Raw genomic sequence first — 57671 nt, 5'->3', positions numbered from 1 at the left:
TCGCGGGCCGCGGTGAGTTTCGGCGCGGTGGCCGAGCCGCCGCTGTCCTTCGTGACCAGGACGTCGATACGGTGGCCGGCCAGCAGCTCCCGCTCGCCGTCGAGGGTGAACGGGCCGCGGTCCAGCAGGACTTCGAGCCGCGGCGGTACCGGGCCGGCCGGCGGGTCCACCGAGCGCACCAGGAACCAGCGGTCGGCCAGGTGCGCGAAGGCGTGCAGGCCCGTCCGGCCGGTGGTCAGGAACACCCGCCCGCCGCCCAGCTCCGGCAGCACCGCGGCCGCCCCGGCGAGGGAGTCCGCGAACGTCCAGGCGTCGCCCGGGTCGGGGCTCCAGCCGGGGCGCCGCAGCGCCAGCAGCGGGACGCCGGTGAGCTCCGCGGCCCGGGCCGCGTTGAAGCTCATCCGCTCCGCGAACGGGTGGGTGGCGTCGACGACGTGCGTGACCCCGTGGGCGGCGATCCAGGCCGCGAGCCCGGCGGGGCCGCCGAAACCGCCGATGCGGGACTCGCCCGGCGGGAGCACCGGCGAGGCGACCCGCCCCGCGAGGGAGGTCGTGACGCGGGTCGCGTCCCACGGCCCGGACGGCGGACCGCCGGGCACCGGTTCCCCGGTCCCGGAGGCCGGTTCCGCCGGGGCGCCGGCCAGCGCCTGCGCGAGGCGGCGGGCCTCCGTCGTACCGCCCAGGACCAGTACGTGGCGGCCCTCGGAACGGCCCGGATCAGCAGGCATGCCGGTCGCGCTCGGGGGAGTACAGGTGGCTGTCGCGGAACTGCTCCGCGGCCAGCGTGCGCCCCACCAGGATCACCGCGGTGCGCACCAGCCCGGCCTCCTTCACCTGGGCGGCGATGTCGGCCAGGGTGCCGCGCAGGACCAGTTCGTCCGGACGGCTCGCCATCGCCACCACGGCCGCCGGACATGCGGCGCCGTAGTGCGGCAGCAGTTCGTCCACCACCCGGTCCACGTACCGGGTGGCCAGGTGCAGCACCAGCAGCGCGCCGCTGCGGCCCAGCGTGGCCAGGTCCTCGCCCGGCGGCATCGGGGTGGCCTGCTGCGCGATCCGGGTCAGGATCACGGTCTGCCCGACGGTGGGGACCGTCAGCTCCCGCTTGAGCGCGGCCGCCGCCGCGGCGAAGGCCGGTACGCCCGGGACCACCTCGTACGGGATGCCCGCCGCGTCCAGCCGGCGCATCTGCTCCGCGACCGCGCTGAAGATCGACGGGTCGCCGGAGTGCAGCCGGGCCACGTCCAGGCCCGCCGCGTGCGCCCGGACGCACTCGGCGACGATCTCGTCCAGGTTCAGCCGCGAGGTGTCGACCAGCCGCGCGCCTTGCGGGCACTCGGCCAGCAGCTCGCGCGGGACCAGGCTGCCCGCGTACAGGCAGACGGGGGCGGCGGCCAGGGTCCGGGCGCCGCGCACCGTGATCAGGTCGGCGGCGCCGGGGCCCGCACCGATGAAGTACACGGTCATGATTGCTCCGTCTCCTTGGTCTGCGCGGTCCCGGCCGTTTCCGCCGCCCGCTCCGTCTGCGCCGCTTCCGGCGTCCGCTCCGTCTGCGCCGGCTTCGTCACCGACCACTGCGTGACCGCCATGGCCTGCCGCCAGCCCGTGAAACCGCCGACCGGCACGGCGTGCGCGACGGCGAGCTTCACCAGGTCACCGCCGTGCCGCCGGTGGCGCTCGGCGAGGACCGCCTCCGACTCCAGGGTGACGGTGTTGACGACGAGCCGGCCGCCGGGGGCCAGCGCCGCCCAGACCGTGTCGAGGACGCCCTGCGCCGTCAGGCCGCCGCCGATGAACACGGCGTCCGGGGCCGGGAGCCCGGAGAGCGCGTCCGGTGCGGCGCCGACGACCACGTGCAGGCCGGGGACGCCGAGGGCGGCCGCGTTGCGCGCCATGCGCTCCGCACGCTTGGGGACGCGCTCCACCGCCACCGCCCGGCACGACGGGTGCGTACGCATCCACTCGATGCCGATCGATCCGGAGCCTCCGCCGATGTCCCACAGCAGCTCCCCCGGGGCCGGGGCCAGCGCGGCCAGCGTCGCCGCCCGGACGTGCCGCTTGGTGAGCTGCCCGTCGTGTTCGTACGCGGCGTCCGGCAGGCCGGGAGTCGCGCCGAGCCGAGGGCCCGCGTGCGCGGGGTCCCGGCGGCAGTCGACGGCCACCACGTTCAGGGGATCGCGCGCCGGGTGCTCCCAGCCGTCCGCGACGCCCTCGTACGCGTCCTCGCGCTCGGAGCCGAGCTGTTCCAGCACCCGCATCCGGCTCGGACCGAAGCCCCGCTCCCGCAACAGCGCGGCGATCTCACCGGGGGAGCCGGCGCCCGCGCTCAGCACCAGCACCCGCCGTCCCTCGTACAGCGCGGCCGCGAGGCGGGCCACCGGGCGGCCGACGACCGTGACGACCTCGGTGTCCTCCACCGGCCAGCCCAGCCGGGCGCAGGCGTACGACACCGAGGAGGGGTGCGGGAGGATCCGCAGGGCGTCGGGGCCCAGCTCCTGGGCGAGGGCGCGGCCGATGCCGTAGAACATCGGGTCGCCGCTGGCGAGGACCGCGATGCGGCGGCCCGCGTGTTCCGCCATCAGCTTCGGCACGGCCGGCCGCAGCGGGCTCGGCCACGCCACCCGCTCGCCGGGGCATTCGGCGCCGGGCAGCAGGTCCAACTGGCGGGGCCCGCCGATCAGTACGTCGGCGGAGCCGAGGGCGGACCGGGCGGCGGCGGTGAGCCCGGCCCAGCCGTCGGCGCCGAGGCCGACGACCGTCACGGGCGAGGGGGATGGTACGGAGCTCACTGCGCGGTACCTCGGTGAACGGGAGTAGGGGCGTGCGGGGGGTCAACCCGCAGCCTACTGGGGCGCAGGCTGCGCTCCAGAGCCAGGGTGACCAGGACGGAGGCCGTGGCGAGGGCGGTGATGGCGACACCGGGCGAGGTGAACTGGGCGACGGTTCCGGCCAGCGCGGCGCACAGGCCCTGCAGGGTCAGCATCCCGGCCGAGTGCAGCCCGAGCGCCTGGCCCTGCGTCCCCTCGGGGAGCAGGGCGACGAGCCGCTCCTGCATCAGCAGCCCCGCCGAGTACCCGACGGAGGCCACGGTCACCGCGACCGTGGCGAGGACGGCCCCGGGCTCCAGGGCGAAGACCAGGTACGGCACGGCCAGCAGCAGCCGCAGCGGGGCCGCCAGCCGGGCCCGCAGCCGCGCGGGCAGCCAGCGCCCGACGAGGGTGTCCCCGACCAGCATCCCGGCGGCGGCGCAGCCGAACAGCAGGCCGGCATGGGCGGGGTCGTACGGGACGAACAGCGCCTCGCAGCCCACGATCAGGCCGTTGGGGACCCACAGGGCCAGGTACAGGGCGCGCCGGGACGGGTCGGAGAGCAGGGCGGCGTTGGTGCGCCAGGTCAGGCCCGGCGAGGGCCTGCCGACCGCGCGCGGCGGGCGGCGGCGCAGCCCGAGCCGCACGGTGAGCGCGCCGGCCAGCCCCAGCCCGGCGGCCGCCAGCAACGCCCCGTGCGGGGAGAGCGCGGCGACGAGGAGGCCGCCGGCGGCGAAGCCGGCGATCTGCGTCGCGCCGCCGCAGACGGAGAGCAGGGAGCGGCCGAGCAGGTAGTCGTCGGACGGCAGGATCTCGGTCAGCAGCCCGTACCGGACCCCGCCGGCCAGGGAGTCGGCGAGCCCCTGGCCGAGCAGCACCGCGAACACGGCCCACAGCGGAAGGCCGGCCACGGCGAGCAGGGCGCTGCCGAGCGCGGCGAGGGTTGCGAGGCCGCCGAGGGCGGCCCGCGGGGGAAGCCGGTCGGCGGCGGAGAGCAGCAGGGTCGCGCCGAGCACGTGGGCGAGGGAGGGGCCGAACATGCCGAGCGCGGCCAGGAGCGGGCTGTTGGTGCGGTCGTAGACGAGGACGCCGAGGGCGAGCCCGCCGACGGTCGAGGCGCCGGTCCGCAGGGCGGTGGCGGCGAAGAACGGGCTGAACTCGGGGACGCGGGCGAGCGCGCGGTAGGTCCGGGGCATGCGGGGAGTCTCGGGGCGGGCCGGCGGGGCGCCTAGAGTTTCGCGCGGAGGCGAAACGTGGTGGCCCGTGGTGGCCCACGGCCCGCGCTGGTCACGGGCGGGTACGCGAACCGGTCGGTGCCGGCGTCCCGACGGGGCGGCGGGGTGACGGGTCGGCGGGGCGGAGCCCCGGGGGGTGCCGGGGCCGGAGGGCGAGTGGGCGGCGGCGACCGGGCCGGCGACCGAGGTGGGGCCGGAGGCGGCGCCGGGAGGAGGGGGGCGGGATGGGGTGGTGGCGGATCGACACCGACGCGCTGGCCGGGAGCCGGTTCGTGGTGTCCGCGCTCGCCGAGACCACGGCCGCGCTGATGGCACTGGAGCGGCGGACCGCCGCGCATCCGGGCGACCGGGCCTGGCTCGCCGACCGGCTCCCGCACTACCGGGCCCGGCTGGCGGCCGACCCGCTCGACGCCGCACTCGTCCGGGCGGCCCTCGGCCGGGTGTGGAACGCGGGCTTCCTGACCCCGCCGCCCGACGGCCGCCCCTTCGCGGAGGAGCTGGCGTCGGTGCGCGCGACCCCGGACGCCGTGGTCCGTACGGACCTGCGCGCCGCGTCCGGGCTGCCCGCCTCCCTCGCCCGCTCCCGGGGGCTCGGCCCGCGCGCCGCCGAGGTGCTGGAGTGGGTCTGGACCGAGGCCGTGCTCCCGGACTGGGAGCGGCGGCGCCGGATCGCCGAGGCGGACGTGCTGCTGCGCACGCGGGAGTTGAGCCTGGGCGGATGGGCGGCGGCGCTCTCCGGGATGCGGCCGGGAATGGCCTGGCTCGGCGCGGGGCGCCTGCGGATCAACCTCCAGGAGCGGCCGCCGCGCGACCTCACGGGCTGTGCCGGGCTGGTGTTCGTCCCCGTGACGCCGGGGCACGGGTGGGTGTCGTGGGCCGGCCCGGGCCGGCACGCCCTGGTGTACCCCTGCGCGGGGCAGCTGGCGCAGCCGGCAGCCGGCGCCCCGCAGGCGCTGGTCCGGCTGCTGGGACCCGTACGGGCACGGGTGCTGGTGCTGCTGGAGAGCCCGAAGTCCACGACGCAGCTGGTGGCGCTGACCGGGCTGAGCCTGGGAGCGGTGGCGGGGCAGCTGAAGGTGCTGCTCGGGGCGCGGCTGATCCTGCGGCGCCGCACCGGACGTACCGTGTTGTACAGCCGGGCGGCGGCCGGGGACGTGCTGGTGTCGGCGGCGATCGGCCCCGAGTAGGGTGGCCCGGATTTACCGGAGGTAACCCACCGTGTCGCGAGGGAGAAGCCATGCCCGGCTGGAACGCCACGCACATCCCGGACCAGAGCGGCCGCACCGCGGTCGTCACCGGAGCCAACAGCGGGATCGGCTACGCCGCCTCCCGTGAGCTCGCCCGGCGCGGGGCGGTCGTGGTGCTGGCCTGCCGGAGCGCCGCCCGGGGGCGCGCCGCCGTGATCCGCCTGCGCAACGAAGTACCCGCCGCGGAAGTGGAGTTCGCCGAGCTGGACCTGGCCGATCTCGCCTCGGTACGGCAGTTCGCGAGGTCGTTCGGGCAACGCCACGGACACCTCGACCTGTTGGTCAACAACGCGGGCGTGATGGCGCTGCCGTACGGGCGGACCGCGGACGGCTTCGAGACGCAGTTCGGCGTCAACCACCTCGGGCACTTCGCCCTGACCGGGCTACTCCTGCCGAGGATGCGCTCCGCCGCCCCCGGCGCCCGGATCGTCAACGTCTCCAGCGGCTTCCACGCGCTCGGCGACATCGACCTCGCCGACCTCGGCAGCGAGCACGGCTACCGCCGCTGGGTGGCGTACGGCCGCTCCAAGACGGCGAACCTGCTCTTCACCCACGAGCTGTCCCGCCGCTTCGCCGACGCCGGGGAGACGATCGTCGCGGCCGCCGCCCACCCCGGGTACGCCTCCACCAACCTCCACGCCGGTGCGGCGAAGGAGGAGGGCCGCAGCCTCAACTCGCGCGTGGCGGCCCTCGGGAACGCGGTCGTCGCCCAGCCCGCCGCTTCGGGCGCCCTGCCCACCCTCTACGCGGCCACCGCCCCCGGCGTCCGCCCGGACGACTTCATCGGGCCGCGGTTCGGCTGGCGGGGCGCCCCGGCCCGTTCCTGGCGGGCGAAGTGGACCCTGGACGACACGTCCGGGGAACGTCTCTGGACCGCCTCCGAGAAGCTCACCGGCGTCTCGTACGCGTCCCTGCCGCTCTGACGCCCCCGGGCCCCCGGGCCCCCCGCCCCCCGGGGCCACGGCCCCGGCCCGGCGTCCCCAGCGGCGTCGCGGAGCCCGCGCTCAGAACGTCCACCGCGTGTGCGTGTAGACCCCGTCGTCCCGGCCGAAGCCGTACGCGGTGTCCGGGGTCACCGCGAACACCACCGCGTCGCCCCTCCGGAAGGCGTGAGCACGGGTCAGGGCGTCGATCCGTCCGCGGAGGTCGTCACCACTGCCGGTTCACGGTGGCTTTGGGGCCGGTCACCAGGCTCGCCGGGGGTACGTCGTCGGCAACGACGGCGCCGGCGGCGATCACGGCATCGCGGCCGATACTGACGCCGGGCAGGATCGTGGCACCGGCGCCGATCCACACGTTCTCCGCGACGTCGATGGGCGCGCCGGTGAGGTACAGCCGCCGCTCCTCGGGATCGACCGGATGGCCACCGGTGATGAACGTGACCTTCGGCCCGACCATGACGCGCTCGGCGAGCCGGATGCCGGCGTAGTCCAGGAACGTGCAGTTCTGGTTGATGAACACGCGCTCGGCGAGGTCGAGGCGCAGGCCGTGGTCCGTGTAGAACGGGGGGTAGATCGTGGTTCTCGGCGGCAGCGGCCCGCCGAGGATCTCCTCCCACAGCGCGGCCTTGCCCGCTTCGTCCTCGAAGGGCAGGACGTTGAGGCGGGAGGTCAGCTCGGTGACGCGCAGGACCCTGTCGGCCATCGCCTGGAACTCGGGGCTGTGGATGCGCATGAGACGCTCGCTGGGCATGCCCCGATCCTCGCGCGCGGACGCACACCCGACAAGTCGCCACGGGAGGCCGCCGGGAGAGGGTGGGGCGCCGTCAGCCGGCCCGTCGGGCCGCCGCCTGCCGCCGTCAGCCGACCCGTCGGGCCAGTACCTGCCCCGGCCACGTCCCCGACAGGAACGGCTCGGTGGGGGTGAAACCGTTGCGCGCGTAGAACGCGACGAGCCCGCCCCCGCCGCCGGCCCAGCAGTCGACCCGCAGCAGCTCCACACCGGCGCGCCGGGTCTCCTCCGCGGCGTGCTCCAGCAGGGCGGCCCCGAACCCCCTGCCCGCGTGCTGCCGGTCGGTGACCAGCAGCCGGACGTAGCGCTCGGCTTCCCCGGCCGGCGGGATCGGCATCCGCGGGCTGGGGCCGGTGTCCAACACCACTGCTCCGACGGGCACTCCGTCCCGCTCGGCGATGTGCGGGGAGTTCTCCGTCAGGTACCGCTCGACCCGCTCCACCCCGCCCGGTTTCTGCGAGTACGGTGTCGTGCCCCACTGCTCGGTGTTGCCGCGGGCGTTCATCCAGGCCACCGCGGCGTCGAGCATGTCCAGCACCGCCGGTGCGTCCGCCGGGGTGCCCGGCCGGATCCGTATGCCAGGTGTGGTGTCGTTCACGGGGGAAGCCTAAGGGGTCTGTCCGACCGGCGCCGCTGCGGCCGCCGGACCGCGGGGCCGCGCTGTCAGGGTGTGCCCGTGCCATCGATCAGGCAGTTCCAGGTCACCTTCGACTGCGCGGAACCCGAGCGCCTCGCCCGCTATGCAGGACGGCGAGGGCAACGAGTTCTGCCTCGACTGACCCCCGCCGAACCGGGCGGGGTCGTGTGCGGGTCGGGTGGGCGCCCCGATGTGAGTCCGTCCGCCCCCGGAGCGCCTCAAGGCGCCCCGGACGGGACCTGACCGGCGCGCCGCCGGCCCCGGAGACTCGGCGGCATGGACGACGACGCTACGGACAACCACCCAGGGGCTGTGACGACACCCCCTCGAGGCCGCCGGGGCCGGGAGGGTCGTCCGGTGGGCAGGACGAGGGTTTCGGGAGGTGAAGGGCGCGGGCGATTCCCCCCGGCACGCCGGGGGAGCCGAGGCCCTCGGCGGCCATCCCGTGCGGGGCCGCCGCCTCCCGGTCGGGCCCGGGCGCAGGGCGGGGCGCGGGGGTCGGATCCCGTCGTGCTCCCGCAGTCCTCGTTCCGAACGCCCGGTGCTCAGCCCCGGGTGGAGCGTTCGTACAGGGCGCGGGCGGCGTCGCCGAAGCGGATGCTGTAGGAGGTCTCGTCGTCACCGCCGCCGTCCCGGCCGCCGATCACCCCGATCAGGGTGTGGCCGTCGGTCAGGACGGGACCGCCGCTCGTGCCGTTGGGGACGTCCGCGCAGTCCAGGCGCAGCTGCGTCGGACCGGCCGCGGCGGCGGTGGTGCGGCAGTCGACCGGTTGTTCGGTGTCGTTCGGGTACCCCGTGAGCCGGGCGGGAGCGGGGAGTTCGGTACCGAACCCGATCGTCTCGGCGCCCGTGATGTCCTCCAGCCGCTGCTCCGGGTAGCCGGGCCGGCGCAGGCGGACGAACGCGAGGTCGTGGTCGGGGTCCTGGTCCTCGCTCCAGCGCGGGTCCACGTCGATGCGTGTGGGCACCCAGACCCCGTACGGAGCCGTGCCGTCCCGGTAGCCCGGGGCGAAGGCCAGGTTCGTGCGGAAGCCGCTGCCGTACACGCAGTGGGCGGCGGTGGCGATCAGGTCGCCGGCGGGGGAGTGGACCACGACCGCCGAGCAGTGGTGGTCGGGGTCGGCGTCGTCACCGGGGGAGAACAGCGCCCCGACCGAGGGCCGGGCGGGTACGGGCCGGGCCTCCAGGGGAGCGGAGGGACTCCACCCGCCGGACCGCCACCGTTCCGGAGCGGCCGCGGCCGAGGTCTCGGCGCCCTGCGCGGGCGCGGGTTCAGGGTTGCCCTGGGTGACCGACTCCAGGACGGCGAAGGCGGTCCGGTCGGCGCGTTCGGGGTCCTGCAGGTAGGTGCCGTCGGCCGGGTTGCCGTCCGCGCGGTGGGCCGCGATGCCGCGCAGTTCCCACACGTACCAGCCGCCCGTGACGAGCAGCGCGGTGAGGACGACGGCGAGCACGGTGGCGCGCAGGGCCCGCCGGCGGACCTCGTTCGACATGTGTGGCACTCCCGCCCGTTCACCCGTCCGATTCTTTTCCGCCCCGTTCGATGGGGGTGGGGGCCGTGCGGTTCCGCGGGCGGGGCGTGTCCGTCGTCACAGCCGCCCGGTGCGTCGGGCACGGTCGTCCCACGCGGCTGAGTCGTACCTCCCGGGCCCCGCGGCACCCTGTCCGGGCATGCCGTCGGCCGGTGGCGGTCCGCCGCTCGTCCGGCCGGCGCCCCGTGGCCGTTCGGTCGTTCCCTTGACCTCTAGCGTGCTCGGGGTGTGACGGTGGTGGGCATGACCGCGGAATCCACGTCCCACACGGCGGACATCGAAGCGGTCCGCCACCCGTCGCCACCGCCGGGCACTCCCAACGCACCGCTGGTCTTGCGGAGTTGACCGCCGCTCGCGCGCCCGCCGGGCCGGCCGGCCCGGCCCGCCGGCCGCTGAGCGGCGCACGGTCCGTTTCCGCCCGCCGCCACCGTCGTTGACGAGACGGGTGTGATTCCCGGACCCGGCTGCCCCGGCCCCGGCCGCCAACGCCCCGGCCACGGCGGCTGCGGCCGTGGTTCCCTCCCGCCGTGCCCGTCGACGCAAGGAGACCCGTATGAGCAGGACCGAAGACGGAGTCAAGACCGTGCCGCTCACCAGGGAGGTGTACGACTACCTGGTGGCCCAGGCCGAACCGCCGACCCCCGTCCAGCGGGAACTGGTCGAGCGCACCCGCGCCTTGGGCGGCCCGGCCCAGATGCAGGTCTCCCACGAGCAGGGCGTGCTCCTCACCTTGCTCGCCAAACTCACCGGCGCACGGCGGATCGTGGAGGTCGGCACGTTCACCGGGTACTCGACGCTCGCGCTCGCCGCGGGCCTGTCACCCGGCGGCACCGTCCTCGCCTGCGACGTCTCCGAGGAGTGGACCGCGATCGCCCGGGAGGCCTGGAGGGCCGCCGGGGTCGACGACCGCATCGACCTGCGGATCGCCCCCGCCCTGGAGACCCTCGCCGCGCTCCCCGCGGAACCCGTCATCGACCTGGTCTTCCTGGACGCGGACAAGCCCGGTTACCAGGCCTACTGGGAACAGCTCGTCCCGCGCGTGCGCCCCGGCGGGCTGCTCCTCGCCGACAACGTCCTGTACGGGGGCGAGGCCGCCCGCGCCGACGCCGCGGGCAACGCCCTGGCCATCCGGGAGTTCAACGCCCGCGTGCGCGCCGACGGCCGGGTGGAGTCCGTGCTGCTGCCGATCGCCGACGGCCTGACCCTGGCCCGCAAGCGCTGAACCCGCCGTTCCCGGCCCCCGGTTCCCCGCACGGCGCTAAGGTGCCGGGCGGGGGACGATCGTACGAGGGGGGCGGACGGCGATGCGTTTTCTCTTTGTCCACGGAACGGGAGTACGGCGGGAGCGGCACGACACGCTGTTCGCGCTGGTCCGGAAGCGGCTGACGGCCCGCTTCCCCGGTGCGGCCGTCGACTCCTGTTACTGGGGCGACCGGTTCGGCGCCACCCTCGGCGCCGGAGGCCGTTCCGTACCCGGACTGCGCCCGCGCCCCGAGGCCCCGTACCCCGAGGCCCCGTACCCGGAGACCCCGCACCCCGACGCGCTCCACCCCGGCCTCCTCGCCGACCCGGTGGAGGCCGAGACCGCCGAGTGGGCGCTGCTGGTGGCCGACCCCCTGTGCGAGCTGCGCGTCCTCGCCGAGACGGGCTGGGAACCCGGCCTCGGCTGGGACACCGAACCCGGCGACGGCGACGACGGCTTCGCGATGCCCGGCGTACGGGCCGCGGGAGACAGGGTGCTCGCCCTGCTGGACGGGTTACCGGCCCGGCCCGCCGAGGACGACGAACTCGGGCCCCTGCTCCGCGACACCGGCCTCGCCGAGGGCTACCCCTCCGCGCTGGAGGCCACCGCCCGCTCCGCCGAAGCCCGCCGGGCCGGGGAACGCGCCGTCGAGGAGCCGCAGGCCCGCGAGCTGGCCACCGCCCTCGCCCGGGCCGTCACCGCCGGGGCCCTCGCCGCCGCCGGGGCCGAGGCCTACTGCACCAGCGCAGAACGGGACCGCGTGGTCGAGCTGCTCACCAACCGCCTCGGCGGCGACGCACGGGTCCCCGGCGCCCGCGCGGCCGCCGTCCTCGGCCGGCTCGCGCTGCGCGTCACCACCCAGCCGCTGCTCAACGCCTGGCGCGGCTCCCTCACCGTCGGCGCCACCCCCGCGCTGGGCGACATCCTGCGCTACCAGGCCCGCGGCCGCGACCTGCGTGCGTTCCTGCACGCCGAGATCGCCGCCGTACCCGGCCCGGTCGTCCTCGTCGGCCACAGCCTGGGCGGGATCGCCCTCGTCGACCTCCTCGCCCTCGCCGCCGCCCGCGGCGAACCCGTCCCCGGCGCCGACCTGCTCGTCACCGTCGGCTCGCAGGCCCCCTTCCTGCACGAGCTGGGCGCGCTGACCGCGCTGGCGCCCGGCGCGAAGCTCCCGTACGGCTTCCCCCGCTGGCTCAACGTCTACGACCGCCAGGACGTCCTCTCCTACCTGGCCGGCCCGGTCTTCCCCGGCGACACCCGCGTCACCGACCACGAGATCACCAGCCGGCAGCCCTTCCCCGCCTGCCACAGCGCCTACTGGAAGCAGGACTCCCTCTACGAGCGCATCGAACAGGCGGTGGCCGAGGCGGAGATCGGGTGAGCCGGTCCGAGTCCGTGCGTCCCGAGTCCGTGCGTCCCGACCGGTTCCCCCCGTCCCTCGGCCCCCACCGCACCTTCGCGCTCGTCGCGGGCGTGGAGCGCTACGAGATCAGCCACCGGTGGAACCTGCGCGGCCCGGCCCGCGACGCCCTGCGGTTCGCCCGCTGGCTGACCGGCCCCGCCCAGGTGCCGGCCGGCAACGTCCGGCTGCTGCTCTCCCCGCTCGACGACCCGGACACCCTCGACTGGTCGGATTCCCCGGCCATGGCCTCCCTGAGAGCTGCCCACCGCCCGGCCACCGAGGACAACGCGAAATCGGCACTTCTCGACGAACTCCCTGCGTGCGACGGCGACTTGTTGTGGATCTTCTGGGCCGGACACGGCTACCTCGGCCCGCGCCACGAGCTGATCCTGCCCTGTTCCGACGCCCGTCCCGGCCAGATCCGCCACCTCAACCTCGACTCGGCGCTGCGCTGGTGGCACACCGACATGGTCAAGCACCGACGCTTCCCGCTGCAGGCCGCGATCGTCGACTCCTGCCGGGTCGACGCGCCCCGCGACACCCGCTGGAACTTCGGCACCACCGACTACGGGGGCGGGAACTCCGTTCCCGGCCGCCGCCAGTTCCGGCTGTACGCCTCCCGTGAGGGGGAGGCCGCGCAGAACGACGCCGAACGCGGCGCCGGCCGCTTCACCGACGCGCTCCTCGGCGAGCTCGGGCAGCGCTCCGTCCAGGAGGGCGTCGCCGGACTGGCCACGGCCGCCCGGTCGATCCACCGGTCGTTCCAGGAACTGCGCGAGCGCGGCGAGGGCTGGCAGCTGCCGCAGTTCGTCGTCGACCGGGACTGGGATGCGTGCTCCTTCCTCGACTTCCCCGGCCTTTCCGGCTTCGCGGGCCTTCCCGGACCGGCCGTCGGGAACGGCCACGGCCATGCCCCCGGCCACCCCGACGCCGACACCCGCGCCGACGCCCGCGCCGACGCCCCGCCCGTGTCCGCCGGGCTCCGGACGCCCCGCCTCGACCAGCAGGCCTGGGACGGGCTGGGCGACCTCTTCGAGGGCCGGGACCTGCCGCGCAGCGCTTACGACGCGTACGCCTGGGCGTTCAGGGCGGCCGGCTGCGCGCCGCCCGTGCACGCCGGGCTGCCGGGGGAGAGCCTGCTGGAAGTGGTCCAGGACCTCGACGAACGCCAGGGCGGCCGCACCGGGATGCCCCTGGCCGTGCCGTTCGTACGCTTCCTCGCCGACCGGGCCGGGGCCGGCGACCCGGCGTGGGCGGCCCGGCTGCGGGAGTGGGTGCGTTCCACCCGGGAGCGGCTCGGCCTTCCCGCGCTCGCCCCGCCTCCGCCGCCGCCGCGCAGATCGGCCGTGCACGTCCGGCTGGAGGTGCCGCCGGGCGGCGGGGACGGGTACCTGGCCCGGATGTGGCTCCGGGGCGAACGGATGGCGCACGTCTGGGAGTCGGACGGCGCCCCGGTCCGGCTGGACGCCGTACGGCAGGAACTCGTACGCCAACTGGCCCTGATCGGCGGGGGTCCGGAAGGAGGGGGTGACGGGGCCGGGGCGGCGGCACCGCCCGGCGCCGTGGACCGGATCGAGTTCCACGTCCCGTACGAGCTGTTGGACGCCGACTTCGACCAGTGGCCGGTCCCGCGCGGCCCGGCCGGCCGGCGCCGCGCCCTCGGCGTGCTCTACCAGGTGGTGGTGCGGTGCCCGCAGGAGCGCGCCGACACCCGCGCCGAGTGGCACGCCAAGTGGCGCTGGCTGTGCGCCCGCGGCGGCCGCCACCCCGACGCCGTACGCGTGGTGCGGGACGCCGAGGTCACCGACGTGCTGGGGATGGACCTCGGGGCCGCGGCGGCGCCCGCGTGCGTCGTCGGGCACACCGCCGCCGCCCCGGACGCCGGCCTGCTCGAAGCCGTCATCGAGGGCGGCGTCCCCGTCGCCGTGTGGCGGCGCGGCGGCGGCCTCCCCGCGCCCCCGCTGCTGGACCTGCTCGCACCGGCCGGCCCCGACGGCCGCCCGGACCCCGGGGCGCTCGACGTCCTCGCGCTCCCCGCGCGGGTGCGCGAGGTGCGCCGGGCGGCCGCGGGGGCGGCCGCGGGCTCCCCGCGCGCCCTCCAACCCGGCTCAGGGGGAGACCGGTTGGTGCTCCTGTGGGACGATCCCGACGACATGCCGGGCCTCCGTTCCCTGGCCTGAACCCCCGACGACCGACCGACGGCGGTACCGACGATGGAGGCAGAGGCAGTGGTGAAGGACTGGTGGCTGTACCAAGGGACCGGAGCGGGCGCCGACCGGCGCACCCGCCTGGAGGCCGGATCCCCGCCGCCCTGGCGGGACTTCACCGGGATCCCCGACCCGGGGTACGCACCCCCCGGCTGCGGGGGACCGGCCTGGGAGCGGACCCGTCGGCGCGGGGAGGGGTACGTACCCGACGAACCGGAGAAGGACGTGGTCAACACGGCCCTGCACCTGCGCAGGCCGCTGCTGATCACGGGGAAGCCGGGAGTGGGCAAGTCCACCCTCGCCTACAGCATCGCCGCGGACCTGGACCTCGGGCCCGTACTGCACTGGCCCATCACCAGCCGCACCGTCCTGCGCGACGGGCTGTACCTGTACGACGCCATCGGGCGCCTCCAGGAGGCCGGGCTGGAGCAGCTGCGCACCCCCGGAGCGGCGGTGGGAGCGGCCGCGGCGGCGGGCCTCCCGGACGGCGGTCGCGCGGGGGCGCCGCTCCCCGCCCCCTCGATCTCCCGCTACCTGCGCCTCGGGCCGCTCGGCACCGCCCTGCTGCCGCAGGACCGCCCGCGGGTCCTGCTCGTCGACGAGATCGACAAGAGCGACATCGACCTCCCCGGCGACCTCCTCACCGTCTTCGAGGACGGTGGCTTCACCATCCCCGAACTCGCCCGCCTCGCCCAGGAGGACCCCACCGTCGCCATCGGGACCGACGACGACCCCGAGGCGGCCGTACGGATCACGCAGGGCCGCGTCCAGTGCCGGTACTTCCCCGTCGTCGTCCTCACCAGCAACGGCGAGCGGGACTTCCCGCCCGCCTTCCTGCGCCGCTGCGTCCGCCTCCACCTGGAACCGCCCGGGCCGGAGAAGCTCGCCCGCATCGTGCGCCGCCGGCTCGGCGTGGACATCGAGGAGAGCGGCGAGTACGGGGACCTCGTCCGCAGCTTCCTGGAGCGCGCCGAGGACGGGGACCTCGCCACCGACCAGCTCCTCAACGCCATCCAACTCCGGCTCGCCGGCGCCTGGTCGGACCCCGGCGACCGCGACCGCTTCCTCGCCACCGTGATGCAGCACCTGACCGGGCCGCCCGCGTGATCGAGAGGCTCCTCGCCGCCTTCGCCGACGGCGCCGGGGACAGTGGCCCCCACCCCGGCGCCGGGGCGGAGGAGATCGCCGACATCCTGTGGCTCGCGGCCCGCATCGACGGGGGCGGCGGTCCTCCGGCCACGCTCCCCGACGCGGGCGCGCGGGCCGGGCAACGGCCGGTCGGGCAGCCGCCGCTGCCGGAGGGCCCCGTGGTCTCCGGCGGGCCCGCATCCGGCGAACCGACCGTCCGCCTCTACCCGGCCGCCGCCCCCGGCGTCCGGGAGAAGCCCGCCGACACCGGCGGGGGGCGGCGCGGATCGCCCCTGCGGTTGCCCCGCACCGCCTCCCTCGACGACCCGCTCGCCCTGATGCGCGCCCTGCGTCCCGTCGGACGGCGTTCCATCGGGGGACCGGGCGAGGAACTCGACGAACAGCTCACCGTGGAGCGGAGCATCGAGCGGATGGTGCCCAGCCCGGTGCTGCGGCCCGCCGAGAGCCGCTGGCTGGACCTGGCGCTGGTCGTCGACACCCACCACTCGATGCTGCTCTGGGCCGACCTCGTGGACGAGCTCAGCCGGGTGCTGACCCGCAGCGGCGTCTTCCGCGACGTGCGCACCTGGCAGCTGACGGGCACCGGCCCCGGTGCCACCCCGATGGTCGCCCGCGGCCGGGGTGGCCCGCCCCGCAACCCCCTCGAACTGTCCGACCCCGCGGGCCGCCGGCTGATCCTCGTCCTCTCCGACACCGTCGCGGCCGGCTGGCGGCAGGCCCCGCTGCACGGCGTCCTCCGGCACTGGTGCACCCACAACGCCGTGGCCGTGCTGAACGTCCTGCCCGAACGGCTCTGGACCCGCGGCGCCGTCCGGCCCGTCCCCTTCGCCGTCCGGGCCGTCCGGCCCGCGGCCGCCACCCGCTCCTGGCAGCGCGTGCCCGCCGTACGCCGCGCCCGTGCCCGCGCCGGCCGGCACGGCGGCGGAACGCCGCTGGTCCCGGTGGTCGGCCTCGCCCCCGGCAGCCTGGGCCGGCTGGCGCGGGTGGTGTCCGGAGACGGGCGCTGGCGGCGCATGGCCTGCCTCCGCCTGGACGCGGCGCCGGGGGCCGTCGCGTCGCCGCCGGCGCCCGGCGACCCGCCCACCGGCCTGGAAGCGGTGGAGAACTTCCGCGCGAACGCCTCCCCGACCGCGCAGCAGCTCGCCGCGCACCTGGCCGCCGTACCACTGACGCTGCCCGTGATGACGCTCGTACGGCGCTCCCTGCTGCGCGGCGCGGAGCACGGGCACCTGGCGGAGGTCGCCCTCGGCGGGCTCTTCGCACCCTGGGCGGACGAGCGCGACGCCGCGGACATGGAGTTCGAGTTCCTGCCCGGCGTACGGGAAGCCCTGCTCGGCTCACAGCTGCGCGGGGACGTCGCCGCCGTACGGGAGCTGGTCCGCCGCCGGGTCTGGGAGTTCATGTCCCGCAACCGGGGGACCGGCCCGGACTTCTCCGTCACCCGGGTCACCACGGGACGCGAGGGCCGCCGCGCGGTCCCCGGGGGAGCGCTGCCGTTCGCGGCGCAGCCGACGGCGCCCCCGGCGCCCGGTGCGGGGACGGCGGCACGGGAGCCGCTGCCCGGGCCGCCGACGCCGGAGCCCGGGATGCGCGAGCGGCTCGTGGCGGTCCGGTTCGAGTCACCCCTGGGCGAGGTCCAGGAGGTCGGCACGCTGCTGACGCCCCGGCTGGTCCTGACGGTCGGCGACGCCCGGCTCGGGCCGGGCGCCACCGCTTGGATCCGCGCCGGCGAATGGGACGCGCTCTGCCACGCCGTGTGGTGCGACGAGGCCTCCCCCCGCGTCTTCCTGCTGCTCGCCGAACGGGACCTGGTCGGCGCCGGGGACTGGCCGGGGCCGCCTTCCTGGGCGGACCCGCCGGCCGGCCACGCTCAGGCGGCCGGGTCCGCGGAGCGGGTCCGTGTCGACGGCCACACCGGCCACGAGGACCCCGTCGCGCTCACCGCCGAGGCGGTCCTGCCGGAGGGCGCCCGGAACGGGGAGCTCGTCCGGCTGTCGGCCGAGCCGGAGGCCTGGACGCGCTACCGCGGGGGCCCCGTCTCGTACGCCGGGACCCTGCTCGGCGTCGTCCACGGGATCTGGCCGGACCGCATGGTGTTCCTGTCCGGCCGCGCGCTTCTGGAGGAGCCGGGCTTCCGCGCCGTCCTGGACGCACACACCCGGGCCCCCGCTCCGGCCGGGGACCCGGGGACCCCGCTGCACCTGGCGGTGGGCGTCGACGTCGAGGGGGACACGGCGGGCCGCCCCGCGGGGCCGCCGGTCGCCGCGGCCCTGCGCGAGGTCCTGCGGCGCACGGGGACCGCGGGCCAGGTGATCGAGACCTCCGGCACGGACCTGCTGGTCGTGGTCGACGCTCCGGGCGCGCTGGGCAGGGCGGGCCGGGTGCTGGGCGAGCTGCCGTCGATGGTGCGCGAGGTCAACGGGGGCGGCCGGGCCTGGACGACGCTGCTCGCGGTCGCCGTGAGCGGCGGCGAAGCCGGCTTCGAGGAGGCGGGATTCAGCGGGACGGCGGTGGCGGCGGCCGCCCGGCGGATGTGGAACGCCGGGTCCCGGCCGCCGGGGCACAGCCCCTTCCTGGCCCTGTCGCCGGCCCTCCACGAGGAGCTCGACCGACTGCTCGGGCCCGCCGCCCTGCGCCGGCTCCCGGGCTCGGGCGACGGCCCGGAGGGCTGGCTGTGGACGGGCGACTGCGCCGAGCTCGGGCAGGCGATGACCGAGGCCGACGAGATCCGCGGCAGCGGCGGTGCGCACTGGCCGGAGTGCGGGTTTCGCGTTCCGCAGGACGGTCCGGGGCAGGACGGTCCCGCGCGGGACGGCCGGCCGGACGGCGGCCGGCGCGCGTGCGCCGCCATCCGACTGCCCGCAGGCCCGGGCTGCCTGGCCCACGCGGCGGCGCCCGTACGGGAGGCCTACCTCCGGGGGCTGCGGCCCGGCACGCCCGTGGACCTGCGGGGCACGACCTTCGAGGACGGCCTGCTCCGGCGGGTGCTGGACGCGCTGCGGGATCCGGCGACGGGACGGTTCGCGCCGGGGCCGGCCCTCTTCGACCACGCGCACTTCGTGGACGACTGGACCACGGAGGGAGCCCGGTTCGCGGGCCACGCCTCCTTCGCGTGCGCCGTGTTCGCGGGACGCGCGCAGTTCGAGGACACCGTCTTCGACGGTCCGGCCGTCTTCGACGGCGCCGTGTTCCGCGGCCGCGGCACCTTCGACCGGAGCCGGTTCGCGCGGCGCGCCGCGTTCCGCCGTACGGTCTTCGGCGGCCCGGCCGGGTTCACGGACGCCGCGTTCCTCGACGAGGTCTCCTTCGCGCGGGCGGTACTGGAGGCCTCGGCGGACCTGAACGGCCTGCGGGCGGCCGGCCCGGCCGACTTCTTCCGTACGGTCTTCCGGGGTTCGGCGGGGCTCAGCAGGGCCGTCTTCGCCGGTCCGGCCGTGTTCTCGTACGCGGTGTGGGAGCGCGGGCTGGTCTCCTCCGAGGCGGTGTTCGAGGGGCCGACGGCCTTCGACCACGCGGCGTTCCGCGGCCGGGTCCGCCTCTACGGCGTCCGGTTCCCGCCGGGCACGGACGCGGCCGGAGCCTTCACCGCCCTCCCGGGTACCTGGACGGTGGCCCGCCACGCGGACGGCCCCTGGGACATCCACGGCTCGGACCCGGAGCCGGACGGGCAGGAACGCGAACCGGAGGGGGAGCGGGAGTGACCCCGGGGCCGCCCGGTGAACACCGGGCGGCGCGGCCCCGTGCGGCAGGACGAGCCCGGCCGGGTGCAGTCCACCCACCCGAGGCCCGTGTGGGTGTCGTCGTGGACGCCGGCCACCCCCTCGGTGAACCTGCCGCACTCGCGGGCGGCTGTGCGGGGCCCCCTCGGCCGCCGGACCCGTCCCCGGGAGAGCGCCGCGACCGCGGCCCTCGTGCGCTACGCGCCCGTGTGCGTGGGCTCCAGGGGGCGTGGTGCCGGGTGGGGGGTGGCCGCGAGGTCGGCCTCCAGGGCGTCCAGGGCGCGGCGGGCCGTCGCGATGCGCTCCCGGACGCCCGCGTCCGCGGCGGAGGAGCCGTCCGGCGGTGCGGCGCGGTGGGACTCCGCCTCCATCTCCCGGGCCTCGTCGAGAGAGTTGAGGACCACGCCGATCAGGACGTTCACCAGCACGAAGGAGGCGAGCAGGGCGTAGGAGGCGTAGTAGATGATGCTGAAACGGGAGATCTGCAGGCCCGCGCGGACCGCGTCGGTGAGCCCGTCGAGCGTGGTGAGCAGGAACAGCGTGAGGGCGGCACGGCCCACGGAGCCGAAGTGCCCGGGGTCGGAGCCGGCGAAGCAGACCCAGCCGACCATCGCGTACAGGTAGAGCACCAGCGCGCCCACGAACAGGAAGCTGGCCGTCCCGGGCAGGCTGCGGCCGACCGCGATCAGCAAGATCCGCAGGTGGGGCAGGAAGCGGGCGGAGCGCAGGATGCGGGCGAGGCGCAGCAGCCGCAGCAGGGTGGTGTTCTCGCGGACGAGCGGGACGAAGGCGCTGCCCACGACCACCAGGTCGAAGAGGTTCCAGGGGTCGCGGAAGAATGCTTTCGGCCGGTCCGCGTGCGCGCCCAGGCGCAGCAGCATCTCCAGGGTGAACACGGTCAGGCAGGTGTCCTCGGCCGAGCGCAGCAGCTGCCGGTACTCCCCGGCGAGTCCGCTGTAGGTCTCCGCCCCCATCAGGGCCGCGTTCAGCAGGATGACGCAGAAGACGACCATCCCGAAGGCGGGGGCCTCCGTGGCCACGCGGCACCGGGCCGCCAGCTTCGTCCGGCCGCGTCCGGCCGGCGTCGTCGGGTCTGCCATCTCGCTCCTCGTACTCGTCGTGCTCGTCGGCACCGCCGGTCGGCGCCCCGGGGGGCGCGCGGTCCGAGGGTCTAACGCGCCACCGCCGACGGGGTTTCACTCCGGAGCGTGCTTCGGTGCGCCGTCGCGCGCGCCCGCGGGTGCCGGGAAAGCCGTGACGTGCGCGCCAAGTCCGGTCCGTGAACAGTCGGTTGATCCGTCGGGTGGTGCGGCCCGGCGGCCCCGTGCTCCGTCCGTATGCATGTGTGGTCGTACGCCTGTGTGGCGGTACGTCCGCACCTCCACACCCGCGCACGTCCGTGCGCCCGAACTCCTCACGAACCGTGAGGGGACCGCCCTGTGAGCGTTCGCATCCAGCCCTCCTCCCCGGCCGACGAGACGGCCGAACCCGGTGAGGGCGCCACCGTCCGGGACCTGGCACGGATACGGGGGAAGGCCGCCGGCCCGGTTCCGGCTCCCGCGCCCCGGGGAACGGCGCCGCCGCAACCCGGCACGCTCTCTTGGTGACAATCCGCACATTCATCCCCAAAGCCATGGTCCAGCGGGGATCATTATTCTCGGAATTGTCGTATATCGGCCTCCTCTGAGGTCTGCGCCCTCCGTCGCACGGTCGGCGCCACAGGGAGTGACATGGGACGCGCGGGCAGCTGGACCGGTAACTGGCGGATCGCCCTGCCGGTGGCAGGCGGAGCCGTCGTACTCGGACTGGGCGGCCTCTACGTCACCGGGCTCGTGGCCGGCGGCGACGTCGACCCGGGCACACGGGTCCTCGGCGTGGACATCGGCGGCATGGACCGGGCGGAGGCCCGGCGGACCCTGGAGCAGCGGCTCGGGCCCGCCGCCGCGGCGCCGGTCGCGATGAAGATAGGCGACCGCGTCGAGAAGGCCGACCCGGCCGCGCTCGGGCTGTCCTTCGACGCCGCCGCGACCGTCGCCGAGGCCGCTCCCGCCGGACACGGCCCCGTCACCGTCATCGGCAGGCTCTTCGCCTCCGGCAACCGGGACGTCCAGCCCGTGATCCGCACCGACGAACCGAAGGGCCGGGCCGCCGTCGACCGCCTCGCCGACACCACCAGGCAGCAGGTCCGCGACGGGGTGATCGCGTTCGAGAAGGGCGCGGCGAAGGCCGTCACCCCGCAGCCGGGCGTCGACCTGATCGAGGACCGCGCCTACGAAACCCTCCGCGACGCGTACCTGAAGCCGGGCAGCGGAGCCGTCGTGCTGCCCGTCGAGAGCACCCGGCCGCGCACGGGGGCCGAGGAGACGGACCGGGCGATGCGGCAGTTCGCGCAGCCGGCCATGTCGGGACCGGTCACCCTCGGCGTCGCGGGCAAGCGCATCACCATAAGCCCCGCCGTGCTCGGCGAGCACCTTGCGATGAAGGCCGACGGCCAGGGCCGCCTCGTGCCCGACCTCGACGCCAAGGGCCTCCTCGCCGACGCCGCGGTGGCCCGCCCGGTCAAGGAGGCCGCCGGGGTCCCGCGCGACGCCGACCTCGGCCTCGACGCCGACGGCCGCGTGATCGTCGAGGACGAGGGCCGTACGGGCCGCAAGGTCACCGACGCGGCGCTCGGTCGGGCCGTCATGCCGCTGCTCACCCGCACGGGAGCAGCCCGCAGCGCCGAGGTCGCCACCGTGGCCGTCGAGCCGGACCTCACCCCCGCCGGCGCCCGGCGCCTCGGCATCAAGGAGAAGGTCTCCTCCTTCAGCGTGTCCTTCCCGGCCGCCCCGTACCGCACCACCAACATCGGCCGCGCCGTGGAGCTGATCAACGGGTCCGTGGTCATGCCGGGCAAGGAGTGGAGCTTCAACCGCACGGTCGGGGAGCGCACCCCGGAGAACGGCTTCGTCGACGGCATCATGATCAACGACGGCCAGTACGTGAAGTCGCCCGGCGGCGGCGTCTCGGCGGTCGCCACCACCATGTACAACGCCATGTTCTTCGCCGGCGTCAAGCCCGTCGAGCACGGCGCCCACTCCTTCTACATAGAGCGCTACCCCGAGGGCCGGGAGGCCACGGTCGCCTGGGGCACCCTCGACCTGCGCTGGATCAACGACACCGGCCACCCCCTCTACATCCAGGCCGAATCCACCGACACGTCCCTGACCATCAGCCTGCTCGGCACGAAGAAGTACGACGAGGTACGCGCGACCAAGGGTCCGCGCACCAACGTCACGCCGCCCGCCAAGCGGACGGGCAGCGGACCGACGTGCGAGGTGCAGACCCCCCTCGAAGGGTTCGACGTGTCCGTCGGACGGGTGTTCGTACAGGGGGGCAAGGAAGTCCGGCGCGAGGAGTTCAAGACCCACTACACGCCCCGTGACGAGGTCACCTGCACCCCCCAGGCCACGGAGACCCCGCAGACCCCGCAGGCCCCGCAGAGCCCCCAGGCGCCCGCGGCCCCGCGGAGCCCCCAGACCCCGCAGGCCCCCGCCCCCGCCGCCCCGGAGCCCGCCCAGGCGCGGTCCGCCACCGCTCTGGCCGCCGGTCCCCGTACCGCGTGACGGAGGCCGCAGCGGGTGGCGGCGGCGGCCGGCGGGGGAACGGCGGGTAACCGCCAGGGTGTGAATTGTGCGCGCCGGGCGCCGCGGGCGCCCGGAAGTGCTACAACTGGGATCGTGACCCTTCCTCGCCTCCCGTGCCGGGCACGTCGGTGCGGTCACCCCTAGGCATCAGGTTCCGGAGCGTCGCCGGCCAGGTGTTCATCCTCCAGGTGGCGATCGTGGTGTTGCTCGCCGCCGGAGCCCTCCTGGCCCTCGTCTTGCAGTCGCGGCACGACATCGACCGCGAGGCGCGCAACCGGTCGGTCTCCGTCGCGGAGACCTTCGCCCACTCCCTGGGCCTGCCCGCCGCGCTCCGGGCGCCCGACCCCTCGGCGATCCTGCAGCCCGTCGCCGAGGAGACGCGCAAGGCCGCCGGGGTCGACTTCATAGTGGTGATGGACACCAACGGCATCCGCTACAGCCATCCCCAACCCGACCGGATCGGAAAACGCTTCGTCGGCACCATCGAGCCCTCCCTCGCCGGTCAGGTCCACACCGAGAGCGTGCAGGGCCCCCTCGGCAAGGAGATCCAGGCCGTCGTGCCGGTCACGGACTCCGCCGGCCGCGTCATCGGCCTGGTCTCCGCCGGCCTGACCGTGAAGAACGTGACCGGCGTCGTCGACCGGCAGCTCCCCGTCATCCTCCTCGCCATCGCGACCGGCCTGGCCCTCGCCACCGGCGGCACGGCCCTCATCAGCCGGCGGCTGCGCCGCCAGACCCACGGGCTCGGCACGCAGGAGATGACCCGCATGTACGAGCACCACGACGCGGTGCTCCACGCCGTCCGCGAAGGCGTGCTGATCACCGACGGTGACGGACGGCTCCTGCTGGCGAACGACGAGGCCAAACGGCTCCTGGGCCTGCCGGAGGACGCCGAGGGCCGCTACATCGGGAACGTGCCGTGCCTCGACCGCAGGATGGCCGACCTGCTGCTGTCCGGCCGGGTCGCCACCGACGAGGTCCTGGAGACCGGGGACCGGCTGCTCGTCGTCAACCAGCGGCCCACCCACCCCCGGGGCCGCCCGGAGGGCACCGCGGTCACCATCCGCGACTCCACCGAGATGCAGGTCCTGACCAGCCGGGCCGAGACGGCCCGCAAGCGGCTCAAGCTCCTGTACGACGCCGGCGGCGACATCGGCACCAGCCTCGACGTGGTCCGCACGGCCGAGGAGCTCGCCGCCGTGGCGGTCCCCCGGTTCGCGGACTTCGTCACGGTCGACCTCGCCGACCAGGTCCTCGACGGCGACGAGCCCGCCCCGGGCGCCGACATGCGGCGCACGGCCGTCAGCGGGATCCGCGCCGACCACCCCCTCTACCCGCGCGGCCAGCTGATCGACTTCCTGCCGTCCACCCCCCAGGCACGCGGCTTCGGCACCGGCCAGGCCGAGCTGGTTCCCCACCTGGAGGACGCGCCGGGCTGGCAGGCCCAGGACCCGCCGCGCGCCCGCGCCATCATCGACTACGGCATCCACTCGCTCATCGCGGCCCCGCTCACGGCCCGGGGCGTCGTCCTCGGCGTGGTCAACTTCTGGCGGTCGGAGAAGCCGGAGCCCTTCGACGAGGACGAGCTGTCCCTGGCCGAGGAACTCGTCGCCCGCGCGGCGATCAGCATGGACAACGCCCGCCGCTACACCCGCGAGCACGCCCTCGCCGAAACGCTCCAGCGCAGCCTGCTGCCGCGCGCCCTGCCCGAGCAGAGCGCCGTCGACGTGGCCCACTTCTACCTGCCCGCCCAGTCCGGGGTCGGCGGGGACTGGTTCGACGTGATCCCGCTCGCCGGCAGCCGGGTCGCGCTGGTCGTCGGGGACGTCGTCGGACACGGCCTGCACGCCGCGGCCACCATGGGCCGGCTGCGCACGGCCGTCCACAACTTCGCCTCCCTCGACCTGCCCCCCGACGAGATCCTCGCCCGCCTGGACGACCTCGTACAGCGCATCGACCACGACGGGGACGGTGACGACACGAGCGGCGGCGTCATCGGCGCCACCTGCCTCTACGCCGTCTACGACCCGGTGTCGCAACGCTGCACGATGGCCCGGGCGGGCCACCTGCCGCCCCTCGTCGTCGCCCCCGACGGCTCCACCGAGATCGTGGACCTGCCGGCCGGGCCCCCGCTGGGGCTCGGAGGCATGCCGTTCGAGACGGCGGAGCTGTACCTGGCGGAGGGCAGCCAGCTCGTCCTCTACACGGACGGCCTGGTCGAGGAGCGCACCCGGGACATCGGCGAGGGCCTGGAACTGCTGCGCACCGCGCTGAGCCACCCCGAGCGCGACCCGCAGGAGAGCTGCCGGGCGGTCCTCGACATCCTGCTGCCCGAGCGGCCGACCGACGACGTGGCGCTGCTCATCGCCCGTACGCGGACCCTCGGGCCGGACCGGGTCGCGCAGTGGGACGTGCCCTTCGAGCCGAGCGCGGTCGGCGCCACGCGGAACGCCGCCGCGAAGAAGCTCGACGAGTGGGGCCTGCCGGAACTCGCCTTCGCCACGGAACTCATCCTCAGCGAGCTGGTCACCAACGCCCTGCGCCACGGCAGGGCCCCGGTGCGCGTACGGCTGCTGCACGACCGGGGGCTGACCTGCGAAGTGTGGGACGGCAGCAGTACCGCCCCGCACCTGCGGTACGCCGCGACCACGGACGAGGGAGGCCGCGGACTGTTCCTGGTCGCCCAGCTCAGCGACCGCTGGGGCACCCGGTACACCCCCGACGGCAAGGTCATCTGGGCGGAACAGGCCCTCCCCGGCTCCCCGGGCGCCGCGGAACCCTCCTTCGCGGCCTTCCTGGACGTGGACCCCATCTGACCGCTCAGCGTGCGGGCCCGCTCCCCGGGCCGGAGGAGGGCGGTGCGGGCGGCGAGGGCGCGGCCGGGGCGAGGACGCGCCGGAGCCATCGGGCGCGGGAGGCGCGGGCGTCCCGGCTGAGCGCCGCACGGGGGGCGAGCGTGTCGAAGCCGTGGAAGGCCCCCGGCCACACGTGCAGTTCGGCGTCGCCGCCCGCCCGCCAGATCGCCTGGGCGTACGCCACGTCCTCGTCCCGGAGGATCTCCGTCGACCCCACCTCGACGTAGGCGGGAGGCAGCCCGGACAGGTCCGTGGCGCGGGCGGGAGCCGCGTACGCCGGAACGTCCGCCGAGCCGTACAGGTCGCCCAACACCGCCTGCCAGACCGTGGCGTTGGACGTGCGGTCCCAGGTGTCGACGCCCTCCATCCGGTGGCTCGAGAAGGTGGCGCCGCGGTCGTCGAGCATGGGGCACAGGAGCAGTTGCCCGATCGGTGCGGGCCCGCCGCGGTCGCGCGTGAGCAGCGCCAGCGCCGCGGCGAGCCCGCCGCCGGCGCTCTTGCCGCCGATGACGACGCGGTCCGCGTCGACTCCGAGTCCGGCCGCGTGCGCGGCCGTCCAGGCCAGCCCGGCGTAGCAGTCCTCCAGCGCGCCGGGGTACCGCGTCGCCGGAGCCAGCCGGTACTCCACCGAGATCACGGCCAGCTCCGGGCCGGAGGCCAACGAGTCGAGCAGCCGCGGCAGTACGGACCGGGCGTTGCCCATGACCATCCCGCCGCCGTGCATGTAGTACAGCAGCGGCAGCGGACCGGCGAGCCCGGCGGGCCGCGCGCTCACGAGGGTGACGTCCGGGTCTCCCGGCGCTCCCGGTACGCACAGCTCCTCCACCTCGAAGCGGCCGTCCGCCCGGAGTTCCCCGAGCGCGGGCCTGGGCCGGTCCGCGGCGTCGCGCGCCTGCCGGGCCGCGAGGTTCTCCGGGGTGAGGGGCTCCCGCGCCCCGCGCGCCGACGTGGCCAGAGCCCGCGCCAGTTCGCGGTCCAGCGGGGGCGCCGCCCCGGGCGCGGGGCCGGCCTCCGGGAAACGGTGCGCCGGCGTGTCCGGGTCTGCGGGCAGCCCCCGCGAGAGGTCCATGTGCGGTAGTCAACCACCGCTGCGGCGAAGGCAGACGGGTGCCGTCGGACTCCTCCGGCAACGGCCCGGCCCTACGCGCGTGACGGGAATGGTCCCCGGCCGTCCGAAGCCGCGACACACATCGGCGCACAGCGCCCGCGGCCGGAATAAACTGCGTTGCCGACCATGAGGGCAGGAAGAAGAATGGCGCCGCATGGGACATGTGGAAGCCGCGCACCTGGAGTACTGCCTGCCCGACGGACGGGTCCTGCTCGCGGACGTGTCGTTCCGGGTGGGCGAGGGCGCGGTCGTGGCGCTCGTCGGCGCGAACGGGTCCGGGAAGACCACCTTGCTGCGCCTGATCTCCGGTGAACTCACGGCCCACGCGGGCAGCTTGACCACCAGCGGTGGCCTCGGCGTGATGCCGCAGTTCGTCGGCTCCGTACGGGACGCGAGGACCGTACGGGACCTCCTGGTGTCCGTGGCACAGCCACGGATCCGGAAGGCCGCCGGCGCGGTCGACGCGGCGGAGCGCCTCGTCATGACGGTCGACGACGAGGCCGCTCAGATGGCGTACGCGCAGGCTCTGAGCGACTGGGCCGAGGCCCGCGGGTACGAGGCCGAGACCGTATGGGACATGTGCACCACCGCCGCGCTCGGCATCCCGTACGAGAAGGCCCAGTGGCGCGAGGTCCGGACGCTCAGCGGCGGCGAGCAGAAGCGGCTCGTCCTGGAGGCGCTGCTGCGCGGCCCCGACGAGGTGCTGCTGCTCGACGAACCGGACAACTACCTGGACGTTCCCGGCAAGAGATGGCTGGAGGGGCAGCTGGCCGAGACCCACAAGACCGTGCTGTTCGTCTCGCACGACCGTGAGCTCCTCGCCCGCACCGCCGAGAAGATCGTGGCCGTCGAGCCCGGTCCGGCCGGATCCGAGGTGTGGGTGCACGGCGGCGGCTTCACCACCTTCCACGCGGCCCGGCGGGAGCGGTTCGCGCGCTTCGAGGAGCTCAAGCGGCGCTGGGAGGAGAAGCACGCACAGCTGAAGAAGCTCGTCCGGGACATGCAGCAGTACGCCGCCCGCAGCGACGTGATGGCCTCGCGCTACCAAGCGGCGCAGACCCGGCTGCGCAAGTTCGAGGAGGCGGGCCGGCCACCGGAACCACCGCGCGAGCAGGAGATCAGCATGCGACTGCGCGGGGGCCGCACCGGGCTGCGCGCGGTCACCGTCGAGGACCTCGAACTGACGGGCCTGATGCGGCCGTTCGACCTGGAGGTCTTCTACGGGGAGAGGGTCGCGGTGCTCGGCTCCAACGGCTCCGGGAAATCGCACTTCCTGAGGCTGCTCGCGGGGGACCCGTCGGTGGCGCACCGGGGCGCCTGGAAACTGGGCGCGCGGGTCGTGCCGGGGCACTTCGCCCAGACGCACGCCCACCCGGAACTGCTGGGCCGCCCGCTCGTCGACACCCTGTGGACGGAACACGCCCGGGACCGGGGCGGGGCGATGTCGGTGCTGCGGCGGTACGAGCTGGAGCGCCAGGGCGACCAGCCGTTCGACAGGCTCTCGGGAGGCCAGCAGGCCCGTTTCCAGATCCTCCTCCTGGAGCTGGCCGGCACCACGATGCTGCTGCTCGACGAGCCGACGGACAACCTCGACCTGGAGTCGGCGCAGGCCCTGCAGGAGGGACTGGAGGCGTACGAGGGCACGGTCCTGGCCGTCACGCACGACCGCTGGTTCGCCGCCTCCTTCGACCGGTACCTGGTCTTCGGCGCGGACGGCGCCGTCCGCGAGACCCCCGAACCGGTCTGGGACGAACGACGGGTGACCCGCACGCGCTGACCCGCACGCTGACCCGCGCGGGGCTCGCGCCCCCGTGCGGGGCTCGCGCCCCCGTGCGGGAGGTCCGGCGGGCTCCCGTACGGGGGCGGAGCTATCGGACCAGGGCGAAGGTGCCGGCCGCGACGGCGCCGCCCACGAGGGTGCCCGCGAGGACCTGGGCGGGCGTGTGGTCCTTCAGCGCGACCCGGGACCATCCGACGACGGCGACCAGCGCGTAGGCGGGGAGGACCCGGGGGCCGTAGGTCAGGGCGAGCATGGCGACGCTCCCGGAGGAGACCGCGGCGTGCACGCTGATCTTCCAGACGGGGGTCACGGCGAGGAGCGCGGCGAGGGTGACCAGCATGGCCGCGATCAGCGCGATCATGCTCCGGGGGGCTCCGAAGGCCCACAACAGCAGGATGCCGGTCGCCACCGAGAAGATGATGAAGGTCATCACCACGATGCGCTGCTGCCGCTGGCCCACGTGCCGGTCGGCCCAGCGGCCCCGGCGGATCCCGTACTTGATGAAGGCCAGCGGAACGACCGCGGCGAACAGGCAGCCGAGGAGGCCCCACCCGATGCCGGCGAGGCGGCCGGTGTGCCAGCCGATCAGGACGGTGTCGGCGATGATCCAGGTCTTGGGATCGAGCCCGTCGGTGATCAGGCGCGCGGCCCGGGACTCGTCGGGTCGGGTGAGCGTGGTCGTCACGCCGTGGCCTCCTGGCTGGTCGCGGTGAGGAACTCGTCAGCCACCGAGGAGTGGTAGATCCGGGCTAGCTGGATGAGCTTGCCGACCTCGGCGGCGAAGTCGAGGTCGTCGATCCCGTCGGCGGCCGGCTCCTGCGTGCTGCCGACGGGCAGGGCGCCGCGGGCCTTCGCACCGCGCGCCGCCCGCAGCCAGAGCGCTTCGGCCGCCGGGCTCGTCGCCGGGTCGAACCCCGCCTGCCGCGCGACGGTCCGCGCACGTTCGCGGATGGCGTCGTCGGCGTACGCGTCGAGGGCGAGCGAGGCGTCGCGGATCTCGATGACCCTCCGGTACAGCCGCAGCCGCGGACTGCGCAGGAGCCCGGTCCTGAGGACGATGTCGGGGGTGACCGCGGTCAGGTCCTGCCACAGCGGCTGGAGCCGCCGATGGTGCCGGCCGTCCTGGACGGTGCGCCAGGCCACGCCGAACGCGGGGATGCTGCTGCCGACGAGGATGCAACCGATCGCCATGTACTTGAGGGCGTCGGTGGCGTTGTCGACCGCGATGCCGCTGGTGCTGTCCGTGAGGCCCGCGAGGCGACTCGTCATGTACCCGAACCGCACCAGCGTGTAGAGGACGCCGACGGCGGTCCCGATGCCCATGAGGCGTACGCCGGTCCGCAGCCACCGGGCACTGGCGTGCCGGGCGCTGTCCCAGAAGAGCCGGGTGGCGGTGGCCATGGCGATGCCGAGGTAGACGACGAAGACGAGGTAGTAGGCCGTGGCCCAGCCGTTGCCCGCGTTCTCCATGGAGAAGTCGGTCACCTCGCGGGGCCGCGGGACGAAGAAGACGAAGAGGACCGCCATCACGGCCATCGCCGTGAGGGCGACGTAGTGGCGGGCCCGCAACCGGCGGCCGGTCTCCGGCCGGGCGACGGCGACGACGAAGTCGACCACCGCGCCGGCCGCGATCATGCCCAGCCAGTGCTTGACGAGCGTGGACAGGTTGTTGACGCCGGCCCACTCGTCCAGGGCGAGCATCACGCCGGGGAGGCGGAGCGTCATGGAGAGGGTCAGGGCGGCGAACGCGGTCCACAGGGCACGCTGTCGGACGGTGCGGACGGCGGAGGGAACCCGCCAGACCGTCACCGCCCAGAGCATGATCAGGACGGCGATCTCGATGTGTTTCACTTCTCGGCTTTCCCTGTCACGGCTCTCGCTTCACGACCAGGTGTTTCGAACGGGGTGCCCGAGCGCGTCGTGCAGGCGCGCGAGACGGTCCTCGGCCTCGCTGGAGTTGGACTGCGTCGTGTAGCGGCCGGCCCGCTCGTGGATGAGCGTGGCGAGGGTCTCCGCCTGCCGCTCCTGCGGGCTCGCGAACTTGCTCCGCCCCATGAGGTGCGCGAGACGGTCGATGTCGAGGCCGAGTTCCTCGTCGATCGACTCGCTCGCGCGGGCCACGCTCCTGATCCGGGCCGCCTCGGCGCGGATGATCGAGGCCACGGGCAGATCGGGTCGGTCCATACCGGAAACGGGCGCGTGGGTCCGCGTCAGCAGGCGCTGGAAGTGCTCCGAGGCGCGCGCGAGTTCGTGCTCCGACGACTGCTCGGATATCTCGAGCTCGGGGGCGACGTGCCCGAGCAGCATGTGGGAGATCTCGTGGAGGACGATCTGCACCTTGAGGATCTCGGCGGCGACGGCATCGTAGAACACGAGGTCGGCGACCTCCAGGCCGATCCAGATCCCGCACGGCAGGGCGGGGTCGGGAGGACCGTCGAGGGGCAGCAGGACCAGTGGCCGGCCGCGCTGCCCGGCGATGCCCTCGCAGAAGGCCTCGAGGTCGAACGGCTGGGGGATGACGAGACGGTCCGCGACGGCGGCGCACTCCGCATCGGTGCGCTTCCACCACCGCATGGTTGCCCTCCCCGCCCTGACGCTCTCCCCGGCGCGGGGCTCAACCGCTGCGTGCCGTCGCCCACTTCGCACACCTGATCACCCGAGGGTAACCGGAAGTGCGGAGGGCGGCCGAAAGGGTGGCCCGGACAGGCCGAAAGACGCCGTCCACGCGGGTAGCGTGACCGGTTCGCGCTGCTGTGCGTTCCCCGGCCTGCTACGCGTCCTTGCGACGGCGGCGGCGCGGATTGACGTCCGGAAGGCCCTCCGCCTTCCGGAGCTGCTTGATCAGGCCGGTGACGGACCTCATGGACCCGGCGGACAGTCCGCTGAGCCGGAAGGCCGCTGCCTTGACCTGTTCGTCCTCCAGGACCTGGGCGAACTCGTCGGCCGCCGCGGCCTTCCCCATCTCCTCGCGGAGCCGCGCGATCCTCTCCTCGATCCGCTGCTCGATCGCTTCGGCGTTCTCGCCGTCGGCGAGGTATCCGACGGTGACGCCGAAGAAGTTGGCGATCGCGCGGATCGAGTCGATGCCGGGATTGGGGTTGTTGTTCAGCCGGATGGTCTGCACCGTTCCGTGCGAGACGGACGGACCGGGCAGCCGGCGGGTGCCCTCGGCGATCTCCTGGTAGGTGTACGGGCCGCGACTCACCGGGTGGATCGTCTCGATCAGGAAGCCGAGGCGGTCGCCCATGGTGTCCCGCCGCCCGGTGGGGGTCTCCTCGCCCATCACCTCACTGCTCCCGTCCGCTGCCGGCATCTCGTCCTCGAATGCTGAACCACCACCCGCATTATCTACTGGCCTAGACGGCTCGCCTCACACAGTGCAGCGAAGCGCGTCTACCCGGCTAGCGGACCTCGGTGAAAGTGACCCACGCCACAACGCCGGATGATCGCCGCGCGGGCGCTTGACAGGCCGTACGTGGGGCGACGTATGTTCATTCAGTCATCTAGTCCGCTAGATGCTTCAGTGCACTACTGCGGAGCGATTCGCGTCTAGTGTACTGAGCACGGAAGCTGGCGGACGAGAAGGACGCGGGGGAGAGTGGTGATGCCGCGACGGCGTCGGACCCCCGCGGCGGAACCGGCGTCCGGGGGATCCGCCTCCCCGTACGCCGGAGCCGAACGGCCCCGGCCGTGGGCTGGGGCACGGGGGTGCCCAGCCCACGGCACGGGGGATCCCCCGTCGCCCGGAGCGGACCGGAGGGGCGCGCCCCCGGGCGCGCCGACGGGGCCGGTTCAGCTCGGGAACAGCTCGTTCACGGCGTGCGCCAGGGACGCGAGCAGGGTGCCGTCCCGGCCGCCGGGTGCGGCGAGGGCAACGGCCAGGACCAGATCGCCCTTGTGGGTGATCGAGACGCCGACCGCGCTCAGGCCCGCCTCGGCGGCCCGGTCGGCGGCTGCCCCGGAGAGCCGGACGACGGGCGCCCCGTCGTCCCCCTTCAGGACGGCCACCTGGCAGGGACGGACCCCGCCCGTCATGCCGGTGCCGATCGCCTTGAGGACGGCCTCCTTGGCGGCGAAGCGGCCGGCCAGGAACTCCCGGGCCCTGTCGGGCCCGTACCCGGCCGCGACCGCCAGCTCGGCCTCCGTGTACGCGAAGCGCCGGAACCAGGGGCGGCCGAGCAGCCGGTCGAGCTCGTGGAGCCGGAGCAGATCGGCACCGATCGCCATCGGCCGTCAGCGCCCGTCCGCGGCAGCGGAGGCCGCGGCGGCCGTGGCGGTGAAGACCGCGTGATGGCTGCGACCGGTCAGGGGATCGGTGTCGGTCAGGACGATCCTGCGGTACGAGCGCTGCCAGTGCTCGTGGTGGAGGGCGAGTTCGAGCCAGACGCCCGTGCAGTACGAGTCGCCGGGCGCGAGGTGAACGTCGGCGCGGCCCGCCTCCGTGTCCGGCCGCGCCCCCGGTCCCCGCACCAGCAGCGTCCCGGCGTCCCATCCCGTGGGGTCCGGTGCGCCGGAGCCCACCCCCGCGAGCCGCAGCCCCGCCGCGCCGCCGGCCCCCGCCCGCAGGACCAGCGCCGCCGCCGAGTCGATGAGGGGGGTGTCCCGGACGAGGGGGAAGGGCGTCGGGAGGGTGGTCTGCTCCAGCACGGCGACGACGGCCTCGGCGGCCCGGCCGGACCGCTGGTAGGCAGCGGCGATCCGCAGCGCCGTGAACGGCGCGGCCAGCCCCTGCTGCGCGATGGCGAAGTTGGTCGCCGAGCCCCCCAGCCGGTTCGTCAGGTGCGGGGCGACCGCGGTGAACGGCACCACGTCCGGAAGGGCGTGCGCGACGACGACCAGCTGGGGCCGGGTCCCCCGCACCGCGTCGGAGTCGGCGAGCAGGTCGGCCAGGCGCCGGTGCGAGACGTGCGCGCCCCGTGCCAGCAGGTCCTCGTCGGCCTTGGCCCCGAACGGACCGAGCAGGTCGTCGTGGAAGGCCCGTACGGTGGCCGCCCGGGGAGAATCGGCCCGTGCGGGCCCGGGGCCCGCGGGCGAGCGCACGGCGGCCGCCGCTTCGAGTACGAGACCGGTCATGTCACTGCCTTCCCTTCGTCCAGCAGCCCCGCGACGTAGTCGGCGAAGGAGCGGACCGTGCGCAGGTGGTCGATGTCGAGGTCCTCGGGGTTGACGACGGCCCCCGTGCTCTCCTCGACCAGGAGCAGCAGCTCCAGTACGGAGGAGGAGTCGAGCCGCAGGTCGTCGAAGAGCCGGGTGTCCTCGGGAAGTTCGGAGACCTCCCGTTCCAGCACCTCCGCGAGTGCCTTCTCGATGGCGCGGAGCACGACGTGTCGTTCGGTCATGCCGGCGTCTCCCCCTCGTGGTGGGTGATCACCATCGCTCCGAAGGTGGCACCGAGCCCCACCGAGACCATCACGTAGTGGGCGCCCTCCACGAGCCTGCCCTCGTCGCGCAGGGTCGTGTAGTTGACGAACACGTCCGAGGCGAAGGTGTGGCTGTAGCGCGGCACGTTGTCGAGGAAGACCTTCTCCAGGGGCACCTCCAGTGCCTTGACCGCCTGGCGCCACGCGAGCATGTTGACGTTGTGCGGGATGATCAACTCGATGTCGTCGAAGGCCAGTCCCGCCTCGGCCACCGCCAGCCGGATGACCTCGGCGATCCGCGGGCCGTACTGCTGGCCGAAGTCGTTGCTCTGCTCCGGGGTCAGGTCCAGCCAGTCCGCGTACTCGCCGAGGGTGCGGGTGACGAAGGAGAGGACCGTGTCCCCGCGGCCGTCCAGGGTGACCAGGCAGGCCGCGGCCGCGTCGGCCATGATTGCGGTGTTCGGGATGTGCTGGACGATCGGGGAGAACGCGCGCTCACCCGTGATCATCAGGGCGTACGCGTTCTCGTCGCCCTCGGCGCGGAGCAGTTCGCCGATCACGTCCAGCGCGCCCAGGCTGGAGACACAGGCCTGGTGGCTCAGACCGAAGGCCTCCGCCCCGTCGAGGCCCAGCTCCCGGCGGAGCACCTGGGCGGGCTCCACGTCGGCGGGCGTGACGGCCTGCGTGGTGTGGGCGTACACCAGCCAGGCCACCCGGCCCCCGTCCGGCAACGCGTCCAGTACGCGCCGGGCGGCCGGCCGCAGCAGGTCGAACAGGTCCAGGCCGGGGTCGAAGCGCAGGGTTTCGAGGCCGTAGAACTTGCGAAAGACGCCGAGTTCGGCGCGGCGCAGGCCCAGGTGCTCGCTCAGCTCCTCGATGCGGACGCTGCGTTCGGGCAGGTACGACTCGACCCGTTCGAGCGTGGTGCGGGCCATCAGCTGGCCGCGATCTCGGCGCGGATGAGCCACAGGCGGTTGGCGCCGCGCCGGGTGCGCGGCTGCACCGCGTACGGCCAGCGGCCCGCGCCCGCCCCTTCCTCGCCGGGCTCCTTGAGGTCGGTGACCTTCCATCCGTTGGCCGCGACGAACTCCTCGGGCTCGTCGCTGCCGAAGATCCACGGGGTGCCGTCGGCGGCGAGGGTGTCGAGGAAGGGCTTGGAGAAGGGGCTGCGGAGCAGGGTGCGTCCCAGGATGTCGAACGAGAGTCGGCTGCCGGGGGCGGAGGAGGAGGCCAGCAGCCGGAGCAGCCCGGCGGCCTGCTCGTCGGTGAGGAAGAAGGTGAGGGCCTCGGCGATCCACAGGGTGGGGAGGCGGGGATCGAAGCCGGCCTTCTCCAGCTCGGGGAGCCACTCGCCGGTGAGGTCGGCGGACACTTCGCGCCGGTCGGTGCGCGGGACCGCGCCCAGGGCGTCGAGGCGGCGGCGCTTCTCCTCGATGAGGGGGCCGTGGTCGACCTCGTAGACGGTGGTGCCGTCGGCCCAGTCCAGGCGGAAGGCGCGGGTGTCCATGCCGGCGGCGATCAGGACGACCTGTTTGATCGTGCCCTCCGCGAGGACCGAGCGGATGCTCTCGTCGAGGAAGGCGGTGCGGATGGAGATGAAGGGCAGCAGGCCGCCGCCCTCGTAGCGCTCGATCAGCTCGAAGCCCTTGGGCGCGGCGAGGGCGCGGGCCAGCGGGTCGGTGTAGAGGGCGTCGTCCCGGTCGGACTCCAGGGCGCGGGCGGCGGCCATCCACTGGGCCGTGTAGGAGACTGCGTGCATGGTTCGGCCTTCTTTCGGGGGGTGGGGTCGGGGCGCGGTCGGTGGGGCGCTGCGGGGCCTCAGGCGAAGAAGGCCTTCTCGATGGTCGCCAGGGACTGGAAGTCCTCGATGTCGATCGCGTCGAAGTCGATCTCGGTGCCGCTGGCTCCCTCGATCGCGTAGACCAGTTCGACGAAGGACAGGGAGTCCACCAGCCGGTTCTCGATGATGTTGGTGTCGTGGTTCAGCTCGACGGGCTCCTCGTGACGCCCGAGGATCCAGTTCCTGACCTGGTCGATGCCCGCGTGGGTGCTGCCGGCGGTCTCGGTGGCGACGCTCATGGGGTTTCTCCTCCGTCTGTTGGTGGTGTGCTCGGTGGGGTCGTCGTTGGTGGGGTCGGCGCTGGCGGGGTGCTCGGCGCTGCGGCCAGTGCGACGGCGACGGCCACGGCCCAGCCGCCGTCGTGGCTGATGCTGACGTCGATCGGCCCGAGGCCCGCCTGTTCGGCGAGGTGCGCGGCCCTGCCGGTCAGGCGCAGGAGCGGACGGCCGCCCGGTTCCCGCAGGATCTCGATGGAGTGCCAGGGGAGCGGCGCCCCGCTGGAGCCGAACAGTTTGAAAACGGCTTCCTTGGCGGCCAGACGGCCGGCGGTGCCCGTGGCGTCCCCTGCGCAGAGCTCGCGCTCCTCGACGGTGAGCATCCGCTCGATCGCCGGTCCGGACCGCGGGGTCAGCAGCGCCGCGACGCGGGAGAGCGGTACGAGGTCCACTCCGATCCGGGGTGCGGCGGGGAGCCGGCCGACGGGGTTCAGCGCCCGCCGCCCGCGCCCGTACCCGCGGCCTCCACCGCGGTGGCGGCGGTGCGGACGGCGTCCAGCGCGGAGTCCAGATCGCCCTCGTGGCGCTCGGACAGGACGTGCAGCCAGCGCTCCAGGCCGAAGGCCACGCACGAGGTGAAGGCGTGCCCTCCGGAGGCGAGGCGGATGTCGCAGCGCTCGCCGAAGAAGTTGCGGTGCGTGTTCACGGAGGCGATGGCCAGGTCGCCGTACTGGAACTCGTACTTGACCGGGCTGAGCTTGGCGAGGAGTGCCCGGGCGCCGTCGTTCTGGAAGAAGGGGTCGGTGGCCGCCTGGCGGTCGAGTCCGATGTCCAGCGCGGCGGAGAAGGACTCGATGCGCTCGGTGAAGCGGGCGATGACCTGCTGGGTGTGCTCGAAGTCGCCCAGGGCGACGATCTCACGCATCTGGAAACTGGCCAGGCGGCGCAGGCCGTTGTAGTGGTCCTCGTTGCGGAAGCAGCGGTTGACGAGGGTGAGCAGGGTGTCGTCCGGGACGGTCCCGCCCTCATGGTAGAGGTAGGCGCCGTAGCAGGTGGCGTGCGGCAGCCCGTAGCGGGATTCCCGCAGTTGCTCCGGAGCGAACCGCCCGTCCACCGGCTTGGCCTCTCCCGGCCCGAGGTCGAGGGAGCCCGCGACCCAGGCGAGATGCGGGAAGTTCGTGTAGACGTCGAACTTCTCCAGGTCGGTGACCGGGAAGAGCGGCGGGGGGCTGATCTCCTCCGCGCCTTCCGTGAGACCCCATCCGGCGAAGATCCCGTCGAGCTCGCGCAGCAATCGCGTGGACGCCGGTCCCAATATGGCCAGCGCGGGGGATTGCCCGCTTCCCGTCAGCCGGTTCATCGGATGATTCCCGTCTTCTCCAGGAACTTGGCGGTCTTGCGGAAGGTCCGTTCCTCGGCCCTGGCCCGGGCCGGCGAGGCGAGCAGGATGCGGCGCACCTCGTGCGGGTTCTCCAAGCCCGCGTCGCGGTAGACCTGCGGGTGGTAGAGGGACTCGAAGCTGTGGGTCATGTAGCGCCGCAAGTACGAGGAGATCTGCTCGAGCTCCTCCTCGCTCGCTGTGGCGCGCACGTCCTGGAAGAGGAGCTGGACGAGCTCGCGGCCGAAGGCGATGTGGCGGGACTCGTCCTGGTGGTGGAGGCGGTTGATCGCCCGGATCGTCTCGTGGAGCCGCTTGTCGACCGCCATCGCGGAGTTGTAGTGGTCGACCAGCTCTTCGAAGATCATGATCCGCGCGAAGACCAGCAGGCTCTCGATCTTCGCGGGGTGCGTCCCGGAACCGCCGCCGGCGCCGGCGGGCTGCCGGTAGATCCTGCCGTTGCCGTAACGCAGGCAGAATTCGGCGAAGAACCACATGTGCTCGTTCTCCTCACCGATGAAGTGGTGGAAGAACTCCGACGGGATCTCGAATCCCTTGGTGTGGATCCGGCTGACCACTTCGATGAGCAGTTCGCGTATCCCGTGCACGTTCAGGCTGTAGAAATTGATGCTCTCGTAGCGGGAGAGGGAATAAAGCTGCTCTGCGTCGAGCCGCCCGGCCAGTTCGGTGTCATGCGTGGTGGTGAGTTCCGGACTCATCCACCACATGTCCTGTGGCAATTCCTCAGGCCATTCGAAGAGCCGGTAGGGGTTGTAGTAGTCGTCGATCGACTTCGCGGTGAGGCGGCCCAGGATCCCCTGGAACCGTTCGCTGCGCTCTAGTACCTCGCTGACCATGGAGTCAGTGGCCTCCGTTCGGATGGGAGTTGCTGGCTCGTTCCGGGTTCGAAACTATGCGCGCCCCGTGCTGTCGTTCAATGCCCGGAAGTGGCCTGGCCGGGTTCGGACACCACTCGGCCACAGGGCCGAAATCGCGCCGTGGGGCCAGGTGTCATATCCAACAGGGGTCATTCTCGGATACCGTCGCAGTGCCGGGCTGTTCGACGGAACAGTGACAGGTGGGCGATTTGCACGGCTGCTGAAGGATTCGAGCGGATCGCTCCGACCAATTTCCCGACGCCGTCCGCACCTGAGGGGGTCACGCCCGTGTCACCGCATTCCGCCGTGAAGGGTCCCGCTTCGTCCGGCACGCCGGAGACGGCCTCCGGGCCCCGGACCGGGGCCTCCCCGGAAAGCGGTGTGGACGGCGGTTCGGCAGCCATGGGACGCCGGATCCGGATGCTCCGCCGGCGGGCCCAGCTGAGCCAGCGCGAGCTCGCGGACAAGGCCGGAATGAGCACGAGGGCGTTGCGCGACATCGAACGCGGCCGGGTGCTGCGGCCGCAGCTGCGCACCGTGCAGCGTCTCGCCGTCGCCCTGGAACTCCCCGACTTCGAGGCGGGCGAACTGCACGCGGCGGCCCGTGAGAAGCCGGCCCGCGAACCGGGCCGGCTGCGCTTCGCGGTCCTCGGTACGCTCGTGGTCCGGCGCGGCGACAGTCAGGTCCCGCTCACCCGTCCCATGATCCGTCGGCTGGTGGGCCTGCTCGCCCTGCGCCACCCCCACGCCGCCACCCACCAGGAGATCATCGACACCCTCTGGCCGAGCGGCCCCCCGCAGTCCTGGCGCAGCCTCATCCACACCTACATCAGCCAGGCCCGGCAAGCACTCGAACCCGGGCGGCCCCCCGGTGATCCGGCTCCCGTCGTCGAACTGCTGCCCAGCGGATACCGGTTGCGCCCCGAGAGCGTCCAGACCGACCTCGGACGCTTCCAGGAGCTGCTCACGCGGGCCCGGCGCACCCACGCCGCCGGCGAACCGGAAATGGCCCGGGAGGCACTGGCCCAAGCGCTGGCGTGCTGGCGGGGACCGGTGCTCAGCGACGTCGACGCCCTCTTCGACCAGCACCCCCAGGCCGTCCAGGCCGCCGAACGCCGCGCCGAGGCAGCCCTGTTGTACGCCGACCTCTGCCTCACCCTGAACCGGCCCGGCCAAGCCCTGCCCGTGCTGTGGGAGATGGCGGGCACCGAACCCCTCCACGAGGGGGTGCACGGCCGGCTGATCCTCGCCCTCGCGGGCTGCGGCGAGCAGGCCGCCGCCCTCGGCGTCTACTCCGGCCTGCGCGAGCGCCTCGACGAACAGCTCGGCATCGAGCCCGGGCCGGAGCTGCGGGAGATCCACCTGCGCGTGCTGCGCCAGCAGATACCGCAACCGGAGCGGAACCTGCCCGCACCCGCCGCCGGGACCACGGGCGTCGCGGCCGGGTCGGGAGCGGGCGCGTCCGGGTCGGGCACGGTCGGGTCGGGCACGGCCGGGTCGGGCGCGGCCGGGGCGGGCGCGCCGACCGGTGGGGCCCCGGCCGGTGCCGCCGGCCCGCCGGTCCCTCCCGGAGCCCGGTCCGCGGTGCCCGCCGCACCGATCCCGGTCAGGCCCTCCCAACTGCCGGCCGCCGCCTCCTCGTACGTAGGACGCTCCCACCAACTCCAGGAGCTGGACTCGCTTCTGTCGGCGGAGCCCACCGCCCACGCCGGGGTCATGACGGTGGTCGGTCCGCCCGGCGTCGGCAAGACCGCGCTGGTCCTGCACTGGGCGCACGTCCACGAGGAGGAGTTCGGCGACGGGCAGCTCTTCGCGGACCTGCGCGGACACTCCCCGCTCCCCGCGCTGAGCCCCGCCGACGTCCTCGCCCGCTTCCTGCGCGCCCTCGGCGCGCCGCCGGACGGCATCCCCGCGGGCGAGGAGGAGGCCGCCGCGCTCTACCGCACCCTCCTCGCGGACCGGCGCATGCTGATCGTCCTCGACAACGCCCGCAGTGCCGACCAGGTCCGTCCCCTGCTACCGGGCAGCGGACGCTGCCGGGTGGTCATCACCAGCCGCAGCCAGCTCGCGGGACTCGTCGCCGCGGAGGGCGCCCGCCGGCTGGGCCTCGACGTGCTGAACCTCTCCGAGGCCCACACCCTGCTGGGCCGCATCCTCGGGGAGGACCGGGTCGCCGCCGAACCCGACGCCGTCGTCAACCTGGCCCGGCTGTGCGGCTGGCTGCCGCTCGCCATCCGCATCGCCGGAGCCAACCTGCTCGCCAACCCGTCCCTCACCGTGAGCCAGTACTGCGCCGAGCTGGCCGGCGGCAGCCTGATCGGCGGTCTCCAGGTCGAGGGGGACGAACGCTCCACGGTCAGGGCCGCCTTCGACCTCTCCTACCTGGCGCTGCCCGAGGCGGCGCGGCGCGTGTTCCGACTGCTGAGCCTCATCCCCGGCACCGACATCACCCCGCTCGCGGCGGCCGCCCTCACCGGGCAGAGCGCCGCCGACACCGGACGGCTGCTGCGCGGCCTGGCCCACTCCCACCTCGTCCTGGAGCCCACCCCGGGCAGGTACGGGATGCACGACCTGCTGCGCTCCTACGCCCGGGAACTGGCTGGGGAGCAGGAGGCGGAAGAGTCCCTGCGGCGGCTGCTGGACTGGTACCTGACCCGGGCGGAGGCGGCCGCCGAGCTGCCCGACCGCGAGGGCGCGGAGTGGCTGGCCGCGGAACGCGAGAACCTCGTCAGCGCCGTCCTGTACACCGGGCAGAGCGGGGCGCACCGGCTCGCGTGGCGGCTCGCGGAGGCACTCCACGGCCACCTCTCGCTCGGCATGCACACCGCTGACCGGCTCGCGGTGGCCCGTGCGGGCCTCGCGGCCGCCCTCGCGGACGGCGACCTGCGGGCCCAGTCGGCCGCCCTGCTGCGGCTCGGCGACTGCGACTGGGCCGCCGGCCGCAACGCGGAGGCCGAGCAGCAGTATTCGCGCGCGCTCGAACTGGCCGAGCAGGCCGCCTGGATCGAGGGCCAGGCCGCCCTGCTGCGCCGGATCGGGGCCGCGCACCAGGAGAACGGGGCCATGCGGAAGGCCGTCCACTTCCTTTCCCGGGCCCGCGACCTGACCGAGGCAGGCGCGTCCACGGGAGTCGCGGAGGGTGTCGGGGCGGCGGACGACCTGATCAGCCAGGGCCTGATGTGCTGGAAGCTGGGCTCGCTCCACCAGGCCGTCGACCACTACACCCGGGCGGCCCGGATCTTCGAAGGGCTGGGCTCGGTGGGCGGGGCGGCGATCGCGCACACCAACCTCGGCATCGTCTACCGGGCCCTGGGCCGACCCCTGGACGCGATCCAGGTGATGAGCCGAGCCCTCCCGGTGTTCGTGGAGGAAGGCAACAGGGCGAGCGAGACCGTGGCGCTGAGCTGTCTGTCCACCGCCCACTCCGACCTGGGCGACCACGTCGGTGGTGCGGGCCTGGCCCGCCGGGCCGTCGCCCTGGCGCAGGAGCTGGACAACACGCGATTGGAGGCCAGCGCGTGGTTCTCGATGGGAGCCGCGCTGGAACGCGCCGGTGACCCGGCCGCCGCCGACTGCTACCGGCGGGCGCTGCGACTGGCCGACACCGTCAACGACCGCTATCCGCAGGCCTATGCGCTCATCGGGCTGGCCACCACCACCCTGCGCGCGGGCGCTCCCGAGGAGGCCCTCGCCGCCGTCGGCAAGGCTCTCGACCTCGCACTGGAATCGGGGTTCCAGCTCCTCGAAGCCTCCGCGCTGGGCGTCCTCGCTCTGGTACGGACACGGCTGGGCGACCCGGGGGTCGCGCTCGCCGTGGGCGGGCAGGCCCTGGAGCTGCACCGGAAGACCGGCCACCGGCCCGGCGAGGCACGCAGCCACATGGCACTCGGCGAGGCGTACGCGGCCCTGGGCGACGGCGTCCGGGCCTTCGGGCACCGTCGTAGGGCGCTGCTGCTCTTCCGGGAGATGCGCATCCCCGGCTTCCGGGAGTCGGTGCGCGGTGTGGAAAGCGGTGCGGGAAGCGGTGCGGCCGGCCGGTACTGACCTGCCGGGGGGAGCCGTTGCGGGTTCTGCCGCCGCGCGTCGGCCCGCTCCAGTGCGGGGATGCTCCGCGCAGGTCAGGACCGGTGAAGGGGCGGCAGGCCCGGTCCTCGGAGGGGCCCGCGGCGCTATGGCCGCACTGGAGCCGGGCGGCGACCGCGCCTCCCTAGGCTCTGTCCAAAGGTACAGACCAGCGGGGAGGGGAGAAGCGTGGAGATCACCAGCGCCACACGGCCCGGACACGGCCACGGCCGTTCCGCGGAACTCGTGCTCACAGGCGGGCACTTCGCCGCTCTCCTGGACGTGGGCGGTGCGACGCCGTACGAGGGGGAGGGTGGGGGAGAGGGGCCGTCAGGGCCCGCTTCCCGGGTGTCCGGCCGCGTCGGCGGCTCCGAGGGCGGGCACGACATCGACGCCGGCAGCGCGGCCCGCGCACTCGGTGGCCGGCTCGCCGACGGTCTGCTCCGGCAGGAGCAGGTCCCGCTGTCCCTCCTGCTGCGCGAGGCCCTCCGGGACCTGCCCCTGGAGCGCCGCACCCCCGCGCGGGTCCTGGTGCCCTCCCCGCCGCCGGGTCCTCCCGGCGAGCCTCCCGCCACGGCGGTCGCCGTCGTCCGCGAGCGGGGCGACTTCCTGGACCTGCTGGTGCTGGGGGACGCGGCCGTGGTGCTCCAGTTCCCCGACCGCACCGTCAACGTCGTGAGAGGAGGCCCCCGGGCGCCGCTGGCCCATCCGCAGGCGGCCGGTCGAACCGTCGTGGGCAGCCTGGCCTCGCGCGACGTACGCCGGGTGTGCCTCCTGACGGGCGCCGCGCACGAGCTGGCCGTACGGTCGAACGCGGGCTGGCCCCGGCTCTTGGAGCGGCTGGCCGAGGCGGGCCCCGGTGCCCTGGTCGCGGGGGCGCCGTACGCCTCGGCCACGGTGGCGCTGTGCACCCCGGGCCGGGTCCGCGGCTGATCCGCCGGGCCGGCCGCCGACACGCCGCTCACCCGCCACCGACCGGGGCGGACCTCCTCCCCACCACCGCTGACGTGCCGTCGGCTCCCGCCGACCCGCGTCTCCCGCCGACGCCGACCCGCGTCTCCCCGCCGTGACCGACGGCCCCGCATCCGCAGCGATCCTCGTTGCCGCACGGGCGGTGCATGCGCACCGCGCCTTCCCCGTTGCCCGTTGCCTGTTGTCCGTTACCCCAGCCCCTGCCCGCTCCCTTCACCGAGGTGACCACGTTGTCCCAGCTCACGGTGTCCTTCTCCGGTCTGGCCGCCCGTAGCGGCCCCCTCTCCTTCGGCCACGCCAACATCGTCCGCGCCATCACCGTCGACGAGGACCCGACCCGGCTCAATCTGGCGATGGTGTTCGACGCGCCGGCCGCGTCGGACGCCGGCAGCGGACTCGACCGGGTCGCCGCACAGGTGCGCACCCTCGTGGAGCGGCACGAGGCGCTGCGCACCACCTATCCGCCGGCGACGCCGCCCGTCCAGCAGGTCGCGGGGGACGGGGAGCTCGGCGTCGAGCTCGTCGAGACCGCCGGGGACCCTCTGGAGACGGCCGAGCGCACGGCCCGGCGACTGCGCTCCCGGCCGTTCGCCCTGGCATCCGAACTGCCCTTCCGCGCCGCGGTCGTCACCGCCGACGGCGTACCCCGCCACCTGGTCTGGGTGGTCACCCACGCGGCCATGGACGTCGCCGCCTGCGAGACCCTGCACGCCGAGTGGACCGCGCTCTCGGCGGGCCGGGCGCTGCCTCCGGAGGGCATGCAGCCCATCGACGTCGTCGCCCTGGAACAGAGCCCCACCATCTCCCGCCTCGGCGCGGGTGCCGTGCGCTACTGGCGTGCCCAGCTGGAACGCGTACCGCAGGCGATGTTCACCACGCCGCACGACGCACCCGCCAAGACCTCCTGGCTGCACGCCGGGCTCGCGATCCGCTCCAGCACCGTTCCCGACCACCTGCGGGCCGTCGCCGAGCGGACCGGGTCCAGCCCCTCCGCCGTGGCGCTCGCGGCGCTCGTCACCCTGATCGCGCACCGCACGGGCCACCGCACCGTCGTCACCACTTCCCTGTCCGGCAACCGGGTGGTGCGCGCTCTGCGCGGCTTCTTCGGCTCGCTGGCGCAGGACGCGCTGCTGCCCGTCGCCTTCGCCGGGACGCGGGACGAGACCGCAGGCGCGGTCACCGGTACGGACACGGACACGGACGCCGGCGACGGCGCGGGCTCGGGCGCCGCCGCAGCGGGCTCAGACGCGCTGGAGAGCTTCGACGCCGTGGTGCGCCGGGTCCGTTCCGCCGCCCTGCCCGCCTACCGCAGCAGCTGGTTCGACCCCACCGCCGTCTGGCAGGTGATCAACGGCGTCAGCGGTCAGCGCGGCATCTCCTTCGCCCGTGACCTCGTCTTCAACGACATGAGCGCCCTGGCCACCGCGGCGGGCTCCCCCGACCAGTCCGCCCTCGGCCGGCTCCCCGCCGTGTGGATCCCCGGCCACCAGCCCCCGCCGGAGGAGGATCCCGAACTGGGCGGCTCCCTCACCTGGCTGCCCGCCGAGGACATCCCCTGCCGGTTCTTCGCCTGCCTCTACCGGATGGACGAGGAGTTCGAGCTCACCCTCTGGGTCGACCCGCAGACCCTCGACAAGGACGAAGCCGAGGAGTTCGGACGCGGCCTGCTCCACCTGCTGCGGTCCGCCGCCGAAAGGGACGTGCCGCTGACCGACGTGCCCACCCTCGGCGGACCCGCTCCCGTCGCCCGCGGCGAGGGCTGGCTGCTCAGCGACCACTCCTGGATCGAGACCGCCGCCGTACGGGCCCTGATGGCCGAGGTGATGGGCGACGCCCCCCACCTGGTCGTCGCCGAACCCGACGAGGAACTGGGGCACCGCCTCGTGTGCCACCTCACCGTCCCGGCCAGCCCCGAAGCCGTCCACGAGCGCACCCTGCTCGCCCTGCCGGGCCGGGTCACCGCTCTGGCGCCGCACCACTACGTCGTCCACCCGGTCGCCCCCGAGTCCGGCCGGGACGACCCCGCCGCCTGGGCCGCCCTGCCCGTCACCGCCGCATCCTCCGGCCGCCCCCAAGGACGTGACCACGCGTGAGCACCGAGACGGACTTCCGCGCCGACGACACCCCCGGCGTCCCGCCCACCGGGCATGCAGCCGGCCCGAAGGCCGCGGCACCGCTGTGGACCGCCAACTTCCGCCTCTACTTCGGAGCCCGTACCAGCTCCCTGCTCGGCGACGCGATGCTTCCCGTCGCCCTCTCCGTCGGACTGCTCGACGCCGGATACGGCACCGCCGGAGTGGGCTACGCCCTCGGCGCCTGGATGGGCGCCCTCGCCCTGTGCATGCTCTTCGGCGGGGTCCTGGCCGACCGGTTCACGCCGCGCCGCATGATGGTCCTCGCGGACCTGGCACGGCTGGCGTTCCAGTCCGCCATGGCCCTCATGTTCCTGACCGGGCACACCTCTCTCTGGGCGATCGTCCTGCTGCAGGCCCTCAGCGGCGCCGCGACCGCCCTCTTCCAGCCCGGCGTGGCCAGCATGGTCCCCCAGGTCTCGACCGACGTCCAGCGCGCCAACGGGGTGCTGCGCATCGCCGAATCGAGCGCGGGCGTCCTCGGCCCGGCCCTGGCCGGCGTACTCGTCGGCTTCTCCGGCGCCGGCGTGGTCTTCGTCATCTACGCCGCCACCTACGCCGTCAGCGCGGGCTGCCTCTTCGGGCTCCGCATCGCCACGGCCGAACCGGCCGGAGGCGACTCCTTCCTGCGCCAGCTCGCCACCGGCTGGCACGAGTTCCGCGCCCGTACCTGGCTGTGGGGGGTCATCACCACCTTCCTCCTCTACGGATGCTTCGTGGCCGGGCTCTCACTGCCGGTCGGCGCGGACCTGGTCGTCGGTGAACTCGGCTCCACCGGGCTCGGCATCGGCATGGCGGCCCTCGGCGCGGGCGGTGTGATCGGCGGGCTGGTGGCGATCAAGGTCCGCCCGTCCCGGCCTCTGGCCGTCGGCTCCGTCGGCTGGGCCCTGTTCGCCCTGTTCCCCGTCGTCACGGCGATGCGCCCGGGGATCGTCCTGCTCTGCCTCGTCTGGGGGGTGGCCGGAGTCGGCCTGGCCCTGTGGTCCGTCATCTGGGCCACCACGGTGCAGACCCAGATCCCCGCCGAACTGCTGAACCGCGTCTACGCCTACGACGTGGCCGGGTCCCTCGTCTCGATGGCCCTGGGCCGCTCCCTGGCCGGTCCGCTCTCCTCCCTCACCGGCCAGCGGCCGCTGATGGTGTTCGCCACCCTGCTCGGCCTGCTCTGCAGCGGACTGCTGCTCGCCGTACCCGCCATCCGGCGGCTGCGTGCCGTACCGACCGGCACGCCGGCCGCCGAGGACAGCACGAGGAGTTGATGAACATGGACACCACCGCCGCTCGGAGCCTGCTCGTCGAGCCCGGACCGGACGGCCGCGTGGACGAGTTCGCCGTCCAGGTCTACGAGCACGCGCTCGGCCGCGGGGCCGTCACCCCCGAGGCCCTGGTCCGTGAACTGGACGCGTCCCGGCGCCGTGTGGACGAGGCCGTCGGCGTGCTGCGCGGGCTCCGGCTGGTCAAGGACGCGGCCGGCACGCGGGGTGAGCTCGTCGCGGTCGACACCGAGGCCGCCCAGGTCGAGCTGCTGGTCCCGTTGGAGCAGGCCATCCACGACAACCGTCGCCAGCTGGCGGGTGTCAAAGGCCAACTCCAGTCCTTCATGGAGGCGTTCAACAGCAATCGCCGTGACCGGCCACGGGGCGAGAGCGTGGTGGTCACCGACGATCCGGAGGAGATCCGGCTGCGACTGATCGACGCCGCACGGCAGTGCACCGGCGAGATCCTGCTGATGCAGCCCTGCGCGGCCCAGGAACCCACCGAGCTGCGGCACGCCCACCCCGTGATCATGGAAGCGCTGCGCCGCGGGGTACGCGCCCGGGCGCTCTACCCCCACACGGCGCGCGGGGACGCCGCCACCCGGGCCCGGGTGGGAGCCCTGACCGAGGCGGGCGGCGAGGTGCGCACCTCGAGGGAGATCCACGGACGCTTCCTCGCCTTCGACCGCAAGGTGGCGTTCGTGCCCGCCGACAGTGAGGCGGGGGTCGCGATCGTCTACGAGCCCAGCGTCGCCACGTACCTGGGCAGCATCCACGACCTGGTGTGGCAGTCGGCGTTCCGTCTCGAGCCCGGCACCGTCGGCTACGCCGAGACCCTCGGCGACCTGCGGTCCACCATCCTGGAGCTGTTGGCCTCCGGCATCAAGGACGAGGTCGTCGCCCGCCGGATCGGCATGTCCGACCGCTCCTTCCGCCGTCACGTCGCCGCCATCATGCAGGACCTCGCCGCGGACAGCCGCTTCCAGGCGGGGGTCAGGGCCGCCCAGGCCGGACTGGTGGGCGCCGCCCAGGAGCGGCGGGAGCGGGAGGAACAGCGTCCGCACTCCCTGCTCACGATGGAGAAGCCCGCATGAGCCGCTACGCCCAGCTCGCCTACACGCCCCGGGTCCGCGCGGTCCAGCACGAGATGGGCAGCGGCCACGCGGCGGGGCGCCGGCTCGCCGTCCCGGCGGAAGGCCCCGACCCGTTGACCGGGAACGAGGCCGCCTTCATCACCGGCCTGGACGGCTTCCTCATCGCCACCGCGGGCGAAACCGGATGGCCCTACGTCCAGTTCCGCGGGGGCCCGCCCGGTTTCGTCCACGTCCTGGACGCGACGACGATCGGTTTCGCCGACGTCGGCGGCAACCGCCAGTACATCACCACCGGCAACCTGCGCGGCAGTGCCAAGGCGGCCCTGTTCTTCATCGACCACGCGCGCCGCACCCGGCTCAAGCTCTACGGCCACGCGTTCGCGGTCCCCGTGGACCAGGCCCCCGAGAAGCACGTCCGGCAGGTCTCCTCGACCCGTACGGAAGGCCGGGTGGAGCGGCTCGTCACCGTGGAGGTCGAGGGGTGGGACTGGAACTGCCCGCGCCACATCACCCCGCGCTTCAGCGAGTCGGAGCTGGCCGCGGCACTCTCCCCGGTCCGGGCCCGCCTCGCGGACCTGGAGGAGGAGAACACGGCCCTGAGGGCCGAACTCGCCGCGCTGCGCGGTGAGTGAGCACGTGCGGGGGCCCGCCGGGAGTCGTCCCGGCGGGCCCCCGCACGTACGCGACTGCTGCCGCGGCCGCGCCCGCAGCCGTTGCCGTGGCCTTGGCCTTGGCTTTGACCGCGGTCGAGTTCGGGCTGCGGCTCAGGGTGTCCGGCGCTGGGCCAGGAGCCATGCGTAGACCTCGGGGTTGTCGTAGGTTCGCGTCCACGAGTCGTGGCCCACCCCCGGATAACGGGTGTAGCGGACGTCGTTGCCGCGCTCGCGCAGCGCGGCGACGACCTTGTCGGTGTGGGCGACCGGGATGTTGAGGTCGTCCTCGCCGTGGAAGGCCCACACGGGCAGGTCGCCGATCCGGTCGGCGGCCTCGGGCATCCACGACCCGCAGATCGGGACGGCGGCCGCGAAGCGCTCGGGGTAGCGGGCGGTGATCGCCCAGGTCCCGGCCCCGCCCATGCTCAGTCCGGTGACGTAGGTGCGGTCCGGGTCCGTGCGGTACCGCACGGAGACCTCTTCGAGGAGCGCGTGCACGCCGCTGATCTCCGGGGCCCAGGTGCTGTATGCCGGGCACTGCGGCGCCACCACGACGAACGGCAGCTCGGCGCCCTGCGCCAGCTGCTTGACCGGCCCGTGCGCGACGAGGTCCATGGGGTCGTCGCCGCGCTCGGAGGCGCCGTGCAGGAACAGCAGCAACGGCCACTTCGCGGCCTCGTCCTCGCGGTAGCCGGACGGCAGGTGCAGCAGGTACGGGAGGCTGTTCCCGGCGTCGTCGACTTTGAATACGTGGGACTGCAGAACTGTGGTCACACACACCTGCCTCGAATGGTGGGGCGAAATTTCAGGCCTCAGTATCTCGCCCCCCACTCGCCCTGTCAATGAAACCGATGGACCTTCGGATTCATTCAGTCGAATTCTTCCGCGTCGGCGTCCGTAAAACTTCCCCTACCGGCGACCTTGCATGCTGGTCACGCCATAAGTGCAGTTCAGTGTAGGTATCTCGGTCCGTCGAGGGGGTCTCGCGGCTGTAGCCCCGCTATGGCCGACCCCATACCCGCCCGGACTAGAATTCCTCGTAAATTACCGCCCGTCGAATTGTGCACGCGTCGCGATAATCGCGCTGCCCGCATTGGTCGGCACACGCATCCATCTGCTGAGGGTGAACGAATTGGAAACACGATCCGGCAGTCCCTTCGGAGTCGACGCCCGCGCCGGCCTGGACGTCGTCGTCTTCGACGGCGGCCTCGGCGACCGGTACGTCGTCGAGGCCGAGGCCCGCTACCGCGCGGCCTTCCCCGAGGCGGAGGTCACGCACACCGCCGTCCCCGACATCCGGGCCGCACTCCAGCCCCGCTTCGACGCGGGCACGCCGCCTGACCTCCTGGACAACACGGGTCCCGAATCCCTGCCGACGGCCGCGCTCGCCGCGTCCGGGGCCCTGACCGACCTGCGGCCCCTGCTCGCCGCGCCCTCCGCCGACGACCCGGCCCTCACGGTCGGGGAGACGCTGATCGACGGCGTCGCACAGAAGGGCCGGTTCGGCGGCGAGGAGGTGTGGGCCCTGAACTACGCCTACTCCGCCTTCGGCCTCTGGTACTCGGAAGAACTCCTGGAACGGCACGGCTGGAGTATTCCGCGCACCTGGGACGAGATGCTGGCGCTGTGCGCGGCCGCCGCGAAGGAGGGCATCGCCGGCTGGACCTACCCGGGCCGGTACCCCTTCTACCTCCAGTGGACCCTGTACCCCTTCATCGCGAAGATCGGCGGCCCCGACGTACTGAAGTCCATCGAGAACCTGGAGCCGCAGGCCTGGCGTCAGCCGGCCGTCCGGCAGGCCTTCGAGGCCTACCACGAACTCACCGCGAAGGGCTACGTCCTGCCCGGCACGCCCGAGCTCGACCACACCGCGTCGCAGACCGCGTGGACGGAGGGCAAGGCACTGTTCATCCCCAACGGCACCTGGGTGGAGAAGGAGGCGGCGGCAACGACCCCGCCGGGCTTCCGCATGGCGGTGACCCCGCCCCCGGGCCTCGACTCCGGCGACGCGATGCCCTTCGAGACCATCTGGGCCCAGGTCGGCGAGGCCTACGTCGTCCCACGGAACGCGGCCAACCCCGGGGGCGGCATGGAACTCCTGCGTCTGATGCTGACCCGGGAGTCCGCCCGCGACTTCTCCCGTACCTCGTCCTCCCTGACCACGGTCCGCGGCGCGGCCGAGGGCGTGGACCTCCCGCCCGGGCTCGCGTCGGCGAGTGCCATGGCCGCGGCGGCCGGCTCCCACACCGTCGCGCCGCGCACCGACTGGTACCAGACCCTCAACCGCGAGGTGATCGCGGGACTGATCGGCGAGATGATGGCCGGCCGCCTCGCTCCGGCGGAGACCCTCACCCGGATCCAGCGGGCCGCCGACGCCACCGCTCAGGACCCCACGGTCCCCAAGTACCGCCACCCCTGACCCTCTTCACCTTCACAGTCAGTCGCGCCTTCTCTGAAGACGAGGCAGAGGCTGACGCAGACCACCGTCATCAGCACGATCGCGTTCACGGAGCTGAAGCACCCGGGCAGCGCCCGGCACCAGTGGGCATTGGCCACCCACCCCAAGGCCATGGCTGCCGGTGCGACGGTCGCCGCCGCCATGGTCCTGATCGGCGGTGCGTGCTTCGGCCGGGCGGCGGCGGCCTGGGCGCTGCTCATCGGGGCACTCGCCGCCTTCCTTGCCGGCCGCCATCCACCCGCCGCATCCTCCGCGGTGCCGAGCAAGGAGCAGCCCGTGTCCGAGCGACAGGTCGCCTGGGCTATGGTCGGCATCGGCGCGCCTGTGACCTCGGCCGGGGTGGCGATGTACTTCCTGCCGGGCCCTGGATCTCCCGTGCTCGCCATCGGTCTGGCCCTGCTCGTCACCGGCCTGCTCATGGCCGCATCTGCCCGCCGACAGCACCGACAGGACTATGCCGATGATCTGGCAGTGGATCGGATTGACGATCTTCTCTCTCACTCTGCTGCCCGCTGGGCTGGCGATGGCCGCGGGCCGGGCACCGGCCCGTGTGCGGGCCCGGCTCGCGCCGGTACGGGCTCACGGCTGGGCGCTCCTGGCGCTCTACGCCGTAGCGCCCCTGAATGCGATCCCGCGCCTGTCCGGGGCCTCCCCGGAGATGAGCCTGGCCCTGACTGCGACCGGCGGGATCGTCGCGGTGGCCGGATGCCTGCTGGCCGGCCTGGCCCGCCTCGGCACCCTCAACAGCGGCGCCCGATGACACCGAAGCCGCGTCGGCGGGTTGTCGCCTGGTCCGTCATCGGATGGTGGGCGGTCCTGACCGGTCTGGTGTGGCTTGCCGGCACTGCTCTCGGGTACCCCGCATCACTTGCCGGGCGCGCCGCGTCCGCCGCTGTCCTGGTCGCGGTCGGTGAGGCCGGTGACGGGATTCGCAGGCGGTGGACGGCTCGGTCGGGCGGTCGGACACCGCGCTAGCGGCACGGAACGCTGTCCGCCGCGCAGGGCGCAGGGCGGCAGGGAAGGACCCGTTCGGCGCTCAGCTCAGGAAGAGGCTGCTCGCACGTCCGCGACGTGACGGCCTTCGGTTCTGACCAGCGCTCGACGGCGTGCCATACCGACGGCTGGCGTGCGGGTCCAGGGCCGCCGTACCGAAGGCCGCCCAGGCGAAGGCGGCGCTCACCGGCTGCGGCCCTGGGTGGATCCGTACGCGGCGGCGCTCGTCCAGCGGCGCGTACCCGCGCCGGGACAGCGCCTCCGGCACGGCAACGTCAGCCGATTCGCCCCGAATTGATCTACGGCCGGGGTGGCCGAGCAGAAAGTAGCGAGGTGGGGATCGTCCGCCCGGCCCGGCATTCTGTGGCGGTGTCTCCGATCTCAACGCAACCGCAACAGCCGGAATCCGCCCGGCGGATGATCGTGTGCGGCGACGACGGACTGGCCCGTCGGCTCGCCGCCGAACTGCAGGAGGTGTACGAGGAGCGGGTCACCCTGGTGATGCCGGCCGCCCGTGCCGCACAGCCGAGCGTGACGCGGGGCCAAGGGGGCGGCGGACGCGGTCTGTTCGGGCGCGTGCCGGGGATGCGGTCACGTACGCCGTCCGGGGATCAGTCGGCCCTGCGCGAGCTGCGGGTCCTGGAGGCGGCTGAGCCGGACGAGGAGGTGCTGGCCGCCGCGGGGGTGGCCGGGGCCGCCGCGCTGGCGCTGGTCTACGAGGAAGACGACACCAACGTGGGCGCGGCCCTGGTGGCCCGGCGCCTCAACCCCCGTCTGCGGCTGGTGATCCGGCTCTACAACCGCAAGCTCGGCCAGCACCTGGAGGAACTCCTCGACCAGGCGGCGATCGTCGCCGAGCCGGGGATCGACCTGCGGGAGCTGGACTCCTCGACGACGGTCCTCTCGGACGCCGACACGGCCGCCCCGGCGCTGGCGGCCAGCGCGGTGGCCGGCACCAGCAAGGTCGTCCAGGCGGACGGCCTGCTGCTGCGTGCCGTGGAGCGTACGCCTCCGGGACGGGGAGAGGCCGCCGACGCAGGGCTGTGCACCCTGGCACTCCTGTCGGCCACGTCCACCGACCCGGCCGGCGGCGAAGCGTCGGAACTGAGCGGGGACCGGGGCCCGCACCTCCTGCCCGACGACCGGGCGGTTGCGGCCGCCACCGGGCGGGGCATCGTCGCCCTGGAGGCGGTCTCCCACGCCGGTCCCGCGCCTTCCGGCGGGCGGCTTTCCGCCGCCTCGCTGCCCATGGCCTCCCTGTTCTCGCGACGGCTGCGCTGGTCACTGGCCGGGCTCGTGGCGGCCGTGGCCGCGCTCGCGGTGGCGTCCTGGGTGACCACGGGCGAGCATCCGCTGCACGCCGCGTACATCACCCTCCTCGACATCTTCGCGATCAACGACCCGGCCGTGGGTGAGCCGACCGAGCGGCAGGTGCTGCAGATCCTGGCCGGGCTCGTCGGCCTGCTCCTGCTCCCGGTCCTGGTCGCGGCGGCACTGGAGGCCCTGGGCGCGTTCCGGACGGCGACCGTCCTACGCCGCCCGCCCCGTGGACTGTCCGGACACGTCGTGCTGCTGGGCCTGGGCAAGATCGGTGCCCGGGTGCTGGCGCGGCTGCGGGAGCTGGACATCCCGGTGGTGTGCGTGGAGTCGGACCCGGAGGCCCGCGGTCTGGCCCTGGCCCGGCGCCTGCGCGTGCCGGTGGTGCTCGGCGATGTCACCGAGGAGGGCGTACTGGAGGCCGCCCGCGTCCACCGCGCGCACGGCCTGCTCGCACTGACCAGTGTCGACACCACGAACCTCGAAGCCGCCCTGTACGCCCGGGCCGTCAAGCCCGATCTACGGGTGGTGATGCGCCTGTACGACGACGGCTTCGCCGACGCCGTCCACCGCACCCTGCGCGTCGCCCACCCGACCGCCCTCACCCGCAGCCGAAGCGTCACCCACCTCGCCGCACCCGCCTTCGCCGGAGCGATGATGGGCCGCCAGATCCTCGGCGCCATACCGGTGGAGCGCCGTGTCCTGGTGTTCGCCGCCCTCGACGTTGCCGGGCACCCGCAGCTGGAGGGGCGCACGATCACCGAGTCCTTCCGCCCAGGCTCCTGGCGGGTGATCGCCCTGGACACGTCGCTGCCGCAAGATCGGCGCCCCGACCTCGCCACCGCGGCCGGCGACGGACCCGTACGAGGCCCCGGACTGGTGTGGAACCTGCACCCCGGCTACGTACTCCGGGGCGAGGACCGCGTCGTCGTCGCCGCCACTCGCCGCGGTCTGGCCGAGCTGCTCGGGCGGAGGGCGACGCGTACGCCCCAGCCCTGAACCCCGCCTGGAGAACCATCTCTCCGAGAGCGGGCATGGACAACTTGCGGGCGTCGCTCGCCTCCCGCACCCGGCCGAGTCTGGTGCCGGCATGCCATGTCTGACACGAACCGGCCTTGAGCCTGTCCGGGACGCGAGTGCTCCCGGCAGCGAGGCGGGCGTTGGGGGAGGGGCAGCGGGCGAGGCACGTACTTGTACGATGGCGGCGCTTCGCGGCCCGGACGGTCAGCGGGGCGGCATGGGGATGCGCCGCAGGGTCGGCGGCGGGCTTGATAAGGGGTGCTGAACGGGAGCCTGACTCGTTGCGGAGGTCGCGAGGCACCGACTGCCCTCCGTTCCTCCACCGATCCCCCAGCGCTTGCCCACGCATCAAAAGGCCTGGTCAGGGCGTGTTAGGGGCAAGGCGAGAAGATCAGTCGCATCTATTCCCCCCATCCGCCTCGGCGATGCCCCAGTCGCCCTCCCCGGCACTCTCGGGGGAATGGCCCTGCAGCAGGTCGCGGTCCAACGCAGCCACGCCGTCCTCGCCCGGACGGCTTCTCCCTGGCTCTTGCCCGGCGGGCAGCCCGGACGCCCGATCAGCACCTGGGCCATGGGCGAACGCCTCCGTAAACTCGGCATCCGCCCCGCCGAGACCCGCTCCACCGCCCTGTTCCAGCTCGCCCCCGAACTGCCGGCCGCGATCCTCGCTCGCACCCTGGGCATCCACATCACCGTCGCCGTCAAATGGCAGCGGGCCGCCGCCGGCGACTGGGCCGCCTACGCCGCCGACGTCAGCCGCCGATCGGGACAGGCCGGCACCGCAGGTTCCCCGATCACCAGTTGCACGACGCCAAAGGAGAGCTTCGATGAGGAGTGAGCCGGTCACCGAGGAGTCGATCGCCGAGGCACGGACATTGGCTCGCGAGGAGCCCAGCACCGGACTGCCGACTCTGGCCCGCCGCCTGCTGGAGTTCGGATGGCGAATCGACCGCGAGCGACCATCTGCACGCATCCCCTACTTCGAGGAGGCCGGAGCGATCTATCGAGGCCTCCTCACCAGCAGCTCCGACGAACACCTCGCAGCCGCAGCGCATGCGATCTCCTCGCTGGGCCTGCAGTACTCCCTTGCGCATGCCGATGATCTTTCCCTGGCTGCAAAGACCGAGGCAGCGGCACTTGCCCAGCAGTTGAACCGTCACCGCGATGACGGAAAGAAGGAGATCAAAATCCTCGGCGCCTTCGCGCACGGCCTTGCCGAGGCCGGCCAGTTCGAGCGGGCCGTGACCGCTCAACGCGAGGTCGTCGACATCTACCACGCAACCGAGGGCTCGGCGGGCTACCCCTCACCCGACGGTGTCGTGTGGTCGCTCCTCGATCTGACGATCTACCTCGATCTAGCCGAACGGGCCGATGCGAGCCTGGAGATTGAACGTGAGGCCATCCAGCTCAAACGCCGCATGGCCGAGGCCGAACCACGCTGTCTGCCCGGACTGGCGATCTGGCTCGCGGGGGTCTCGCCCCGGTTCGCCGACGCAGGGCATCCGCAGGAAGCCAGAGAACTCCTGGCCGAGGCCATCGCCACCTGCGACCACCTGCCGCCCCAAGGCGATCGCGGGAACTTCGGATTCCATCAGGCCGTCCAAGCCGCGTTGTTCGCCAGGTCCGGCGCCCGGGACGAGCGGACCACCGACGGCCAGACAGTCCCGATCGGCGTCAGCCCAGATCACCAGGCACTCCAGCCAGTACTCGGCGTGAGCTTCCACTGGTGGTCCTTCAGCGTCCGGCAGACCTACCGCGCGGGACGCGATGCCATCGACGACGCGATCTCCAGGACAGGAGACCGGTCTGCACTCGATCCCACACAGTTGGCCGAGCTCGGGACCCTCCTGCGCCGCCGCAACATCCGCCAATCGGTCGCCTTCAACTGCCTCCCGCAGCATTTCATAGAGAAGGTCATTCCGGCCCTGGGTGAAAGCGTCGCCCTCGAACGCCACCTTGCCACCGTCCGTCCAAACAGCGGCCCTCAACGCTTGACGCGATCGCTGACTGACCAAGCAATCGGGCATCTGGTCACCGGCGCGAACTCGACGGCAGGTGAGATGCTCCGTGAAGCACGCGACCTACCCGCTGCTGCCGAGAGCGGCTCACACTGACCCGCTTCGGGGACGAGCGGGGCCAGACATTCGGACTTTTCCAGTATGCGACTCCACCATTAACGGTCTTCGCCGAGGACATCGTCCAGCCCTACCAGCCGTTCCTGAACCACCGACGAGCCGCGCGTCCCGAAGGCGAGTACGTCGACGTCACGCCTGAGGAGTGGGCGGAGTTCGAAGAGCACTTCGACAAGCGCAAAGTCGAGCTCGGCAACTGCGGTCGCCCATACGGATCACCCTGCCAGCATGAACACGCCTGCATCCGATGCCCCATGCTGCAGGTCAACCCCATGATGCTGCCGCGGCTCGCCGAGATCGAGAAGGACCTGGTCCTCCGCCGCAAACGCGCCGAGGACGAGCAGTGGCCCGGCGAGATCGAAGGTATCGACATCACCCTGACCTTCGTCCGTACCAAGCAAGCCGACGCCGCACGCCTCAGCCGGCGGTCACCCGTTGTCCTCGGCATTCCAACCACTCGCCATCCTTCGGGCTGAGACCCTGACGATCAGAGATCCGGACGAATCGGAAGTGGACACCCGCCTAGGCCGGGTATGGCGTTCCTGTGCGCTGCGCGGTCCTACTGTGAGAACGCGTAGGTCCGGACGGGGTCGAGGTGTAGTTCGTGGGGACCGAAGCAGTCGGCCGCCAGGGTCGCGACCGGAGCACCGCAGGGGCAGGCCCGGTTGAGCCCCTTGTCGCCTGTCGGCCCGCAGCACCCCATGCTGTTTTCCCAGTTGGGCAGGGGCTGAAGGCCGGCGTCGTCGGGGTGCACCAGCACTGTCTGTCGGCTGCCCGCCGAGATGACGAAGCCTTCCTCCCCGAGGACCATGAGGCCACGCGACTGAGCCGGCTTCGGGTCCTCCTGATCGTCCTGCACAACGTAGGGATGTCCCCACGGCTCGAGACCGATCGCATAGCGGCCCCGCGGAATGGTGGAAGGTGCCCGCCTTGTCTCCTTGTTTCCATCGCGCTCGTCGTAGGAGACGTCAGGGATGGTGGCCAGCACGGTTAGCTCAGGCGTGATCGCGGTGCCGCACTTGGAACAGAGGAAGACGGTCATCTCCCCTTTCCAGTCCTCCGAGCTGCCGTTTCGCATCCTCGTTTCGCTGCCACAGAGCCGATGCGCGCGACGACGCTACGGACGTCGGACCGAGGCGGACGGTGGGGTGCCGGGCTGCGAAGCGCGACTGGTTGCAGAGAAGCCTTCGACGACGTCATCGGTACGGGGGTCCGCGCCCGGCCGCCCGCTACCCCGGCGCCGTCCGCTTCCTGGACGGCGTCACGGCACGGTGAACCAGCAGATGTCACCGGAGTCGGGCAACCGGGAATGCGCAGCTACCTCTGCCGCGATGCGCGCCAGGCCCTCGGCCTTGTCCGATTTCCACGGCAGGAAGGGATTCCGTTCCGACTCCGTCAGGTCCTGGCCTATGCCCGGGGTGTGCCGTCCCAGCGCCATGTGGTGAGACGGGGGTGTCCGGGTAGTTCGGCGCGTCCTGTGGCCCACAAGAGGATGGGCCAGGGATCCGTGGACGACGGTGCGTCCGGAAACAGCCGAGCGAGTACCCGAGAGCACAGATCGACAGGCGGGCTCCATGCGAGACCGAGCCCTTGTGTCAGGTCGTGCGTATGCACCAGGGTCTCCACGATGCCC

At 73.8% G+C, this 57671-nt stretch carries 46 protein-coding genes and 2 pseudogenes (1 of these 48 running past the window's edge); 22 read left to right on the top strand and 26 right to left on the bottom strand.

Annotation, left to right across the window (positions count from 1 at the left end):
- The 4 genes in view from ACFWW8_RS14645 to ACFWW8_RS14630 are tightly spaced (each overlapping or abutting the next) and all read right to left on the bottom strand, a layout consistent with a single transcriptional unit that may run on beyond the window.
- Window positions 1-728, bottom strand: the 5' portion of a protein-coding gene (locus tag ACFWW8_RS14645; protein WP_386528252.1) for a cobalt-precorrin-6A reductase. It extends 106 nt beyond the left edge of the window; 728 of the gene's 834 nt are visible here — the first part of the coding sequence; its start codon is at window positions 726-728; the stop codon falls past the left edge of the window.
- Complete coding sequence (gene cobM, locus ACFWW8_RS14640; protein WP_386528249.1) at window positions 718-1467, bottom strand: precorrin-4 C(11)-methyltransferase; 750 nt, start codon at window positions 1465-1467, stop codon at window positions 718-720. The genes ACFWW8_RS14645 and cobM overlap by 11 nt, the downstream gene beginning before the upstream one ends.
- Window positions 1464-2789 carry a precorrin-6y C5,15-methyltransferase (decarboxylating) subunit CbiE gene (gene cbiE, locus ACFWW8_RS14635; RefSeq protein WP_386528246.1) on the bottom strand — a complete coding sequence of 442 codons (1326 nt, stop codon included), beginning with the start codon at window positions 2787-2789 and terminating at the stop codon, window positions 1464-1466. Before cbiE ends, cobM begins: the two co-directional genes overlap by 4 nt.
- On the bottom strand, window positions 2786-4003 hold the full coding sequence (locus ACFWW8_RS14630; protein WP_386528244.1) for an MFS transporter: 1218 nt from the start codon (window positions 4001-4003) through the stop codon (window positions 2786-2788). The genes cbiE and ACFWW8_RS14630 overlap by 4 nt, the downstream gene beginning before the upstream one ends.
- Before the next feature lie 263 nt (window positions 4004-4266).
- On the opposite strand from ACFWW8_RS14630, the gene ACFWW8_RS14625 reads away from it, so the two are divergent.
- Both ACFWW8_RS14625 and ACFWW8_RS14620 read left to right on the top strand, forming a co-directional pair.
- A complete protein-coding gene (locus ACFWW8_RS14625) occupies window positions 4267-5229 on the top strand; it encodes a winged helix-turn-helix domain-containing protein (RefSeq protein ID WP_386528242.1) in 963 nt (320 codons plus the stop codon).
- 50 nt (window positions 5230-5279) lie between these two features.
- A complete protein-coding gene (locus tag ACFWW8_RS14620) occupies window positions 5280-6212 on the top strand; it encodes an oxidoreductase (RefSeq protein ID WP_386528240.1) in 933 nt (310 codons plus the stop codon).
- An 81-nt stretch (window positions 6213-6293) separates the two neighbouring features.
- Here the strand turns inward: ACFWW8_RS14620 and ACFWW8_RS14615 are convergent.
- The 4 genes and pseudogenes from ACFWW8_RS14615 to ACFWW8_RS14600 all read right to left on the bottom strand — a co-directional run.
- Window positions 6294-6398, bottom strand: a pseudogene (locus tag ACFWW8_RS14615) (pyridoxamine 5'-phosphate oxidase family protein); the annotation flags it as partial.
- 40 nt (window positions 6399-6438) lie between these two features.
- Complete coding sequence (locus ACFWW8_RS14610; protein WP_386528238.1) at window positions 6439-6981, bottom strand: DapH/DapD/GlmU-related protein; 543 nt, start codon at window positions 6979-6981, stop codon at window positions 6439-6441.
- Between the two features lie 106 nt (window positions 6982-7087).
- Window positions 7088-7618: a GNAT family N-acetyltransferase gene (locus ACFWW8_RS14605; protein ID WP_386528235.1), complete on the bottom strand. Its 531-nt coding sequence runs from the start codon at window positions 7616-7618 to the stop codon at window positions 7088-7090.
- 584 nt (window positions 7619-8202) lie between these two features.
- Window positions 8203-9150: a trypsin-like serine peptidase gene (locus tag ACFWW8_RS14600; RefSeq protein WP_386528233.1), complete on the bottom strand. Its 948-nt coding sequence runs from the start codon at window positions 9148-9150 to the stop codon at window positions 8203-8205.
- Window positions 9151-9742: 592 nt separating this feature from the next.
- On the opposite strand from ACFWW8_RS14600, the gene ACFWW8_RS14595 reads away from it, so the two are divergent.
- From ACFWW8_RS14595 to ACFWW8_RS14575, 5 genes are all read left to right on the top strand, one after another.
- Window positions 9743-10411 carry an O-methyltransferase gene (locus ACFWW8_RS14595; protein WP_386528231.1) on the top strand — a complete coding sequence of 223 codons (669 nt, stop codon included), beginning with the start codon at window positions 9743-9745 and terminating at the stop codon, window positions 10409-10411.
- Between the two features lie 82 nt (window positions 10412-10493).
- A complete protein-coding gene (locus ACFWW8_RS14590) occupies window positions 10494-11813 on the top strand; it encodes an alpha/beta fold hydrolase (protein ID WP_386528229.1) in 1320 nt (439 codons plus the stop codon).
- Window positions 11810-14014 carry a hypothetical protein gene (locus ACFWW8_RS14585; protein WP_386528228.1) on the top strand — a complete coding sequence of 735 codons (2205 nt, stop codon included), beginning with the start codon at window positions 11810-11812 and terminating at the stop codon, window positions 14012-14014. The genes ACFWW8_RS14590 and ACFWW8_RS14585 overlap by 4 nt, the downstream gene beginning before the upstream one ends.
- Before the next feature lie 33 nt (window positions 14015-14047).
- Window positions 14048-15148, top strand: a complete 1101-nt coding sequence (locus tag ACFWW8_RS14580) for an AAA family ATPase (RefSeq protein WP_386528225.1) — start codon at window positions 14048-14050, stop codon at window positions 15146-15148.
- Window positions 15145-18891, top strand: a complete 3747-nt coding sequence (locus ACFWW8_RS14575) for an SAV_2336 N-terminal domain-related protein (RefSeq protein ID WP_386528223.1) — start codon at window positions 15145-15147, stop codon at window positions 18889-18891. The genes ACFWW8_RS14580 and ACFWW8_RS14575 overlap by 4 nt, the downstream gene beginning before the upstream one ends.
- A gap of 215 nt (window positions 18892-19106) precedes the next feature.
- Here the strand turns inward: ACFWW8_RS14575 and ACFWW8_RS14570 are convergent, their stop codons facing one another.
- Window positions 19107-20009, bottom strand: coding sequence for an ion transporter (locus tag ACFWW8_RS14570; RefSeq protein ID WP_386528220.1), 903 nt, complete (start codon window positions 20007-20009; stop codon window positions 19107-19109).
- Between the two features lie 630 nt (window positions 20010-20639).
- On the opposite strand from ACFWW8_RS14570, the gene ACFWW8_RS14565 reads away from it, so the two are divergent.
- Together ACFWW8_RS14565 and ACFWW8_RS14560 are read left to right on the top strand one after the other, a co-directional pair.
- Window positions 20640-22514, top strand: a complete 1875-nt coding sequence (locus ACFWW8_RS14565; protein WP_386528217.1) for a VanW family protein — start codon at window positions 20640-20642, stop codon at window positions 22512-22514.
- Between the two features lie 194 nt (window positions 22515-22708).
- Window positions 22709-25351, top strand: a complete 2643-nt coding sequence (locus ACFWW8_RS14560) for a SpoIIE family protein phosphatase (protein ID WP_386528214.1) — start codon at window positions 22709-22711, stop codon at window positions 25349-25351.
- Between the two features lie 4 nt (window positions 25352-25355).
- On the opposite strand, the gene ACFWW8_RS14555 is transcribed toward ACFWW8_RS14560, so the two are convergent.
- Window positions 25356-26459: an alpha/beta hydrolase gene (locus ACFWW8_RS14555; protein WP_386528211.1), complete on the bottom strand. Its 1104-nt coding sequence runs from the start codon at window positions 26457-26459 to the stop codon at window positions 25356-25358.
- Between the two features lie 193 nt (window positions 26460-26652).
- Between ACFWW8_RS14555 and ACFWW8_RS14550 the strand changes: the two genes are divergently transcribed.
- Window positions 26653-28275 (top strand): ABC-F family ATP-binding cassette domain-containing protein, encoded by a 1623-nt coding sequence (locus ACFWW8_RS14550; protein WP_386528208.1) that lies wholly within the window; start codon window positions 26653-26655, stop codon window positions 28273-28275.
- 91 nt (window positions 28276-28366) lie between these two features.
- Here the strand turns inward: ACFWW8_RS14550 and ACFWW8_RS14545 are convergent, their stop codons facing one another.
- The 13 genes from ACFWW8_RS14545 to ACFWW8_RS14485 form a co-directional block, all read right to left on the bottom strand.
- Complete coding sequence (locus ACFWW8_RS14545) at window positions 28367-28963, bottom strand: phosphatase PAP2 family protein (RefSeq protein WP_386528205.1); 597 nt, start codon at window positions 28961-28963, stop codon at window positions 28367-28369.
- Entirely contained in the window at window positions 28960-30129 is a 1170-nt protein-coding gene (locus ACFWW8_RS14540) for an MAB_1171c family putative transporter (protein ID WP_386528202.1), read from the bottom strand. Before ACFWW8_RS14540 ends, ACFWW8_RS14545 begins: the two co-directional genes overlap by 4 nt.
- Window positions 30130-30159: 30 nt before the next feature.
- Window positions 30160-30852 carry a hypothetical protein gene (locus ACFWW8_RS14535; protein WP_386528200.1) on the bottom strand — a complete coding sequence of 231 codons (693 nt, stop codon included), beginning with the start codon at window positions 30850-30852 and terminating at the stop codon, window positions 30160-30162.
- Window positions 30853-31048: 196 nt separating this feature from the next.
- On the bottom strand, window positions 31049-31591 hold the full coding sequence (locus ACFWW8_RS14530; RefSeq protein WP_386528197.1) for an XRE family transcriptional regulator: 543 nt from the start codon (window positions 31589-31591) through the stop codon (window positions 31049-31051).
- Between the two features lie 479 nt (window positions 31592-32070).
- Complete coding sequence (locus ACFWW8_RS14525) at window positions 32071-32505, bottom strand: holo-ACP synthase (protein ID WP_386528195.1); 435 nt, start codon at window positions 32503-32505, stop codon at window positions 32071-32073.
- Window positions 32506-32511: 6 nt separating this feature from the next.
- Entirely contained in the window at window positions 32512-33351 is an 840-nt protein-coding gene (locus ACFWW8_RS14520) for a hypothetical protein (protein WP_386528193.1), read from the bottom strand.
- A complete protein-coding gene (locus ACFWW8_RS14515; protein ID WP_386528190.1) occupies window positions 33348-33617 on the bottom strand; it encodes a phosphopantetheine-binding protein in 270 nt (89 codons plus the stop codon). Before ACFWW8_RS14515 ends, ACFWW8_RS14520 begins: the two co-directional genes overlap by 4 nt.
- Window positions 33614-34573: a 3-oxoacyl-[acyl-carrier-protein] synthase III C-terminal domain-containing protein gene (locus ACFWW8_RS14510; protein ID WP_386528188.1), complete on the bottom strand. Its 960-nt coding sequence runs from the start codon at window positions 34571-34573 to the stop codon at window positions 33614-33616. The genes ACFWW8_RS14515 and ACFWW8_RS14510 overlap by 4 nt, the downstream gene beginning before the upstream one ends.
- Entirely contained in the window at window positions 34573-35397 is an 825-nt protein-coding gene (locus ACFWW8_RS14505) for a class I SAM-dependent methyltransferase (RefSeq protein ID WP_386528186.1), read from the bottom strand. Before ACFWW8_RS14505 ends, ACFWW8_RS14510 begins: the two co-directional genes overlap by 1 nt.
- Before the next feature lie 59 nt (window positions 35398-35456).
- Window positions 35457-35717, bottom strand: coding sequence for an acyl carrier protein (locus ACFWW8_RS14500; protein WP_386528184.1), 261 nt, complete (start codon window positions 35715-35717; stop codon window positions 35457-35459).
- On the bottom strand, window positions 35714-36145 hold the full coding sequence (locus tag ACFWW8_RS14495; RefSeq protein WP_386528182.1) for a holo-ACP synthase: 432 nt from the start codon (window positions 36143-36145) through the stop codon (window positions 35714-35716). The genes ACFWW8_RS14500 and ACFWW8_RS14495 overlap by 4 nt, the downstream gene beginning before the upstream one ends.
- 38 nt (window positions 36146-36183) lie before the next feature.
- On the bottom strand, window positions 36184-37053 hold the full coding sequence (locus ACFWW8_RS14490) for a hypothetical protein (protein WP_386528179.1): 870 nt from the start codon (window positions 37051-37053) through the stop codon (window positions 36184-36186).
- Complete coding sequence (locus ACFWW8_RS14485; protein WP_386528176.1) at window positions 37050-37928, bottom strand: diiron oxygenase; 879 nt, start codon at window positions 37926-37928, stop codon at window positions 37050-37052. Before ACFWW8_RS14485 ends, ACFWW8_RS14490 begins: the two co-directional genes overlap by 4 nt.
- Window positions 37929-38351: 423 nt before the next feature.
- Between ACFWW8_RS14485 and ACFWW8_RS14480 the strand changes: the two genes are divergently transcribed.
- The 6 genes from ACFWW8_RS14480 (at window position 38352) to ACFWW8_RS14455 (ending at window position 48097) form a co-directional block, all read left to right on the top strand.
- Window positions 38352-41993, top strand: a complete 3642-nt coding sequence (locus ACFWW8_RS14480) for a BTAD domain-containing putative transcriptional regulator (protein WP_386528173.1) — start codon at window positions 38352-38354, stop codon at window positions 41991-41993.
- Window positions 41994-42200: 207 nt separating this feature from the next.
- On the top strand, window positions 42201-42944 hold the full coding sequence (locus tag ACFWW8_RS14475) for a hypothetical protein (protein WP_386528170.1): 744 nt from the start codon (window positions 42201-42203) through the stop codon (window positions 42942-42944).
- Window positions 42945-43204: 260 nt separating this feature from the next.
- Window positions 43205-45076 carry a condensation domain-containing protein gene (locus ACFWW8_RS14470; RefSeq protein WP_386528168.1) on the top strand — a complete coding sequence of 624 codons (1872 nt, stop codon included), beginning with the start codon at window positions 43205-43207 and terminating at the stop codon, window positions 45074-45076.
- Entirely contained in the window at window positions 45073-46374 is a 1302-nt protein-coding gene (locus ACFWW8_RS14465; RefSeq protein WP_386528165.1) for an MFS transporter, read from the top strand. The genes ACFWW8_RS14470 and ACFWW8_RS14465 overlap by 4 nt, the downstream gene beginning before the upstream one ends.
- A gap of 5 nt (window positions 46375-46379) precedes the next feature.
- On the top strand, window positions 46380-47465 hold the full coding sequence (locus ACFWW8_RS14460; RefSeq protein WP_386528163.1) for a LuxR family transcriptional regulator: 1086 nt from the start codon (window positions 46380-46382) through the stop codon (window positions 47463-47465).
- Window positions 47462-48097 carry a pyridoxamine 5'-phosphate oxidase family protein gene (locus ACFWW8_RS14455; protein WP_386528160.1) on the top strand — a complete coding sequence of 212 codons (636 nt, stop codon included), beginning with the start codon at window positions 47462-47464 and terminating at the stop codon, window positions 48095-48097. Before ACFWW8_RS14460 ends, ACFWW8_RS14455 begins: the two co-directional genes overlap by 4 nt.
- A 132-nt stretch (window positions 48098-48229) precedes the next feature.
- Here ACFWW8_RS14455 and ACFWW8_RS14450 read toward each other — a convergent pair whose 3' ends face one another.
- A complete protein-coding gene (locus tag ACFWW8_RS14450) occupies window positions 48230-48892 on the bottom strand; it encodes a prolyl oligopeptidase family serine peptidase (protein WP_386528157.1) in 663 nt (220 codons plus the stop codon).
- 349 nt (window positions 48893-49241) lie between these two features.
- Here ACFWW8_RS14450 and ngcE point away from each other — a divergent pair, with 349 nt between their 5' ends.
- The 6 genes from ngcE (at window position 49242) to ACFWW8_RS14420 (ending at window position 56514) form a co-directional block, all read left to right on the top strand.
- Window positions 49242-50537: an N-acetylglucosamine/diacetylchitobiose ABC transporter substrate-binding protein gene (ngcE, locus tag ACFWW8_RS14445; RefSeq protein ID WP_386528155.1), complete on the top strand. Its 1296-nt coding sequence runs from the start codon at window positions 49242-49244 to the stop codon at window positions 50535-50537.
- Window positions 50538-51036: 499 nt separating this feature from the next.
- Window positions 51037-51336 carry a hypothetical protein gene (locus ACFWW8_RS14440; protein ID WP_386528152.1) on the top strand — a complete coding sequence of 100 codons (300 nt, stop codon included), beginning with the start codon at window positions 51037-51039 and terminating at the stop codon, window positions 51334-51336.
- A gap of 650 nt (window positions 51337-51986) precedes the next feature.
- Window positions 51987-53885 (top strand): potassium channel family protein, encoded by a 1899-nt coding sequence (locus ACFWW8_RS14435; RefSeq protein ID WP_386528555.1) that lies wholly within the window; start codon window positions 51987-51989, stop codon window positions 53883-53885.
- A gap of 481 nt (window positions 53886-54366) precedes the next feature.
- On the top strand, window positions 54367-54744 hold the full coding sequence (locus tag ACFWW8_RS14430) for a hypothetical protein (protein WP_386528149.1): 378 nt from the start codon (window positions 54367-54369) through the stop codon (window positions 54742-54744).
- Window positions 54734-56020, top strand: coding sequence for a hypothetical protein (locus tag ACFWW8_RS14425; RefSeq protein ID WP_386528146.1), 1287 nt, complete (start codon window positions 54734-54736; stop codon window positions 56018-56020). Before ACFWW8_RS14430 ends, ACFWW8_RS14425 begins: the two co-directional genes overlap by 11 nt.
- Window positions 56021-56292: 272 nt before the next feature.
- Window positions 56293-56514 carry a recombinase gene (locus ACFWW8_RS14420; protein ID WP_386528143.1) on the top strand — a complete coding sequence of 74 codons (222 nt, stop codon included), beginning with the start codon at window positions 56293-56295 and terminating at the stop codon, window positions 56512-56514.
- A gap of 83 nt (window positions 56515-56597) precedes the next feature.
- On the opposite strand, the gene ACFWW8_RS14415 is transcribed toward ACFWW8_RS14420, so the two are convergent.
- Window positions 56598-57080, bottom strand: coding sequence for a hypothetical protein (locus ACFWW8_RS14415; protein WP_386528141.1), 483 nt, complete (start codon window positions 57078-57080; stop codon window positions 56598-56600).
- 365 nt (window positions 57081-57445) lie between these two features.
- Window positions 57446-57671: pseudogene (locus ACFWW8_RS14410) on the bottom strand (hypothetical protein); the annotation flags it as partial.

This window comes from Streptomyces sp. NPDC058701, from assembly GCF_042715295.1.
GTDB lineage: Bacteria > Actinomycetota > Actinomycetes > Streptomycetales > Streptomycetaceae > Streptomyces.
The sequence above is the reverse complement of the archived record's forward strand: the minus strand, read 5'-3'. Positions and strand labels throughout refer to the sequence as shown.

Coding starts and splice junctions, on each gene's coding strand:
- ACFWW8_RS14515 (WP_386528190.1), bottom strand. CDS start 33,617: ATGACCGAACGACACGTCGTGCTCCGCGCCATCGAGAAGGCACTCGCG.
- ACFWW8_RS14600 (WP_386528233.1), bottom strand. CDS start 9,150: ATGTCGAACGAGGTCCGCCGGCGGGCCCTGCGCGCCACCGTGCTCGCC.
- ACFWW8_RS14570 (WP_386528220.1), bottom strand. CDS start 20,009: ATGGCAGACCCGACGACGCCGGCCGGACGCGGCCGGACGAAGCTGGCG.
- ACFWW8_RS14510 (WP_386528188.1), bottom strand. CDS start 34,573: ATGGCCCGCACCACGCTCGAACGGGTCGAGTCGTACCTGCCCGAACGC.
- ACFWW8_RS14430 (WP_386528149.1), top strand. CDS start 54,367: ATGGCCCTGCAGCAGGTCGCGGTCCAACGCAGCCACGCCGTCCTCGCC.
- ACFWW8_RS14460 (WP_386528163.1), top strand. CDS start 46,380: ATGGACACCACCGCCGCTCGGAGCCTGCTCGTCGAGCCCGGACCGGAC.
- ACFWW8_RS14420 (WP_386528143.1), top strand. CDS start 56,293: ATGCTGCAGGTCAACCCCATGATGCTGCCGCGGCTCGCCGAGATCGAG.
- ACFWW8_RS14500 (WP_386528184.1), bottom strand. CDS start 35,717: ATGAGCGTCGCCACCGAGACCGCCGGCAGCACCCACGCGGGCATCGAC.
- ACFWW8_RS14535 (WP_386528200.1), bottom strand. CDS start 30,852: ATGCGGTGGTGGAAGCGCACCGATGCGGAGTGCGCCGCCGTCGCGGAC.
- ACFWW8_RS14620 (WP_386528240.1), top strand. CDS start 5,280: ATGCCCGGCTGGAACGCCACGCACATCCCGGACCAGAGCGGCCGCACC.
- ACFWW8_RS14550 (WP_386528208.1), top strand. CDS start 26,653: ATGGGACATGTGGAAGCCGCGCACCTGGAGTACTGCCTGCCCGACGGA.
- ACFWW8_RS14610 (WP_386528238.1), bottom strand. CDS start 6,981: ATGCCCAGCGAGCGTCTCATGCGCATCCACAGCCCCGAGTTCCAGGCG.
- ACFWW8_RS14505 (WP_386528186.1), bottom strand. CDS start 35,397: ATGCACGCAGTCTCCTACACGGCCCAGTGGATGGCCGCCGCCCGCGCC.
- ACFWW8_RS14490 (WP_386528179.1), bottom strand. CDS start 37,053: ATGAACCGGCTGACGGGAAGCGGGCAATCCCCCGCGCTGGCCATATTG.
- ACFWW8_RS14580 (WP_386528225.1), top strand. CDS start 14,048: ATGGAGGCAGAGGCAGTGGTGAAGGACTGGTGGCTGTACCAAGGGACC.
- ACFWW8_RS14415 (WP_386528141.1), bottom strand. CDS start 57,080: ATGACCGTCTTCCTCTGTTCCAAGTGCGGCACCGCGATCACGCCTGAG.
- ACFWW8_RS14485 (WP_386528176.1), bottom strand. CDS start 37,928: ATGGTCAGCGAGGTACTAGAGCGCAGCGAACGGTTCCAGGGGATCCTG.
- ACFWW8_RS14480 (WP_386528173.1), top strand. CDS start 38,352: ATGGGACGCCGGATCCGGATGCTCCGCCGGCGGGCCCAGCTGAGCCAG.
- ACFWW8_RS14455 (WP_386528160.1), top strand. CDS start 47,462: ATGAGCCGCTACGCCCAGCTCGCCTACACGCCCCGGGTCCGCGCGGTC.
- ACFWW8_RS14525 (WP_386528195.1), bottom strand. CDS start 32,505: ATGGCGATCGGTGCCGATCTGCTCCGGCTCCACGAGCTCGACCGGCTG.
- ACFWW8_RS14595 (WP_386528231.1), top strand. CDS start 9,743: ATGAGCAGGACCGAAGACGGAGTCAAGACCGTGCCGCTCACCAGGGAG.
- ACFWW8_RS14520 (WP_386528193.1), bottom strand. CDS start 33,351: ATGACCGGTCTCGTACTCGAAGCGGCGGCCGCCGTGCGCTCGCCCGCG.
- ACFWW8_RS14530 (WP_386528197.1), bottom strand. CDS start 31,591: ATGCCGGCAGCGGACGGGAGCAGTGAGGTGATGGGCGAGGAGACCCCC.
- ACFWW8_RS14590 (WP_386528229.1), top strand. CDS start 10,494: ATGCGTTTTCTCTTTGTCCACGGAACGGGAGTACGGCGGGAGCGGCAC.
- cobM (WP_386528249.1), bottom strand. CDS start 1,467: ATGACCGTGTACTTCATCGGTGCGGGCCCCGGCGCCGCCGACCTGATC.
- ACFWW8_RS14425 (WP_386528146.1), top strand. CDS start 54,734: ATGAGGAGTGAGCCGGTCACCGAGGAGTCGATCGCCGAGGCACGGACA.
- ACFWW8_RS14565 (WP_386528217.1), top strand. CDS start 20,640: ATGGGACGCGCGGGCAGCTGGACCGGTAACTGGCGGATCGCCCTGCCG.
- ACFWW8_RS14555 (WP_386528211.1), bottom strand. CDS start 26,459: ATGGACCTCTCGCGGGGGCTGCCCGCAGACCCGGACACGCCGGCGCAC.
- ACFWW8_RS14625 (WP_386528242.1), top strand. CDS start 4,267: ATGGGGTGGTGGCGGATCGACACCGACGCGCTGGCCGGGAGCCGGTTC.
- ACFWW8_RS14630 (WP_386528244.1), bottom strand. CDS start 4,003: ATGCCCCGGACCTACCGCGCGCTCGCCCGCGTCCCCGAGTTCAGCCCG.
- ACFWW8_RS14440 (WP_386528152.1), top strand. CDS start 51,037: ATGATCTGGCAGTGGATCGGATTGACGATCTTCTCTCTCACTCTGCTG.
- ACFWW8_RS14435 (WP_386528555.1), top strand. CDS start 51,987: ATGATCGTGTGCGGCGACGACGGACTGGCCCGTCGGCTCGCCGCCGAA.